At 59.8% G+C, this 56,891-nt stretch carries 57 protein-coding genes (2 of these 57 running past the window's edge); 30 read left to right on the top strand and 27 right to left on the bottom strand.

Annotation, left to right across the window (positions count from 1 at the left end):
* Positions 1-1,282, bottom strand: partial view of a DNA gyrase subunit A gene (gene gyrA / locus Absy_RS03555; protein ID WP_048853329.1) — the 5' end (the start) only. The gene continues 1,529 nt to the left of window position 1, outside the view; the window shows 1,282 of its 2,811 coding nt (coding positions 1-1,282); it begins with the start codon at positions 1,280-1,282; its stop codon lies off the left edge, out of view.
* 235 nt (positions 1,283-1,517) lie between these two features.
* On the opposite strand from gyrA, the gene Absy_RS03550 reads away from it, so the two are divergent.
* Positions 1,518-1,715: a YqaE/Pmp3 family membrane protein gene (locus Absy_RS03550; protein WP_048853328.1), complete on the top strand. Its 198-nt coding sequence runs from the start codon at positions 1,518-1,520 to the stop codon at positions 1,713-1,715.
* Positions 1,716-1,862: 147 nt separating this feature from the next.
* Here the strand turns inward: Absy_RS03550 and Absy_RS03545 are convergent, their stop codons facing one another.
* A complete protein-coding gene (locus tag Absy_RS03545) occupies positions 1,863-3,281 on the bottom strand; it encodes an NAD(P)H-dependent flavin oxidoreductase (protein WP_048853327.1) in 1,419 nt (472 codons plus the stop codon).
* 99 nt (positions 3,282-3,380) lie between these two features.
* Entirely contained in the window at positions 3,381-5,531 is a 2,151-nt protein-coding gene (pnp, locus tag Absy_RS03540) for a polyribonucleotide nucleotidyltransferase (RefSeq protein ID WP_048853326.1), read from the bottom strand.
* A gap of 68 nt (positions 5,532-5,599) precedes the next feature.
* Here pnp and Absy_RS12600 point away from each other — a divergent pair, with 68 nt between their 5' ends.
* Complete coding sequence (locus tag Absy_RS12600; protein WP_048853325.1) at positions 5,600-5,830, top strand: hypothetical protein; 231 nt, start codon at positions 5,600-5,602, stop codon at positions 5,828-5,830.
* 5 nt (positions 5,831-5,835) lie between these two features.
* Here the strand turns inward: Absy_RS12600 and rpsO are convergent, their stop codons facing one another.
* Positions 5,836-6,105 carry a 30S ribosomal protein S15 gene (gene rpsO / locus Absy_RS03535; RefSeq protein ID WP_048853324.1) on the bottom strand — a complete coding sequence of 90 codons (270 nt, stop codon included), beginning with the start codon at positions 6,103-6,105 and terminating at the stop codon, positions 5,836-5,838.
* A gap of 23 nt (positions 6,106-6,128) precedes the next feature.
* Positions 6,129-7,043 (bottom strand): tRNA pseudouridine(55) synthase TruB, encoded by a 915-nt coding sequence (gene truB, locus Absy_RS03530; RefSeq protein WP_048853412.1) that lies wholly within the window; start codon positions 7,041-7,043, stop codon positions 6,129-6,131.
* A gap of 271 nt (positions 7,044-7,314) precedes the next feature.
* On the opposite strand from truB, the gene Absy_RS03525 reads away from it, so the two are divergent.
* From Absy_RS03525 to Absy_RS03465, 13 genes are all read left to right on the top strand, one after another.
* The gene (locus Absy_RS03525; protein ID WP_245614706.1) at positions 7,315-8,502 is read left to right on the top strand and encodes an MlaE family ABC transporter permease; all 1,188 of its coding nucleotides are present in this window, start codon (positions 7,315-7,317) and stop codon (positions 8,500-8,502) included.
* Between the two features lie 3 nt (positions 8,503-8,505).
* Positions 8,506-9,300, top strand: coding sequence for an ABC transporter ATP-binding protein (locus tag Absy_RS03520; RefSeq protein ID WP_048853322.1), 795 nt, complete (start codon positions 8,506-8,508; stop codon positions 9,298-9,300).
* Positions 9,293-10,249 carry an MlaD family protein gene (locus Absy_RS03515; RefSeq protein WP_048853321.1) on the top strand — a complete coding sequence of 319 codons (957 nt, stop codon included), beginning with the start codon at positions 9,293-9,295 and terminating at the stop codon, positions 10,247-10,249. The genes Absy_RS03520 and Absy_RS03515 overlap by 8 nt, the downstream gene beginning before the upstream one ends.
* Entirely contained in the window at positions 10,246-10,842 is a 597-nt protein-coding gene (locus Absy_RS03510) for a PqiC family protein (RefSeq protein WP_048853320.1), read from the top strand. Before Absy_RS03515 ends, Absy_RS03510 begins: the two co-directional genes overlap by 4 nt.
* A 37-nt stretch (positions 10,843-10,879) precedes the next feature.
* Positions 10,880-11,059 (top strand): hypothetical protein, encoded by a 180-nt coding sequence (locus tag Absy_RS03505; RefSeq protein ID WP_048853319.1) that lies wholly within the window; start codon positions 10,880-10,882, stop codon positions 11,057-11,059.
* Positions 11,060-11,219: 160 nt separating this feature from the next.
* Positions 11,220-12,404: a DegT/DnrJ/EryC1/StrS family aminotransferase gene (locus Absy_RS03500; RefSeq protein WP_245614705.1), complete on the top strand. Its 1,185-nt coding sequence runs from the start codon at positions 11,220-11,222 to the stop codon at positions 12,402-12,404.
* A gap of 64 nt (positions 12,405-12,468) precedes the next feature.
* Positions 12,469-13,680, top strand: a complete 1,212-nt coding sequence (locus Absy_RS03495; protein WP_245614703.1) for a hypothetical protein — start codon at positions 12,469-12,471, stop codon at positions 13,678-13,680.
* Positions 13,681-13,861: 181 nt separating this feature from the next.
* Positions 13,862-14,086 carry an acyl carrier protein gene (locus Absy_RS03490; protein ID WP_048853409.1) on the top strand — a complete coding sequence of 75 codons (225 nt, stop codon included), beginning with the start codon at positions 13,862-13,864 and terminating at the stop codon, positions 14,084-14,086.
* An 11-nt stretch (positions 14,087-14,097) separates the two neighbouring features.
* Complete coding sequence (locus Absy_RS03485; protein WP_048853318.1) at positions 14,098-15,117, top strand: 3-oxoacyl-ACP synthase III family protein; 1,020 nt, start codon at positions 14,098-14,100, stop codon at positions 15,115-15,117.
* A complete protein-coding gene (locus Absy_RS03480; RefSeq protein ID WP_095351502.1) occupies positions 15,114-15,869 on the top strand; it encodes an SDR family NAD(P)-dependent oxidoreductase in 756 nt (251 codons plus the stop codon). Before Absy_RS03485 ends, Absy_RS03480 begins: the two co-directional genes overlap by 4 nt.
* Before the next feature lie 6 nt (positions 15,870-15,875).
* Positions 15,876-16,499 (top strand): acetyltransferase, encoded by a 624-nt coding sequence (locus tag Absy_RS03475; RefSeq protein ID WP_048853317.1) that lies wholly within the window; start codon positions 15,876-15,878, stop codon positions 16,497-16,499.
* 4 nt (positions 16,500-16,503) lie between these two features.
* On the top strand, positions 16,504-17,550 hold the full coding sequence (locus Absy_RS03470) for an aromatic ring-hydroxylating oxygenase subunit alpha (RefSeq protein WP_048853316.1): 1,047 nt from the start codon (positions 16,504-16,506) through the stop codon (positions 17,548-17,550).
* Positions 17,551-17,675: 125 nt separating this feature from the next.
* A complete protein-coding gene (locus Absy_RS03465) occupies positions 17,676-18,752 on the top strand; it encodes an FkbM family methyltransferase (protein ID WP_048853315.1) in 1,077 nt (358 codons plus the stop codon).
* A gap of 14 nt (positions 18,753-18,766) precedes the next feature.
* Here the strand turns inward: Absy_RS03465 and Absy_RS03460 are convergent, their stop codons facing one another.
* Positions 18,767-18,922 (bottom strand): hypothetical protein, encoded by a 156-nt coding sequence (locus Absy_RS03460; RefSeq protein WP_158319841.1) that lies wholly within the window; start codon positions 18,920-18,922, stop codon positions 18,767-18,769.
* Positions 18,923-19,013: 91 nt separating this feature from the next.
* Between Absy_RS03460 and Absy_RS03455 the strand changes: the two genes are divergently transcribed.
* From Absy_RS03455 to Absy_RS03440, 4 genes are all read left to right on the top strand, one after another.
* Positions 19,014-19,526 carry a flagellar basal body-associated FliL family protein gene (locus Absy_RS03455; protein WP_048853314.1) on the top strand — a complete coding sequence of 171 codons (513 nt, stop codon included), beginning with the start codon at positions 19,014-19,016 and terminating at the stop codon, positions 19,524-19,526.
* A gap of 62 nt (positions 19,527-19,588) precedes the next feature.
* Positions 19,589-20,971 (top strand): flagellar motor switch protein FliM, encoded by a 1,383-nt coding sequence (fliM, locus tag Absy_RS03450; RefSeq protein WP_084596851.1) that lies wholly within the window; start codon positions 19,589-19,591, stop codon positions 20,969-20,971.
* Positions 20,968-21,642 (top strand): DUF6468 domain-containing protein, encoded by a 675-nt coding sequence (locus Absy_RS03445; RefSeq protein ID WP_052945692.1) that lies wholly within the window; start codon positions 20,968-20,970, stop codon positions 21,640-21,642. The genes fliM and Absy_RS03445 overlap by 4 nt, the downstream gene beginning before the upstream one ends.
* A 300-nt stretch (positions 21,643-21,942) precedes the next feature.
* A complete protein-coding gene (locus Absy_RS03440; RefSeq protein WP_048853313.1) occupies positions 21,943-22,854 on the top strand; it encodes a flagellin in 912 nt (303 codons plus the stop codon).
* Positions 22,855-23,215: 361 nt separating this feature from the next.
* Here the strand turns inward: Absy_RS03440 and Absy_RS03435 are convergent, their stop codons facing one another.
* The 3 genes from Absy_RS03435 to Absy_RS03425 all read right to left on the bottom strand — a co-directional run bounded on the left by Absy_RS03435 (position 23,216) and on the right by Absy_RS03425 (position 25,356).
* On the bottom strand, positions 23,216-24,409 hold the full coding sequence (locus tag Absy_RS03435) for an ATP-grasp domain-containing protein (protein ID WP_052945691.1): 1,194 nt from the start codon (positions 24,407-24,409) through the stop codon (positions 23,216-23,218).
* A 108-nt stretch (positions 24,410-24,517) separates the two neighbouring features.
* Positions 24,518-24,925 (bottom strand): flagellar basal body rod protein FlgC, encoded by a 408-nt coding sequence (gene flgC / locus Absy_RS03430; RefSeq protein ID WP_025828495.1) that lies wholly within the window; start codon positions 24,923-24,925, stop codon positions 24,518-24,520.
* A 14-nt stretch (positions 24,926-24,939) separates the two neighbouring features.
* Entirely contained in the window at positions 24,940-25,356 is a 417-nt protein-coding gene (locus Absy_RS03425) for a flagellar basal body rod protein FlgB (protein ID WP_048853312.1), read from the bottom strand.
* Positions 25,357-25,593: 237 nt separating this feature from the next.
* Here Absy_RS03425 and Absy_RS03420 point away from each other — a divergent pair, with 237 nt between their 5' ends.
* On the top strand, positions 25,594-26,400 hold the full coding sequence (locus tag Absy_RS03420; protein ID WP_146802553.1) for a prepilin peptidase: 807 nt from the start codon (positions 25,594-25,596) through the stop codon (positions 26,398-26,400).
* Here Absy_RS03420 and Absy_RS03415 read toward each other — a convergent pair.
* Entirely contained in the window at positions 26,397-29,042 is a 2,646-nt protein-coding gene (locus Absy_RS03415; protein WP_181015890.1) for a tetratricopeptide repeat protein, read from the bottom strand. The genes Absy_RS03420 and Absy_RS03415 overlap by 4 nt on opposite strands.
* 208 nt (positions 29,043-29,250) lie before the next feature.
* Positions 29,251-29,499 (bottom strand): hypothetical protein, encoded by a 249-nt coding sequence (locus Absy_RS03410; protein WP_048853310.1) that lies wholly within the window; start codon positions 29,497-29,499, stop codon positions 29,251-29,253.
* Positions 29,500-29,775: 276 nt separating this feature from the next.
* Here Absy_RS03410 and Absy_RS03405 point away from each other — a divergent pair, with 276 nt between their 5' ends.
* From Absy_RS03405 to Absy_RS03385, 5 genes are all read left to right on the top strand, one after another.
* A complete protein-coding gene (locus tag Absy_RS03405) occupies positions 29,776-30,579 on the top strand; it encodes a response regulator transcription factor (protein WP_048853309.1) in 804 nt (267 codons plus the stop codon).
* Positions 30,580-30,714: 135 nt separating this feature from the next.
* Positions 30,715-31,053 carry a flagellar hook-basal body complex protein FliE gene (locus Absy_RS03400; protein ID WP_048853308.1) on the top strand — a complete coding sequence of 113 codons (339 nt, stop codon included), beginning with the start codon at positions 30,715-30,717 and terminating at the stop codon, positions 31,051-31,053.
* Between the two features lie 9 nt (positions 31,054-31,062).
* The gene (locus Absy_RS03395; protein ID WP_048853307.1) at positions 31,063-31,338 is read left to right on the top strand and encodes a flagellar biosynthetic protein FliQ; all 276 of its coding nucleotides are present in this window, start codon (positions 31,063-31,065) and stop codon (positions 31,336-31,338) included.
* Entirely contained in the window at positions 31,325-32,185 is an 861-nt protein-coding gene (locus Absy_RS03390) for a flagellar biosynthetic protein FliR (RefSeq protein WP_245614702.1), read from the top strand. The genes Absy_RS03395 and Absy_RS03390 overlap by 14 nt, the downstream gene beginning before the upstream one ends.
* Positions 32,186-32,197: 12 nt before the next feature.
* The gene (locus Absy_RS03385; RefSeq protein ID WP_048853306.1) at positions 32,198-33,283 is read left to right on the top strand and encodes an EscU/YscU/HrcU family type III secretion system export apparatus switch protein; all 1,086 of its coding nucleotides are present in this window, start codon (positions 32,198-32,200) and stop codon (positions 33,281-33,283) included.
* Positions 33,284-33,384: 101 nt separating this feature from the next.
* On the opposite strand, the gene Absy_RS03380 is transcribed toward Absy_RS03385, so the two are convergent.
* Positions 33,385-33,522 carry a hypothetical protein gene (locus Absy_RS03380; RefSeq protein WP_158319840.1) on the bottom strand — a complete coding sequence of 46 codons (138 nt, stop codon included), beginning with the start codon at positions 33,520-33,522 and terminating at the stop codon, positions 33,385-33,387.
* Here Absy_RS03380 and Absy_RS03375 point away from each other — a divergent pair.
* Positions 33,521-34,882, top strand: a complete 1,362-nt coding sequence (locus Absy_RS03375; protein WP_048853305.1) for a flagellar hook protein FlgE — start codon at positions 33,521-33,523, stop codon at positions 34,880-34,882. The genes Absy_RS03380 and Absy_RS03375 overlap by 2 nt on opposite strands.
* Positions 34,883-34,949: 67 nt before the next feature.
* Here the strand turns inward: Absy_RS03375 and Absy_RS03370 are convergent, their stop codons facing one another.
* The 11 genes from Absy_RS03370 to Absy_RS03320 all read right to left on the bottom strand — a co-directional run bounded on the left by Absy_RS03370 (position 34,950) and on the right by Absy_RS03320 (position 49,280).
* A complete protein-coding gene (locus Absy_RS03370; protein ID WP_048853304.1) occupies positions 34,950-36,530 on the bottom strand; it encodes a protoglobin domain-containing protein in 1,581 nt (526 codons plus the stop codon).
* 34 nt (positions 36,531-36,564) lie between these two features.
* Positions 36,565-36,960 carry a flagellar biosynthesis regulator FlaF gene (locus Absy_RS03365; protein WP_048853303.1) on the bottom strand — a complete coding sequence of 132 codons (396 nt, stop codon included), beginning with the start codon at positions 36,958-36,960 and terminating at the stop codon, positions 36,565-36,567.
* A gap of 297 nt (positions 36,961-37,257) precedes the next feature.
* Complete coding sequence (locus tag Absy_RS03360) at positions 37,258-38,736, bottom strand: methyl-accepting chemotaxis protein (RefSeq protein ID WP_048853302.1); 1,479 nt, start codon at positions 38,734-38,736, stop codon at positions 37,258-37,260.
* Positions 38,737-38,907: 171 nt separating this feature from the next.
* On the bottom strand, positions 38,908-39,699 hold the full coding sequence (locus Absy_RS03355) for a flagellar hook assembly protein FlgD (RefSeq protein ID WP_048853301.1): 792 nt from the start codon (positions 39,697-39,699) through the stop codon (positions 38,908-38,910).
* Positions 39,700-39,737: 38 nt separating this feature from the next.
* Positions 39,738-41,861, bottom strand: a complete 2,124-nt coding sequence (locus Absy_RS03350; protein ID WP_048853300.1) for a beta strand repeat-containing protein — start codon at positions 41,859-41,861, stop codon at positions 39,738-39,740.
* A gap of 48 nt (positions 41,862-41,909) precedes the next feature.
* Complete coding sequence (motA, locus tag Absy_RS03345; protein WP_048853299.1) at positions 41,910-42,794, bottom strand: flagellar motor stator protein MotA; 885 nt, start codon at positions 42,792-42,794, stop codon at positions 41,910-41,912.
* Between the two features lie 82 nt (positions 42,795-42,876).
* A complete protein-coding gene (locus Absy_RS03340) occupies positions 42,877-44,220 on the bottom strand; it encodes a flagellar motor protein MotB (protein WP_052945690.1) in 1,344 nt (447 codons plus the stop codon).
* Positions 44,221-44,237: 17 nt separating this feature from the next.
* Positions 44,238-45,002: a hypothetical protein gene (locus tag Absy_RS03335; RefSeq protein ID WP_048853298.1), complete on the bottom strand. Its 765-nt coding sequence runs from the start codon at positions 45,000-45,002 to the stop codon at positions 44,238-44,240.
* Positions 45,003-45,200: 198 nt separating this feature from the next.
* Positions 45,201-45,626 (bottom strand): hypothetical protein, encoded by a 426-nt coding sequence (locus Absy_RS03330; RefSeq protein WP_048853297.1) that lies wholly within the window; start codon positions 45,624-45,626, stop codon positions 45,201-45,203.
* 10 nt (positions 45,627-45,636) lie between these two features.
* On the bottom strand, positions 45,637-46,989 hold the full coding sequence (gene fliI, locus Absy_RS03325; protein ID WP_048853401.1) for a flagellar protein export ATPase FliI: 1,353 nt from the start codon (positions 46,987-46,989) through the stop codon (positions 45,637-45,639).
* A 137-nt stretch (positions 46,990-47,126) separates the two neighbouring features.
* Positions 47,127-49,280, bottom strand: a complete 2,154-nt coding sequence (locus Absy_RS03320; RefSeq protein WP_052945689.1) for a DUF1217 domain-containing protein — start codon at positions 49,278-49,280, stop codon at positions 47,127-47,129.
* A gap of 277 nt (positions 49,281-49,557) precedes the next feature.
* Here Absy_RS03320 and Absy_RS03315 point away from each other — a divergent pair, with 277 nt between their 5' ends.
* Positions 49,558-50,271 (top strand): glycosyltransferase family 25 protein, encoded by a 714-nt coding sequence (locus Absy_RS03315; RefSeq protein ID WP_048853296.1) that lies wholly within the window; start codon positions 49,558-49,560, stop codon positions 50,269-50,271.
* 29 nt (positions 50,272-50,300) lie between these two features.
* Complete coding sequence (locus tag Absy_RS03310) at positions 50,301-50,810, top strand: hypothetical protein (protein ID WP_173956892.1); 510 nt, start codon at positions 50,301-50,303, stop codon at positions 50,808-50,810.
* Between the two features lie 21 nt (positions 50,811-50,831).
* Here the strand turns inward: Absy_RS03310 and Absy_RS03305 are convergent, their stop codons facing one another.
* From Absy_RS03305 to Absy_RS03295, 3 genes are read right to left on the bottom strand one after another with little or no spacing between them, the layout of a single operon-like run.
* A complete protein-coding gene (locus Absy_RS03305) occupies positions 50,832-51,281 on the bottom strand; it encodes a flagellar protein FlgN (protein ID WP_048853295.1) in 450 nt (149 codons plus the stop codon).
* On the bottom strand, positions 51,278-51,643 hold the full coding sequence (locus Absy_RS03300; RefSeq protein WP_048853294.1) for a rod-binding protein: 366 nt from the start codon (positions 51,641-51,643) through the stop codon (positions 51,278-51,280). Before Absy_RS03300 ends, Absy_RS03305 begins: the two co-directional genes overlap by 4 nt.
* Before the next feature lie 7 nt (positions 51,644-51,650).
* Entirely contained in the window at positions 51,651-52,745 is a 1,095-nt protein-coding gene (locus Absy_RS03295; RefSeq protein ID WP_245614713.1) for a flagellar basal body P-ring protein FlgI, read from the bottom strand.
* Between the two features lie 307 nt (positions 52,746-53,052).
* Between Absy_RS03295 and Absy_RS12595 the strand changes: the two genes are divergently transcribed.
* Both Absy_RS12595 and Absy_RS03285 read left to right on the top strand, forming a co-directional pair.
* A complete protein-coding gene (locus tag Absy_RS12595; RefSeq protein ID WP_186807902.1) occupies positions 53,053-53,235 on the top strand; it encodes a hypothetical protein in 183 nt (60 codons plus the stop codon).
* A 133-nt stretch (positions 53,236-53,368) separates the two neighbouring features.
* Entirely contained in the window at positions 53,369-54,256 is an 888-nt protein-coding gene (locus Absy_RS03285) for a transglycosylase SLT domain-containing protein (RefSeq protein WP_052945688.1), read from the top strand.
* A gap of 130 nt (positions 54,257-54,386) precedes the next feature.
* On the opposite strand, the gene Absy_RS12705 is transcribed toward Absy_RS03285, so the two are convergent.
* A protein-coding gene (locus tag Absy_RS12705) for a tetratricopeptide repeat protein (protein WP_245614701.1) crosses the window boundary here: on the bottom strand, positions 54,387-56,891 show its 3' portion. 921 nt of this gene lie beyond the right edge of the window; only the last 2,505 of its 3,426 coding nucleotides appear in the window; the start codon falls outside the window, past its right edge — the gene reads right to left on this strand; the stop codon is at positions 54,387-54,389.

Below are 56,891 nucleotides of genomic sequence, written 5' to 3'. Positions count from 1 at the left end.
CCACATCTGCGGCATCCCACTGGGCGGCCATAAGGGCCTCGCGTGCGGTTGCGGCATCCGGGGCGGCGCGGATCAGGGCTATGACCGCATCAATATTGGCTACGGCAATAACCAGACCGACCAGAATGTGGGCCCGGTCGCGCGCTTTGTTCAGGTCATGGCGCGAGCGGCGCAGAATAACTTCCTCACGGAAGGCAATAAATGCCTCCAGCACATCCTTCAGGCCCATAAGGCGGGGTTTACCCCCATCCAGAGCCAGCATGTTCACACCAAAGGAGGTCTGGAGCTGGGTAAAGCGGTAAAGCTGGTTCAGCACCACTTCGGGCGTGGCATCGCGCTTGATCTCAATAACCACGCGCATCCCCGACCGATCGGATTCGTCGCGGATGTCGGCAATGCCTTCCACCTGCTTGGAGCGCACCAGATCGGCAATGCGTTCCTGCAAGGTGGCCTTGTTGACCTGATACGGGATCTCGGTCACCACAATGGCCTTGCGGTCCTTGCGGATTTCCTCAATCTCGGCCTTGGCGCGAATGATCACCGAGCCACGCCCTGTGGCAAACGCGCTGCGAATACCCGAACGGCCCAGAATAGTGCCACCTGTGGGGAAGTCCGGCCCCGGCACAATCTCCATCAGCTCTTCGAGCGTCATATCCGGTCTGGCAATCAGCGCCAGCGTGGCATCCACCACCTCGCCGGGGTTGTGGGTGGGAATGTTGGTTGCCATCCCCACCGCAATGCCGGTTGCGCCATTGATCAGCAGGTTGGGGAATGCCGCGGGCAGAACCGTTGGTTCGCTCTCGCTCTCATCGTAGTTGGGCTGAAAATCGACCGTGTCGCGGTCAATGTCACCCAGCAGGAAGGTGGAGGCCTTGGCCAGACGCGCTTCCGTATAACGCATGGCGGCCGGGCTATCCCCATCGACCGAGCCAAAGTTCCCCTGCCCGTCAATCAGTTTGACCCGCATGGACCACGACTGCGCCATACGCACCATGGCCTCGTAAATCGAGCTGTCGCCATGGGGGTGATATTTACCCATGACCTCACCCACTGCACGGGCAGACTTGCGGTAAGGCTTGTCGTGCGTAAAGCCGCTCTCGTGCATGGCATACAGGATGCGCCGGTGCACCGGCTTAAGACCATCGCGCACATCGGGCAACGCACGGCTGACAATTACCGACATCGCATACGCGAGATAGGAGGAGCGCATTTCCTCCTCAATGGTCACGGGCAGAAGGTCTGAAGGCTGCGGTGATCCGGTCTGGTCAGAAATCTCGGTCAAGGTTCATCCGTTCTGTCATGCTGCGCGGGGCTGGGAGGGTTGTCCCTGCACGCCGCGCCAAATCCACCTGAACACCGGTTGCCACGGTGCTGGGTATTTTCTAGCACACAACCCCCGCAACCTCCTAGCGCTGGCCGGGTTTTTGGTGGGTATAAACCCATGATCGCACCTGTTTTCTTGCCCTGCGCTGCGCACTGTGGCCATCATGGCCCATAACCCAAGGAGTTTATGAGTTATGCGCCTTATACTTGCCCTGCTTGTGCCGTGGCTTCAGTTCTTTACCATTGGCCGCCCCGTGGCAGGCATTGTGTGCCTTGTCTTGCAGGTCACCCTTATTGGCTGGATTCCGGCAGCCATCTGGTCGGTCTATGCGCTCAGCCAGTACACCACCGACCAGAAGATCGCCCGCATCCGCAGTTCATCGCGCACCTGAGCGGCGGTCAACACCGCAAATGGCCGCACCACATGGCCCAGCAGCAACAAAAAAGGCGGCGCTCCCTACCCGGAGCGCCGCCTTTTTGACCTTTCTGCACCACCAGAGCGCCCATAAACCGAGCAGATGGTGCAAGGCAGGAACCGGTTATTTGCCGGTCATAATCCGGTCAATCAGTTGCTGGGTCGTTGGCACAAACCCATTGGCATAGAACGGGTCCGTGCCAAAGCGCCACGCGTTGGTGCCGCCAAACATCAGATTGTCATCCATAATATGCTCCGCTTCCGGGCCAGAGGCATGGGCCACAGCCTGAAGCGTTTTTTGAATACAGAACGACCGCGGGTCAGCCCGGTGGCCTGTGCTGTATTTGGGTCCGCGCTGGCTCCAGTTGGAGAACTTGCACTCGGACAGGCAACCCATGCAGTCCGTCTGGTCCGCCACAATCAGGCGTGCCCGGTCGGGGGTTACAAAAATCAGCGTGGAATCGGGGGTGCGCAGGGGTTCAACAAACCCTTCGCTTTCCCACTGCTGCACGCGCGCCACGTCTTCGGGCTTCAGGAACACCTCACGCTTGCGGGGGCCTACGCCGTAAGCAGCACTCAGTTCTTCCGTAGCTTCCGTGGCAAATGGCACCTGATGCTCGGCCCGCTGGCGCAGTTCGTGCAAAAAGCCATTGTTAACGGCAGAGGAATAAAACCCGGTGGGTGAAAAACGGTTGAGGTACACATCGCCCTTTTTCAGGGTGAGCAACCGGCGCTTCCACGCATCGGGGATCGGGCTTTCCCTGGTCAGGAGCGGGCGCGTGCCAAACTGGAACGCAATCGGCCCCAGTTCCTCACTGTCAATCCAGTCCTGCCATTCTTCCAGCCACCATACGCCACCCGCCATGATAATGGGGGTATTATCCAGCCCAAAACCACGCATGGCCTGCCGCAGGGCCAGCACGCGCGGGTAGGGGTCTTCAGGCGCAAAAGGGTTTTCCGTGTTGGACAGGCCGTTATGCCCGCCTGCACGCCACGGGTCCTCGTACACAACGCCGCCCAGCAGGTCGGATGACTTGCTGTAAGACCGCTTCCACAGCGCATTGAACGCCCGTGCGGAGGAAACAATAGGATAGTAGTGCACACCAAAGCGCGCAGCTATGTCCGCCAGCCGGTAGGGCATACCTGCACCGCAGGTCAGGCCGTGGATCAGCCCTTTGGCCCCTTCCAGCACGCCGGTAATCACCCGTTCGGAGGCTGCCATTTCCCACAGGATATTGGCGTGGATACGACCTTTCCCGCCCGAAATCTCGTGCGCAATGCGGGCCTGCGCAATGCCGCCACGAATGGCGTAGTCCACCAGCTCCTCATGCCGCTCACGGCGGGTGCGGCCATGATAAACCTGCGGAACCGGACGCCCCTGCTCGTCATAGCTGTCCGCATTGACGATGGAGATCGTACCAGCACCCCCCGCAGCAGCCCAGGCCCCGGCCGATACACCTGTGGAAACAGCAACACCCTTACCGCCTTCTACCAGCGGCAGGACATCCGTCCCCCCCATGCGAAGCGTGTTAATCGCCTTCATGACTATCCTGTCGTTTCTTCTAGATAACCGTGTCTGCTCCGCCACGCGGGGGAGAAGGCGGGGCTGGCCCCACCCCCTCATCCTGCGTGTGGGACTGCCTTATTCGGCGTCCCGGCGCGGTGCGCGGGCAGGTTTTTCACCCACGGTTTCCGTAATGTCGGCACCCGTAGCCTGATCCACAACCCGCATGGACAGTTTAACCTTACCGCGATCATCAAAGCCAATCACCTTGACCTTAACGGCATCGCCATCCTTGACCACATCCGTGGTGCGGCCAACGCGGCCCTGCGCCAGTTCGGAAATGTGCACCAGACCATCACGCGCGCCAAGGAAGTTAACAAACGCGCCAAAGTCAGCGGTTTTAACAACCTTACCATCGTAAATGCGGCCCAGTTCGGGTTCGGCAACAATGCCGTTAATCCGCTCCAGTGCCTTTTTGGTCTGGTCTTCGGCCGTGGCGGCAATGGTAATGGTGCCATCGTCACCAATATCCACCTTCGCACCCGAATATTCCACGATTTCGCGGATAACCTTGCCACCCGAACCAATGACATCACGGATTTTTTCACGCGGCACCTTAAGGGTGGTAATGCGCGGTGCCGTGGTGGCAACGGTTGTGCGGTTTTCGGTCAGGGCCTTGCTCATTTCGCCCAGAATGTGCAGGCGGCCATCGCGCGCCTGACCCAGTGCGATCTTCATGATTTCTGGCGTGATGGACGTAATTTTAATGTCCATCTGCAAGGCGGTCACACCGGCTTCGGTCCCGGCGACCTTGAAGTCCATGTCACCCAGATGATCTTCATCACCCAGAATGTCGGACAGAACGGCAAACTTGTCGCCTTCCTTGATCAGACCCATGGCAATACCGGCCACAGGGCGCTTGAGGGGCACACCGGCATCCATCAGGGCCAGCGAGCTACCGCAAACGGTCGCCATGGAGGAGGAGCCGTTGCTTTCCGTAATTTCGGACACAACACGCACCGTGTAGGGGAATTCCTTGCGGTTGGGCATCAGCGGGTGCAGGGCGCGCCATGCCAGCTTGCCATGCCCGATTTCGCGCCGGCCGGGGGAGCCAACACGACCGCACTCACCAACAGAGTAGGGAGGGAAGTTGTAGTGCAGCAGGAAGTTGGTGCGGTATTCGCCTTCCAGCGCATCAATCACCTGTTCGTCCTGCCCGGTGCCCAGCGTGGTCACAACCAGCGCCTGCGTTTCGCCACGGGTAAACAGGGCGGACCCATGCACGCGCGGCAGCACGCCCACTTCCGGCACAATCGGACGCACGGTCACAAGGTCGCGCCCGTCAATACGCTTGCTGGTCTTGAGCACGGAGGTGCGGACCACGTCTGCTTCGAGGTCCTTGATCATGGGCTTGGCGGCAGCCACGTCCAGTTCGGCAGCGGTCAGCTTTTCCACAATGGCGTCGCGCGCGGCCTTGAGCTTTTCGTAGCGGACCTGCTTCTGCTTTTCCTTGTAGGCATCGGCAATCAGCTTGCGGCCCAGCTTGTCCACCTGCTTGCGCAGAGCGGCTTCTTCCTTGCTTTCACGCGGCAGGTCCCAAGGTTCCTTGGCGGCGTGTTCAGCGAGGGAGATAATGGCGTCCAGCACCGGCTGGAAAGCCGTGTGGCCAAAGGTCACTGCTTCCAGCATGACATCTTCGGACAGTTCGGAGGCTTCGGATTCCACCATCAGCACGCCTTCGGCGGTGCCAGCCACAACCAGATCCAGATCGGTGTCCTTGCTCTGTTCCAGCGTGGGGTTGAGGATGAACGCGCCATCCTTGAAGCCAACGCGCGCAGCGCCAACGGGGCCAAAGAACGGAATGCCAGACAGGGTCAGTGCTGCGGAGCAGCCGATCAGGGCGGGAATGCTCGGATCGTTTTCCATGTCGTGGGTCAGCACCGTGGCAATGACCTGCACTTCGTTGCGGAACCCTTCGGGGAACAGCGGACGAATGGGGCGGTCGATCAGGCGGGAGACCAGCGTTTCGTTCTCGGAAGGACGGCCTTCACGCTTGAAGAAGCCGCCGGGGATCTTGCCTGCTGCGTAGGCTTTTTCCTGATAATTGACGGTCAGGGGAAAAAAGTCCTGACCGGGCTTTACGTCACGCGCACCAACGGCGGTACACAGGACCACGGTTTCGCCGTAGGTTACCAGCACTGCACCATCGGCCTGACGGGCAACCTTGCCTGTTTCCAGCACCAGCGGGCGACCGGCCCACTCAATTTCTTTACGGAAATAGTTAAACATTCTGTCGTCTCATCTTCTGTTTACAGAGTCTTTGTTCAAAACCACGGCAAACAGCGGGACAGAACCGAATGGCAGACAGCGCCTCGGACGGCATGGTGACTGGCGGCAGCACCGCCCAGGCGCCATGTGGTCGGAAACGCCGTGGCCTTACCCGGATCGTCAATGCCCGCGTGCCAAGCCTGTGGCGTATAGAGGATTATATGGGGGTTTGCTGGCCATATGACCAGCACAAAAACCCCCATAAACCTGCCCAGTCAGCCAGCAGGCCCGGCCCAGAGCCAAACCTGCCAGCAAAATAACTGGATTAGCGACGCAGACCCAGACGTGCGATCAGCGCTTCGTAGCGGCTCTGGCTTTTACCACGCAGGTAGTCCAGCAGGCTGCGACGACGGCCAACCATGATCAGCAGACCACGACGGGAGTGGAAGTCCTTGGCGTGGGTCTTGAGGTGGTCGGTCAGGTTGTTGATGCGCTCGGTCAGGATTGCAACCTGCACTTCGGGCGAACCCGTATCGCCCTGAGCGGTCTGGTATTCGGAAATCAGCGCCGTGCGGCGTTCAGCTGTAATCGACATCACATGTCTCCATCAGAAAAATGTCATAGAATCCGTACGGGCCTGAGCACCCCGTCTTCAAGGCGACCAAGACCCAGCACACGCCCTGCGTCCATGACACGCACAGTCCCTGAAGCATCGGTCTGGGGGATACGTCCCATCAGATCCAGAAGGCTCAAGGTCCGCCCGTGGCGCAGAAGAGCCGCCTCCTCCTCAGTCAGGGCCAGCGCCGGGATGTCGGCCAGCGCGGTCTCGACCGGAAGAAGCAGTTCCGCAGAAGCATGGGCGTTGTCGTCGTTTGGCGTCAGTTTGTCCAGCATAATTGCATCGGCCTCGGTAAAAGGCCCCACGCGCAGGCGGCGCAGCACGGCAATATGGCCAACAGTGCCGCACGCCAGCGCCACATCGCGCGCAAGGGCGCGCATGTACACCCCCTTTCCGGATTCGACCTCGAACACCGCCGTGTCCGCATCCGGGCGGGCAATCAGCTCAAAACGGTCCACGCGGGCGGGGCGGGGCGGCAGTTCCGGCGGGCGGCCGTCTCGCGCCATGTCATACGCCCGCTCCCCCGCAACCTTAAGGGCGGAATAGACCGGGGGCACCTGCATAATGTCCCCCGTTAACGCGGGCAGGGCTGCGCGTAGCTGCTCGTCCGTTGGGCGCACATCGGATGTGGCGGTCACTGCGCCATCGGCATCATCGCTATCGCGCGCTTCCCCCATACGCAGGGTAAACTGGTAGATTTTTGTGCCGTCCATAACATACGGCACCGTTTTGGTGGCGGTGCCAAACGCCAGCGGCAAAAGCCCGGTCGCCAGCGGGTCCAGCGTACCGCCGTGCCCCACCTTCTGTGCGTCGAACAGCCGCTTGGCACGCCCCACCACCTGTGTTGAGGTCATACCGGAAGGCTTGTCCACTATCAGCCAGCCATTAAGTGGCCGCCCACGTCTGCGTCGCATAGTAACTCCCGTTTGCGCGGCAGCATGTGGTTGCCCGCACACCCCCGACCGCCACCACCGGGGGAAAACCCGGCGCCAGCCAAAGCGCTGCATCTAGCCGAGGCCGCGCCCCCCTGCAATGCGCGCCTGCAATGCTGGGCTGATGAAAATGCCTGACCATGGAAATTATTAGCAAACTCAAGACCTGCACGCCCCGGCCCGCCCCCGGTCAGGCGGGGCCGGGCCCACCTTCACCATGTCGGGACTAGCCAGCCGGGCATGGCGTGTCTTAATGTCGTCACAAACAATGACCCAGCAAACAGACCCCCTCCCCCCCACCGCCACGGCAGACCATGCCGCGCGGCCAACGTGGTCCGTGCGGACCGGACCACACGGCCCATGCCTGAGCGTGCAGGGAGCATGGACCGTGCCCAACGGCGGGGTCATGCCATTTGCAGGGCAGGATATTCCCACCCCGCCCTCAGGCTCCACCACACTCAGCGTGGACACAACGGCTCTTGCGGCGTGGGATTCCTCCTTTATTTCCTTCCTGTGGGAGGTCAAACAGGCGGCAGCCAGCACCGGGCTGGCCTTTGACCAGAACGGCCTGCCCGCCCCGGCACAACGCCTGCTGGCGCTACTGCCCCCCAAGCCAGCGCCCGCCGCCCGCCACGACAGCCACAAACAGAACCTGCTGGAAAAAACCGGCGACCTGACCTTAAGCGCCCTGACCGAAACCGGCATTGCCACCTCCCTTGCGGCGGAAACCACACTGGGCGCGGTCCATGCGCTGCACGGCAAAAGCCGGATGCGCACCAAGGACCTGATAACCGACCTGTGGAACGCAGGCCCCAACGCGCTGCTGATCGTGGGTGTGGTCAATTTTTTGATCGGGGCCATTCTGGCCTTTGTGGGGCTGGTGGAGCTGCGCCGCTTTGCCGCAGAAATTTATGTGACCAATCTGGTGGGCATTGCCTGCGCGCGTGAGATTTCGGCCATTATGACCGCCATCATCATGGCCGGGCGCACCGGGGGCGCTTATGCGGCGCGCATTTCCACCATGCTGGGGAATGAGGAAATTGACGCACTCCAGGTCTTTGGCATCCCCATTTCGGGCTATATTCTGCTGCCTGCCATTCTCTCCCTCTCCCTGATGATGCCCCTGCTCTACCTGTACGGCACGCTCATTGGCATTCTGGGCGGGTTTGTGGTGAGCATGAGCATGATGGATGTCTCCCCCGTAGGGTACTGGATTTCCACCATTAACGGTGTGGAGCTGAAGGAGTTCGGGTTCGGGTTTGTCAAAGCCTTCTTTTTTGGCAGCTTTATTGCCCTTGCCGCCTGCCGCGTAGGGCTTATGGCCGGGCGGAGTGCCGCCGATGTGGGCATTGCCGCAACCCGGGCGGTGGTTATTGGCATTGTTGGCATTATTGCCATGGACGCCGTGTTTGCCGTTATGGCCAACGCGCTGGGAATTTAAGACATGGCGGAAACCGATACCCTTATTTCCGTGCGGGATGTTGAACTGTCCTTTGGTCCCAAGATTATCCAGCAGAACGTATCGTTCGACCTCAAGCGGGGCTCCATTTTTGCGGTCATGGGCGGGTCTGGCTGCGGCAAGAGCACGCTGCTCAAAAGCCTGATCGGCCTGCTGCCCCCCACCACGGGGCGGATTATGGTCGGCGGGGAGGATTACTGGGCACAGAACGAGCAGCGCCGCACCCAGATCAACCACCGCTTTGGCGTTCTGTTCCAGTCCGGCGCACTGTGGAGTTCCATGACCGTGGGCGAGAACGTAGCCCTGCCCATGGAAATGTTTACCTCCCAGCCGCCCGATGTGGTGCGCAAGCTGGTGGAGCTTAAACTGGGGCTTGTGGGCATGGAGCAGGCGATTGACCTGTTCCCGTCCGAAATTTCGGGCGGGATGCGCAAGCGCGCGGGGCTGGCGCGTGCCATAGCCCTCGACCCCGATATTCTGTTTTTTGATGAACCCTCCGCCGGGCTGGACCCCATTACCTCCGCCCGGCTGGACGACCTGATCCTGACCCTGCGCGATGGACTGGGCGCGACCATTGTGATTGTCAGCCACGAGCTGCCAAGCCTGTTCGCCATTGCCGATGATGGCATTTTTCTGGATGCCAAAACCCACAAACCCATTGCCCACGGCTCCCCACGAACCCTGCGCGATACCAGCACCATACCGGAAGTCATGGCATTCATGAACCGCTCCTCCACCATCCCCCCGACAGACGAGACAAAGGCTGACCGGCATGTCTGAGAGCACAAACCGCAAAACCGTTATCGGAGCCTTCGTGCTGTTTGGCGGCTTTTTGGCCCTGTTCATTGTTATGGCCTTTGGGCACATGAGCTTCCTCGCCCCTTCGCGCGAGGCGGTGGTGGTATTCCAGAACTCCATTACCGGCCTGTCCGTTGGGGCGCCGGTCAACTTCCGTGGGGTCAAGGTGGGTACGGTCAAAAGCATTACCCTGCGCTTTGACCCCGCCGACCACAAAGCCTACATCCCCGTGGTGCTGACGCTGGAGCCGGACCAGATCCATGTGGTCAAGGACGTACCGGGGGGCAAAAAGGTCAGTATTCAGGAACTGATCAGCATTGGCCTGCGGGCGGAGCTGAACCTGCTCAGCTTTGTAACCGGCCAGTCCAACATCGAGCTGGATTTTGACCGCTCCGTCCCCCCCGTTCTGCACCCGCGCATTACCGACCTGCCCGAAATTCCCGTACGTATGTCCGCCGTGGAAAAGCTGAAGGATTCGCTGGGCCAGATCCCCATAAAGGAGATCAGCCACCATGCGGATGCAGCACTGCTGTCCGTGACCCAGCTTAGTGAGAGCCTGAACAGGGACCTGCCCCCCCTGCTGATGAGCGCCAGGGAAACTGCCGACCGCTCGCATGAGACCATAGAGGCCGCAACCGCCGCCATAAAAGACCTTCAGGCCAAGCTGGACGTTACACTGACCAAAATGGACAGGCTGATGGAAACGGGGAACACCCAGCTTAACGCGCGGGGTGCGGACCTGCACGCAACACTGGCCTCGGCCACCAGAACGCTGGATTCGTTGCAGGATATTCTCTCCCCCCGCTCCACGGACCGTGCCAACCTGGACGCCGCCCTGCGCGATATTGCGGCCACGGCTGCATCCCTGCGGGGTTTTTCCTCCGATGTTGAACGCAACCCGCAACTCCTGCTGATGGGACGCCGCCCATGACCTGCGCGCCACGCCGCACCCTGCTGGCCGTTATAGCCTGCTGCTCGCTCCTCTCCCTCGCAGGCTGCGCCTCCCCGCCGCTGCGGCTGTACACGCTGGGTGTACCACCCGATGCCAACGTAACGGAGCCGCACCTCTCCTCCCGCACGGCCACCATTGCCATCAGCCGTGTTATCCTGCCCGACTATCTGGACTCGCAGGATATTATTACCCGACAGGGGGAGGAAATCCTGCGTAGTTCACGCGCGCGCTGGGCTTCGCGCCTGTCCCTTGGGGTTACGGACCTGCTGACCAACGAGCTGTCCAACAAACGCCCCACGGAGCTGATTACCGACCAGCCACTGGCCGATGTGGCCACCATGCGTGTGCAGATCGATATTTCCCGCTTTGATGTGGCCGCCAATGGCGTGGCCACGCTGGACGCCACATGGGCCGTGCTCCCGCGTGACCCCAACCTGCCCCTTACGCGTGAACGCGCACACCTTGTTGCCAACGGGTCGGTCAGCACAGATGCGGATGTTGCCGCCCTAATGCGTGAACTGGTTATTCGGCTGGCGGACAGGGTGAACACCACCATCCCCGCCGTGCATTAACCACAGGGGCGCCACCCCCGGCTGGCAGCAAAGGGCCATGGGCCGGGCACAACGCACCCCGGCCCCGGCCACATGGGCAACGCACGGCCCCATCGGCTGGGCCCATAACCCACGCATGGGCCGCGCCATGCCCGCGCCAGAGTGCCGCACACCAGCAGAAAAGGCCGTGACCAACGGGGCCAAAGAGGGCCAAAGGCTGTTGCACGATACAGCCTAAGACCTTATGCTCACGGGGATTGTGAGCAGTCATTTGCAAAATACTTTTCCAGAATGTCTGGTACATCACTGTAGCATTGCTTTGTAAGCCTGAATGTAACCTGTTGGGGGCCACAAGCGGACAATCTGCCAGGCCCGATATTTGCGAAAGAAAATTGGCCTTGGTCACGCAGCCTCTTGACTTTGGAACAGACAAGTCAGCCCCCCAGACAGCCCCAAAAAACCTGCATAATCTGGCGGTAGACCGTAAACCGGACGTTACGCTCCCCGTTGCCTTCCCCCGCCTACCCACAACCGACCGGATCGCCCCCTATCTGCGCCAGATAGACGAGAACCGCTGGTACACAAACCAGGGTCCGCTGTGTAATGCGCTCCAGCAGCGGCTTGGCGCGTTCTGGGGGCTGGATGCCATGCAGGTTGCACTGGTGACCAACGCCACCACGGGGCTTACACTGGCCTTGCAGGCACATAATATTCGCCCCGGCACCCGCTGCCTTATGCCATCATGGACCTTTACGGCCAGTGCGGCGGCCGTTATGGGGGCCAATCTGGTCCCCCATTTTGTGGATGTATGCCCCACTACGTGGGTGCCCGACCCCGCACAGATTGAACAGCTTGCTCAGGCGGAAGACGTAGGGGCAATTTTTATTGTTGCCCCGTTTGGCGCACCGCTGGATCTTGCCCTGTGGGATGGCGTGGCCGAACGCACGGGGCGGCCTGTTATTATTGATGCCGCCGCAGCGTTTGACACACTCCGCCACAATGGCCCAATGCGGCCGGGCCGCAGCACAGTTGTGGTCAGCCTGCACGCCACCAAGATTTTTGGCATTGGCGAGGGCGGTGCCGTGCTAACGCACGACCCGGCTCTGGCCGAACATGTGCGCACTCTGGCCCGCTTTGGTTTTTGTGGTAGCCGGTCCTCGCTCTTCCCTTCCATGAATGCCAAAATTTCTGAATACACGGCGGCCGTTGGACTGGCCGGGCTGGATTGCTGGGATGAAACCCGCGCACGGTGGCAACACATTACAGACCTATACCGGCAGGCACTCCCCGCCAGCATGATGCTCCCTCCCGATTTTGGGAATGGCTGGGTATCCGCCACACTGACCGTTATTACCCCCACGGATGCGCAGGACGCCATACAGCACCTTGCAGCCCATGGCGTACAGACCGTATCGTGGTGGGGGACGGGCTGCCACACACAACCCGCCTACGCCAACTGCCCCAGCGAGCCGCTGCCTGTAACCCGGACCTATGGCCAGCGCTCCATTGGCCTGCCCTTCTGGCAGGACCTGACAGCCGGGCAGATTACCCGCGTATGCGCCCTGCTGAACGAAGGGTCCTAGCGGGAGCAGGCTGACGGCCTGCACAAAGCCCTCTCCCCATATTTGCTGAACAGGCCCCATGACCATGACCACCCCTCGCAATATTGTCGCCTTTGTCGGTCAGAACGAAAACAATATTCTCCGCCAGTTCAGCCTCGACTTCATGAGCTTTCTGGACCCGGCCCGGTTCAGCACCCATGTGATCAACCTGTATGACCCGGACTGGATTACGCAGTTTGGCAAACTTTCGGACGAAGGGATTGCCATGGCGTGGTCCCACGCGGGCATTGCCGCCCTGCTGGAAAATAATAACGAAATCATCTGGGATACTCTTAAAATCCCTTTTGTTTCCGTTCTGGCGGACCCGCCAAGCTGGTGTGTGCGCAACCACTTTATCCGCTCGCGGTATGTGGCAAACGCCTATGTTTTTTCCGAGTGGTTGCAGGTCCAGAACCGCTTTATCAAATCCCCCCAGTTGTCCACGCTCATTCCGCATCTGGGCATTACGCCCAACACCAAGCGCGACGCCATACCCTGGCGGGACCGGCCGCAGCGTATGGTGATGATCAAGACCGGCGGCAACCCGGAGCAACGCCGCCAGAGCTGGAAAAACCTGCCCGCACGCTGGCGCAACGTGATGGAGGACGCCAGCAGCGTTGCCGTGAACCTGCCTACGGGGGACATTACCGATATTTTTGTTAACGCCTGCGCAAGCCACAACCTCTCGACCGAGCACAGGGTTGAGATTTTTCATGGTCTTTTGCACGAACTCGACCTGTATGTGCGCGAATACCGCATGAACGTGGTGGTCCGCGCCCTGCTGGACCTGCCCGTTAACATTTACGGGCGCGGGTGGGACCATCTGGCACCCCTTGCCACACAGGCCAAATTCCATTCCGCATTTGATGCCACGCATCTTTCCAGCGTGTATGCGAGCACGCAGTTCCTTTTGAATACATCACCCAATATCGCATCCAATTTTCATGAACGTGTGGGGCAGGGTCTAGATTCACGCTGCGTTGTGGTCTCAGACCAGAACAGCTTTACGCGCGAAAACCTTAAACATATTCCCACGTTTTATGGTTTTGATACAACGGACCCCACACTCGCGGACCAGTTCCACACGCTGTACCATAGCCAGAAAGATTACACGGCCGAAACACAGGTTGGCGTTGATTACATTGCCCAGAATTTTAATTGTGCAAAATTCATGGAATCATTACTTGAAATCGCCAAAGAAATTCATACAGCCAATGCGTTTGAAAACGCCGTCCCCCCTTCCATGCTCTATCGCTGATGCTGGCCACACCATGGCGTGGCAAAGGGCGGTTTTCCGCCCCGTTACCAGCAGGGCACCCGGTTGCCTGCACCCGCCACAGGCACGGGGGCAACCGAAAGGAATGGTTGACAAATTTAAAAATTTATCTTTAAAATTACAGAACCTTTTATAATTAACAATCCAACCCAGAGTGAATGTTATGCAAAATTTTTATGCAGGTCTTGCCGAAATTCTGGAAGTGCCTGTGGAGCAGATTACACCGTCTTTCAGTCTCTCCGAGCATAACTGGGACTCAATGGCAGTGATCTCCTGCGTGGCCCTGATCGACGAGGAATTCGGGCATATCGTCTCCGGTTCGGAACTGGTCAAATGCACATCCGTGGCTGATATTCAGAAACTTATCCCCACAGCCACCGCAGGATAAGGGTTTTTTCCATGTCTCAATGCTCCGTCAAAGGCATCACACTACGCGGTGTTGTTTGCGCTCTTCCCCAGCACCGCGTGGAAAATGATTATTTTACGGGGCGTTTTGATGAAAAAACAATTAAAGACGTTACGGAGCTGACCGGGGTTTCCACCCGCTATATGGCCGCTCCCGAGCAGACCGCATCGGACCTGTGCTTTGCCGCAGCCGACCGCCTGCTGGAAGACCTGAACTGGCCGCGTGAGAGCGTGGACGCCGTTATTTTTGTCTCCCAGACCCCTGACCAGCGTATGCCTGCCACGGCCTGCATCCTGCATGGTCGCCTTGGCCTTGCCCCGCACTGCCAGGCGTTTGATGTGGGGCTTGGCTGCTCCGGGTACGTTTATGGGGCGTGGCTGGTCTCTGCCCTTATGGCCATTGGCCTGCGCCGCGTGCTGCTGCTGGCGGGCGATACCAGCAGCCGTATGGTCGACCCGAACGACCGCAGCACCGCCCTACTGTTCGGAGATGCAGGCTCCGCCACGGCATTTGAATATGATGCCAACGCGCCGCTGTGCTATTTTGACCTTGGCACGGATGGCAAGGGGGCCAACTTCCTGACCGTTGCAGGCGGCGGGTTCCGTCCGGTTGACCCACAGGCGACCGATGCCAATTACCTACACATGGATGGCAGCTCGGTTTTTGGCTTTACCATTGGCACCGTTCCCAAACTGATCAAAGCCACGCTGGAACAGGCCAGCACCACAAAGGATCAGGTGGACCTGTTTGCCCTGCATCAGGCCAACCGCTTTATTCTGCGCCACATTGGCAAAAAGCTGAGCCTGACCCCCGAGCAGTTGCCCATTAACATTGACCAGTTTGGCAACACCAGTTCCGCCTCCATTCCCCTGCTGCTCTGCGCGGACAGGGTGGAGCAGATCACCACCACCCCCACGACCATGCTTATGGCAGGTTTTGGCGTTGGTCTGTCCTGGGGGGCTGCGCTGTTCAAGGATGTTCAGCTCCAGTGTGCGTCGGTGATCACTGTATGATTTTCACCCCCACAGCCCTTGAGGGGCGTACCATTCTGGTGACCGGGGCATCCTCCGGTCTGGGGCGTGCCACGGCACTGCTTATTGCCCGGTGTGGTGGCCATGTGGTGGCAACCGGCCGTAACGAGGAGCGGCTGGCAGCCACACTCTCCACCCTGCCCGGCACAGGGCATAAAATGGTGGTGGCGGACCTGAACACTGCGGAAGAAACCACGGCACTAATTGTGGATGCTGCTCGGGAGGCTAATGGTCTGGACGGCGTTTTTCACTCCGCAGGCATAGAACTCAGCCGCCCGGCCCGCCTTGTTAAACAAAAACAGATTGACGCCGTTTTTAATGCCGCTCTTTTTGGGGCCATTGGCATTGCGGCCGCTGCGGGCAAGCGCGATGTTTTTCGCACGGGGAGTTCCATTGTGTTCATGTCCTCCGCTGCGGCACACCGTGGGCAGCAGGGGTTAAGCACCTACTCCGCCGCCAAGGCTGGCATTGAGGGGCTGACCCGCTCGCTTGCGTGGGAGTTGCGCTCCATCCGTGTGAACGCCATTGCCGCCGGTGGGGTGGAAACGGAAATGCACAGCCGCCTGCTGAATGGCCTGTCGGAGCAATCCACCGCAGATTACGAGCACGCTCATGTTCTGGGCTTTGGCAAACCGGAAGATGTGGCAACAACGGCAGTCTTTTTACTATCCCCGGCTACGGCCTGGGTAACGGGGGCCGTCTGGCCTGTGGATGGCGGCTACACAGCGGGGTAATGGCGCATGGCTGAGTATATTCTGGTTGGCGGCGGCGGCTTTGCGCGCGAATTATACGACTGGTTTACACCATCCCTGACCGCATCGGGGAGCCGCTTTATTGGCTATCTGGACGATGGCGCTGACCCCCTGCGGGCTTACAACCACCCCCTGCCCCAACTTGGCACCATTGCCGGGTACAAACCTGCCAGCCCGGACCACAGGCTGGTCATGGCTATTGGCTCCCCCGCCGGGAAGCAGAAAATTGTTGGCCTGCTTGGCCCGGAACAGTTTGCAACGCTTATCCACCCTACGGCATGGGTTTCTGCCTCTTCCACCATCCACCAAGGGGCCATTGTTGGTGTTTTTGCCGATATTTCGGCCAATGCCACCGTGGGTGAATTTGCTACGGTCAACGGCTACGGCAGCGTTGGGCACGATGCCACATTGGGGCCATTTGCCACGATCTCTGGTTATGTGGACCTGACCGGCAACAGCACTGTTGGCAAAGGGTCTTTTGTAGGCTCCGGTGCGCGGGTTCTGCCCCATGTGCATGTAGGCGAACACTGCACCATTGGGGCGGGGGCGGTTGTTGTACGCTCCACCCAGAACAATGTGACCATGTACACCCCCCCTGCCCGCAAGCTGTAAACCCATGCCCCAAGCCCTTGACCAGTATCTGGCCCGCAATTTCTGGCATTGCATTGCGCACCGCAGCGAATTGCCCAATGACCGGGATTTTTTACGCTTTGAATGGATTTTGGGCGATCTTGTTATTTACAACGACAAGGGAACCTTTGTCGCATTCGATAATATATGCCCCCACCGCGGTGCCCGGTTTTTGCTGGGCAGGGACGGCAACCAGCCGCTCTCCTGCGCATACCATGGCTGGGGGTACAGGGGGGGCAAGCTCCGCATTCCCAAACCGGAAAACTACAAACCCTGCGATCTGGAACGTGTACGCCTGAACAGCTACCATACCGCATGGTGTGGAGATTTTTTATTTGTTGCCATAACCCCCCTTACAGACCTGCCCACCCAGCTTGGGGGGCTGGCGGATATTCTGGCAGGGATGTCGCACGATATAACCCAGCGGCACGCACGGATTGACTACCCTTATGAATGCCAGTGGCAGGTTGCAGTGGAAAACGCGCTGGAACCAGACCACGTGCCCCTTGTGCACACCAACACGCTCAACCTGCTGCACCTCCATGCAGGCCGGAACTCCTACTACACTTATAATTCCGTACTGAACGCCTCGATTGGGAACGAGACCATAACACGCGGTCTGAACAGGATTGCCCGCTTTTTTGATGTCCCCCATAGCCAGAAAACCTATACAGCAATTTATATTTTCCCATTTTCGTTCCTCTCCAGCACATATGGTTACACCTATTCCTTACAGAATTTTCTGCCATCTGGTGAAAAACAGAAAACGTATTTTACCACACGCATGTTCCACTCCAGACTGGTCAATGCAGAGAAAAATAGAGAAATTATAAAGCCTTTTCTTGACTCCGTTGAACAGGTCAATGAAACGGTTTTTAAGGAAGACTTTGAAATCTGCAAACGCATTGCCCCGGATTTTCCGCTCACTTCCCACAACAGCATTCTCTCAAACACGGAAGAGAAAATCCTGCATTTCCGTAAATGTGTGGAAGAGGTGGATGCCAGAAGGCAGGCACACGGCACATCCGCGTAAACACCCCACACCAGCCGACGCATGGTCTGCCTGGACCATGCGCAGGAAATCTCCTCAAAAATACTTTAATTTTTGATTTTTCCAGAAATTAACCACTTTTCTTCCAGATCAGGATTATATTCATCATGTCCAATACCTTACCAGACAACCTTGATTCATTTTACAGCACGATTATGCACATTGCTCTCACCAGCCTGAAAGATAACCATTTTCAGGATAATTTTGATGCAGAGCGTTTTAATACTGATGGAACAGACCATTCACAGGATTTCGACCCCAATAAAAGAGTTTTTTATTTTACATGGTTCTTTTTCAACAAGGAATCACTCTTCCAAAGCTATATGGCCCTATCGGGCGAGCATTCAAAGCTGCTCTACCTCTGCCTGATCATATACCGCATGGTCGGCCATCTGTGTTTTCAGTTACCCTTGGAATTTCGTGCACGGCAGGATGACCTGCAATCCTATTACGCGCTTGCTGGTACGGCCGACAGCACTTACCCGCTTGCTGGCACCATTGGAAAACTAAAGCATTTTGACTTTGTTTTTGACGGAGAAAGATACATTGCAGACTGCCTTGGTTTTGAATATTACCTGCACCGCAAACAGTATTTTTATGATCAAGATGGCATCCGCATAAGACCCGAACAGGGCGATACGGTTATTGATGGTGGCGCCTGCACAGGGGATACCGCTCTGGTTTTTTCCAACGCGGTAGGGGCTGGCGGCAAAGTTTATTCCTTTGACCCCGTTCAGGAACATTTTGATATTCTGACCTACAATACCAAACAGTTCCCTTATGCCAATGTTGTGCCCATGCCGTATGGTCTCTCTGATCACGAGGTCAGGGCACCGCTCTTGGTGAACGAGCACTATGCACCCGGCTTCTCGCACGAGGAGCAGACTGTTCCGCTTACTTCGCTTGATCGTCTTGTTGCGCGCGATGAGATCAAACAGATTGACTTCATCAAACTGGACGTAGAAGGGGCAGAAATGGCAACCCTTAAAGGAGCAGAAGCCAGTATTCGGCGCTTCCGCCCCAAAATGGCCATTTCACTGTACCACAAACCGAATGATATTTTTGAAATAATCAACTATATAAAATCGAATTTTGATTTTTACTCCCTTTATATTGGCCACTATACCATTCATACGGAAGAGACCGTGCTGTACTGTGCCCCCACGCACCGTTCAATCGGCTAGGCGGCGGCTGCCAGTCAGAGCGACTGGCAGCGGCACAACCCGACCAGACCGGCAGGCTGGTCGGAGCACCTGACGCGCTGCGGCCCCCTGATGCGCCAAGCCCCCTTTGCCCCCCCACCGGCTCCCATGCCCCACAGCGCGCCCCGGCCAAAAAAGGCAGAAGCGCGCATATCCGTCCTTACCCGCCCATTGAGTAGGTGCGCGCCAGCGGTTAAGCTGGTAATAGGTGCATTAGATTAACCATTCCGGAGCCCACCAGACATGAGCGAGACTGTAACCGGCGCAAAAGAAGCAAATGCTGCCGACGCAGTTCCCAGAGCAGACGCCCCCAAGTCCAAGCGGAAACTGATTATGGCGGGCGCTGCCGGTCTTGTTCTCCTTGTCGGTGGTGGGGTTTACTGGGAAAAGGATAAAATCTTTACGTCCAAGCTCAAGCGGGACATGGGCAACAAGGCTGCTGCCGCCATGCACCCGCCCATTCTGCTGGGTATTCCCCCCATGGTCTCCAATCTGGATACGTCGGGCGGGCATCCGGTTTACGTCAAGCTGACCGCCAAGGTGGAAATCAGCGGTGTACCAAACGAGGCCGCGCTACAGGACCGGATTGCGGAAATTCAGGACGTGTTCCAGACCTACCTGCATGAAACCCGGCCGCAGGATATTCGGGGCAACGGCATTTACAGGCTGCGCGAATCCATTCTGCGCCGCCTGCGTGCACAGCTTGCCCCCTTGCAGGTGACAAACCTGTATCTTGTCGAATTCCTTGTCCAGTAAAGCTCTCCGGCTTCTGACATCCGTTCAAACCGACACCCTTCAGGAACCGTAGCGACAACCACATGCAGGATGTAGACGACACAGCAGCAGGGTCCGGGAACCACGAGCCCGGAACAGACGCAGCACCGGACGCCCCGCATACGGAGGAGGCGCACGACGCCGCGCAGGAGCAAACGCCACAGGCCGCCCCTGCTGAAGGCAATGCCACGCCAGATGCCCCCCACGACGGCACCGGACCAGACGGCACAACACCAGAGCCGGATGGCCAGACTGCAACGCAGGACGGGCATAACACCACGCCGCCCGCCAGCCCGGACGAGCACGCAGCCACCGCCGAGCAGGGGGAGCACACCCCCACACCGGATGAAGACCCGTTTGGCAGCCACCTGCTTGACCAGTCGGAAATTGACAATCTGCTCGGCCACACATTTGGCGGGTTTGAAGAGCCGGAAGAAACCGGCATGGAGCGCGTTATCAAGGCCGGGTTTGTGGCCTACGAACGCCTGCCCATGCTGGAGATCGTGTTTGACCGGCTTGTGCGCATCCTGTCCGCGACCTTGCGCAACTTCACCAACGATAACGTGGAAATCACGATCGAGGGTATCCGCTCCCTGCGCTTTGGGGACTACATGGGGGCTGTGCCATCCTCCTCCATGTTTGCCGTCTTCAAAGCCGTTCAGTGGGACAACTACGGGCTGGTCGTTGTGGATTCGGCCATGTCCTACTCCATTATCGACATTCTTATGGGTGGGCCGCGCGGCGTTGGGCACGCAGGGGTGGAAACACGCCCCCACACCGCCATTGAACGCGCGTTGATTGAAAAGCTGATCACCCTTACCCTCAGCGACCTCTCTTCCGCCTTTAACCCGGTCTGTAACGTGGACCTTGCGTTTGAGCGGCTGGAAGTCAGCTCCCGCTTTGCTGCAATCGCCCGTGCATCCAACGCCGTGGTGCTGGCCAAACTCCATATTGATATGGAGGACCGCAGCGGCAACATGGACCTGATCATCCCCTATGCCACGCTGGAGCCGGTGCGCGACCAGCTTTCGCAACAGTTCATGGGGGAAAAATTCGGGCGCGACTCGATCTGGGAAGACCATCTGTTTTCCGAAATTCTGGAAACAGACGCCCAGGTTTCCGCTGTGTTTGACGAAAAAATTGTTCCGCTCTCCGAGGTGCTCAACCTCAAGATCGGGTCCCTCATGACCTTCCCGCACAAAAGTGGGTCGCCCTTCCCCATTCGTCTGCAATGCGGGCAGACCCCCCTGTTTGAAGGGCGTCTGGGCAAGCTGGGCAACAAAAATGCGGTCAAGATCCAGCGCAGGCTGGTCCCCCCGGAGGAGCACCACCTGCCCCCTCCACAGGGCGTGCCGCCACAGCCCCCACACCCGCAGCCTCAGGCTGCACCGCCCACCCCGGATCAGACTGGAGGGTCACCTGAATGATGTTCACACAGATCCAGATGATCATTGAGATCATTCTCTCCGTCTTTTTGTTCCTTGGGATTATCTACAGCTTTTACCTTGGCCGGGTGCTGGGCAACCTCAAGCGCGACCGCACCAGCCTGCTGGAACTGGTGGACAAGCTTGAAAGCAGCGTCAATCAGGCTGAAGAAGGCGTGGACAAGCTCCGCGTGGCAGGCGAGGTCAGCGGTCGCCCCCTGAGCCGGATGATCGAACAGGCCAAGGTAACCGGCACCGAGCTGGACGACATGGCCACCAAAGCCGATTCGGTTGCCGACCGGCTGGATTCGGTCCTTACGCAGGTGCCATCGCAGGAACGGCGGATGGAAAGCCTGATCCAGCAAGCCGAGCAGGCGCGCCTTGCCATAGAAGAAACACTGGAAAAGCTGCAACAGGCCAGCCAGACTGCCCAGCAGACAGCGCAGGAACTGGTCCAGTCCGCGCTGGAAAACGCCACCGCCGCACAGAACGCCGTGGCCAAAGCGGTGGAAGAGCAGATGCCAGCCGTTGTGGAACCGCAGGAAGCCCCCCCAAAAACCCAGTTTGCGGATACGCTGGACATGCCCATGCCCGCCACACTGACCCGCGAGCGGCCTTATTTGAAGGCGCTGGAAAAGACCTCCGGCACGGACGAAAAACGCGCCAGCGCTTAACCTTTTTGCCGCAACCGTTAACGGTTCCCGCAGCCCCTGCATAAAAAGGGCCAGACCTCCTCCCCCTCAAGGGAGGAGTTTTTTATGCCTCGCGCCAGTTCGGAAGCTCCAGAAACTGGCGGTTTTCCAAGCATTTTTAATCTCCGGGCTTCAGCAGCAGCGCCCCGGCAAAAAGCCTGCTGGCGTTTTTTTTGACCCGACCCCAAAAAAAAGTGATCGCGTTAACCTTCTCTTAGCCATTGGGGGGTTTATTCACTCTTGAAACAAGGGCACTCGCCCACTCGAAATGGAGATCACAACGTGAGCCTTTCTATTAACACCAACACCTCTTCAATGGTTGCTCTGGAAACCCTGAACGCTACCCAGAGCCAGCTGAGCGCCACGGAAAACGCTGTTTCCACCGGTAAAAAAGTTGCTAACGCTTCCGACGGCCCTGCTTCCTTCGGCATTGCTTCCCAGATGAACGGCAACATCTCCGGCCAGAGCGCTGTGAATGACGGCCTGTCCTATGCTTCTTCCGTTGTGAGCTCCACCAACACCGCTTCCAACCAGATCCTGTCCGTTCTGGCCGAAATCCAGAACGCTGTGACCAGCATCGGTAACAACTCCGGCAGCACCACGTCCCTGTCCCAGATCAACGACGAAATCAACGGCTACCTGGGCCAGATCGACACCATTGCTAACGGCGCAACCACCAACGGCGTGAACCTGCTGGCCGGCAAGACCGACTCCAGCCTGGCAATCACCGCAAGCAGCCTGCAGTATGTAACCGGTCTGCAGGGCTCCCTCGCAACCGTTACCAACTTCAGCGCAAACGCAAGCGTAACTGCCGATGCCTCCCTGAGCGTCATGCTCGGCCTGGCCAAGACCGGCGCTGCTGGCACCAACACCGTAACCGGCACGATCACCACCGCTGGTACGCTGACCGAAACCCAGCTGCAGGCTGCGATCTCCACGATCCAGGCTGCTATCACCACGATGACGAACTTCACGTCTCAGCTGGGTAACAACACCAAGCAGATCGCTAACCTGACCACCTTCGGCCAGAGCGTGACCGACAACCTGACGACCGGCGTTGGCGCCCTGACCGATGCTGACATGTCCGCAGAAAGCGCAAAGCTGACCTCCCTGCAGACCAAGCAGTCCCTGGCTATCAAGTCCCTCTCGATCGCCAACGGTCAGTCCCAGAACATCCTGTCCCTGTTCCAGTAATCCTACTGATACAGTTGACGAAAAATGCCCTCGGCGAAAGCCGGGGGTATTTTTTTTGCGTTGTCGGGTTCGCTTGCCGCAGACTGCGGGGAACAGCCTTCTCCCCCTCGCACGATCCTGAGCGAAGACTGGCAAACCATCACAGCACAATGACCGCCCAGTACTGCCTACTTGCGCACCACAATGGCGTGCCTGCCGCTCCTCCCCCACTCCACACCGCAAACGCAAAAAAAAACCGCTCCCCCTGCCCATGCAGAAGGAACGGTATGCCCCTTATGGGGCGTTTACAGGGCCATCTGGCCTAAAGCACCAAGCACCAAGCACCAAGCACCAAGCACCAAGCAACCCCGCATGGGGAATGCTAGGGAGCAACGCCCGCTGTCACTTTGTTTTGCAACATGGTGTAGAACGCTGCAAAAATCTTGCGCATCTGTGGCAGCTTGTAGGGGAACATCGCCGCATCATCGCAAGCGTGGATGATCAGGGCGTTAGAGAGTTCAAACACCAGTAGTTTGCCATCTGTGGTTTCCGCACAGTCAAAGCCAAAATAGTCCAGCTTGACCGCATCATTAATCCCTTGCAGGGCGGCGGCGTGTCTTTGACCAAATTCCTGATCAAAGCGGAGCATGGCATGGGCTTCCTCCGCCCGGCGGGAGGCAAACGCCTTCATTTCCTTGTATGGGTAATGGACCATCCAGTGCGCGGAAATGCCCATATGCGCCAGATAGGCCTGCCCCCCAACCAGCACCACCCGATATTTGCGGAAAAGCTGGTCGTCCGAGGCATAGTTTATAAAGTTGGCAACAAAGAACAGCTCTGCCCCCACCTGCGCCAGATAGGCGCTCAGGTCCTGGGGCTGGTCTATTCTGCTCAGGCCAATGCCACCATGCAGGCCCAGCGGGCGCACAATAAACGGATAAGTCAGATTAAGCCCCAGTGCCTCCAGCGTGTTCTGCCCGGTGGCAACCCCTTGCAGCACGGCCCGGTCCAGCCGGTAGGTTTGCGCCATGGCCAGCCCCGGCACCGTATGCAACAGGTCAAAGGCCGCAGAACGGGAGAGTTGGGGAATATACTGGGGTTTGTTCAGCACTGGCGTGGTGCTGTGTGCCAGTGCTCTGGCCAGTTCCGCCAGAACGGCAAGGTGGGTATCCCCCTCCCCCACGGCCACAAACAGCAGGTCATGCGGGGGCAGCGGGTTTGGCAAAAGCAGATCGGGGCTTACGTACACCACATCCATCTGCACTGGTGCATTCTCCAGAATACACTCAATGGGGGTGTTGGCGGTCAGGTCGCCGGGGGTTTTAACCACCAGCAGCCGCAGGGCGTCCTTGCCTGCGTGGGTCAGATTAAAGGTCTGCTGCAACCCCAGTGCCGCCTGCAAAAAGGCCTCTGCCTGATCATTCTCAAAGGTTAACTGCATAATCAGGGACAGATCGAGCAGGGTCTGCGCGTTTGGCTCCTGCGCCGCCTTGTGGAGCAGTTCTGTCCGGTAATGCGTAATATCCTGCCCGTGCAGGGCCTGCCGCAACAGCGGGGAAAGTCCAAAAGACGTCATGTTTATGCTCGGCTATGGCCGGACCTTGTCCAATACTAAAGTGCCAGAACCCATAGCCTTACAAAGCACGGAACCTTACACAACACTCAGCAATTGCACCTACCGGCGTTATTTCATCAGATTGATGGTACGGGTCAGCATGGAGCGGGTGATCTGCATGGTGTTCAGGTTCGCCTCGTACGAATGCTGGGCGTCATGCGTATCCATAATTTCGACCATGGTGTTCACGTTCGGCACCTTCACATATCCTTTGGCATCTGCCGCGGGGTGGGAGGGGTCGTAGCGTGTTTCAAACGGTGTGTGGTCCTGCCCAATGGACTTGACCTTAACACTGGAAGCCCCGGTTGCCTGGTCCAGCGTGGTCTGGAAGGTAATGGTCTTGCGGCGGTAGGGGTCTGCTCCGGGGGTGGAGCCTGTTGTGTCCTTGTTGGCAAGGTTTTCTGCCGACACGCGCAGGCGCTCGGCCTGAGCACGCATCCCATCGGCGGAAACGCCAATTGTATTGGTAAAGTCCATCTGCTGTTCCGTCCTTACGAACTGGTGCCAAGCGCGGTGGAGAACAAGCCCATGTAACGGGTATAAACCGTAGTGGCAAAGCGCTGCTGGTCGTTGGTGTCGGCTATCTTGCCCAGCTCATCTTCCAGCCGGACCTCGTTCCCATCGATGGATGTATTGCCACCTGTGGTTTTGCGCGCCACAGCCGTATTGCCCGGCCCGGCCATGTGCCCCGGTTCGGTCTGGACCAGCGCCATTGTCATCTGGTTTTGCAGCACACCCGCAAATGGTGCCACATCCTTGGAAACATAACCCGGCGTATTGGCGTTAGCCACGTTGCCTGCCAGAACCGACTGGCGCGACTCCAGCCACTGCAAGCGCCGTTCAGCCAATGACAGCAGGTCAGTTCCGCTATGGGTCAGCGCGGTCTGGGATGACAGTGCCTCCAGCATGAAAATGCCAGCTCCCTTGTGTTGTATGCAGTCCCTTCCGGGGTAGCAAAAGCCCGCTCCCCTCTGGCAACCTGCGCCATAAATAGCGCCCCTTGCCCCCGATAGCTACAGATTTATTGGTACCACGCCCCAACACACCCCCCAAAAGAGGCTGCCCGGCCCCATGACAGAACCCCCACACGGCGCTATGGCTTGGGCAAAAGCCTGCGTACCAGCCCCCGCCAAAGTAAGCCAATCATGCGCACACTCCGGATGAATGACGCAACCCTCCAGATCGGAGCAACACTGGCCATGCTGGCATGGAGCCTGCTGGCCCGCACCACGCTGGCCAGTGTTGCCGGGGTGTGCATTGCCCTGTGGTTCCCCGCCTCGGTCCGCATTTACGCAGCGGTGCTGCGCTGGCTCCCTGTTGCCAGCGGTGTGCGCGCCCATGTGGAAGATGCTCCCGCCGAACAGCAGAACGAGCTTGTGGCAAGCTGCCTGCTTACCGCTGCCTGCGCCATAACCCTGCTCATTTACACCCCGCCTGCCGTGGCGCTGGCCGATGCAGTAGCCCTTAACCTTGCCAGCCTTCTTGTTCAGTTTGACTGGCGGAATGGCTGGCTGCCCAATGCCCTGCTTATGCCCCTCCTGCTTTGCGGGTTACTGGCGGGGGCGGCCATGGGCCATGCCAGCAGCGCCATTGCCGGAGCCTTTACCGCGTGGGTGCTGGGGGGTGTGGGGCTGTTTAGCCTGTCCATTCAACGGCGGGGCAATTTTATGTCCGCGACCGATGTTCTGTTGCTGTGTGCCTGTGGGGCATGGACCGGGCTGGGCGGGCTATGGGCTTTTCTGCTCTTTGCCGGGGGCGGGTTATGGGGTGTTTGCGCACTGCGGCGCACCACCCACCTACCTATGGTCCAGACCGTTCCCCTGTATGGCGCGCGGCCAGTCTGGCGGTATGCCACCGCCCTACCCTGTGCCCTTGGGCTGCTGCTTGTTTTTCTGCTCCAGAACAGCCCCAACCTGCCGTACTGGGTGCGCTTTATGCTTGGTGGTGTTTAAAGCTTGGTTGTTCCTGCCGCAGGTTTGGCGGGCGCTGCGGTGCTTTTTGGCCCACCCACCTGCGTTAGCAGGCGGAACACGCGCCCGCTCTCCCCATCCATGGCGCGATCCCCCACCAGTTTGGCCAGCCATGCCAGCGTATCCGCATCCCCTGCCTGGGAGGCATCGGAGGCCAGACGCAGCGCCAGTGTCTGCTGGGCCGGGGTGAGCGGACCTTCGGCGGGAATATCCGCCTCCACCATTTTGCGCACGCTGGCTACGGCGGCTGGCCATTCGGCACGGCTCTCGTGGATGCGGGCTGTCATATCCAGCGCATCGGAAAAACTATCCCCGTTCAGCAGGCCCAGGGCTGCCGTCTGGTCGCCGTTGGCCATCGTAATTCTGGCCTGCAGGCGGCGGCGGGCGGCCTTCATGTCTTCTGGCAGGTCCGGGTCATCGGTGCGCTGGAGCACGTCCATGGCACCGGGCAGGTCCTTGAGCGCAATGTAGGTTTCCGCCAGCCCCTGCCCGGCCAGAGCCTTGAGTTCGGGGGAATCCAGCATGGGCACAGCATCCGAGAACGCCTGCTGCGCCTCATCCGCCAGACCAAGGCCAAGCAGCATTTTGCCGTAGGCCATAAGGATTTCGCCTTTTTTGGTCCCCGGTTGCAGGGCGGACAAATGCGCACGCAACATGGCCGCACCATGCAAAATGGCATCCCGGTCCGTATCCTTGACCACCTCGCTCGCCACGGCGGCAAGGGTCTGGAACAGCATGGGGGACAACACAGGTTCGGACACCTGCTCAGGCGTATCCTTGACCAGATCCAGTGTGGCCAGTGCCTCCGCCCATTTGTGCGCACGCATGTAAGCATCGGCCTGCAACAGCCGCACCGTGGCCTCGCGCCCGGCCAGACGGGCATCGGGCATAAGGCTGTTAAACATTTCCGCCGCGGCAATGGGGGTCAGCTTGCCATCGGACATATCGAGCGAGATTTTCTGCTCCAGCGCTTTTTCCGCCACCACGGGGTCCGGGTCTACCGCAAGCGCGTTAAACGCATCATACGCCTGTGGGCGCTTGCCGGTCCGCAGGTCGCGGAAGGCCGCCGCCAGCCTGTAAACCGACCCATCGGGCAGTTTGCCAAGTGCCCCCAGATCCTCCGCAGAGCCGTAACGGCCAATCTGCTCGGCGGCAAAGGGCAGCAGCACGTTGCGCACGCTGGTGGGGTAATTGCTCAAACGGGTAAAGTCACGCGCCATCAGATGCGCGGCCTCGGACTCGTGCCCGCCTTTGTTGGCAAGGTAAAGGCCGCGCCACAACTGTGTTGCCCGCTGCTCGTTATCCGGCCATGGGCCTTCCAGCAGGAACGCGCCATCCATATTGCCGCTGAGCAGTTCGGATGCTGCGAGCAGAAAGCTGACCTCCGGCCGCACGGCCTCCTCCGGGTCATCTTCCAGCGCTACGGTCAAAATTCCGCGGGCTTCCACAAATGCCCCTACGCTAAAGGCGGCACGGGCCTCCTCCAGCCGGGCGGCAAAGCGTTGTGCGGGGTCGGAATCGGCTGCGGCCAGCAGGGCTTTGTGCAGCCGGGCTTCCAGCTGTTCATCGGGCAGTTTTTGCAGGCCCAGCCAGTCCAGATCAACCGTATTGGCGTACACGGCCACCTTGGTATCTGCCAGCGGGCTTTGGGCAGAGGTCAGCAGTGCGCCATCGGGCGTGGACCTTAGCCCGACATCGGGCGATGTGGCCGCCACCACCACCCCCTCGGTCGTGGGCCATACATCGTACCCATCCCCATGACGGAAGGAGAGAATCCCCCCATCATCGGTGGTGGATGTTCCCACAAACAGCTTTTTGCCCGATGCAGGGTCCGCAATGGTCAACACGCGGCCGGGTTTGCGCATGGGGTAGAGAATACCGCCATCCGCCACGATCGGGTTGATCACGCGCCGGTCACCATACACGTTACCCGGTGGGGGCTTGTCCCCCAGGACCCAGCCTTCTGCCTGCTGGGACAAAAAGAACTCGCGCGTGTCTGGCAGTTTGATCTGCAACAGGGTGGCACCCGGCAGGGTGGTAACCGTAAGGGTGGAAAAAATACCATCCCCATGCAGGGCACTGGTATCCATGGGTTCGGCATTGTCCACCACAATCACAAAGCTGTCGCCACTACGGAAGGCGGCCAGCCCCATGCGGGGGGAAATGGGAATAAGCACACGGTTGACCGAAGGCGTGGGCACGGCTGGCACACCACCGCCATTCCCCCCGACAACAGAGCCCGGGGCATTCGGCTGCCCGGCCTTCTGCCCCGGCTTGTGCCCACCCTTGGCAGGAGCTGCCGGTGTGGGCGGGGGCAAGGGCACGTCCAGCACGGTCGCGGTCCATGGCGCGGGCAGCCCCTTGAGCAGGTCAGCCGCGGGGGCATTGGGGTCCACTGGTGCCGGGGCAGCCGGTGTGGTGCCAGCGGCGGTCGCAGCTGTTGCGGCCACACCAGCCGCAGCCGCAGCGGCACCTGCCGTTGCCGCACGTGGCACCCCGGCAGCCGGAGCGGCCGGTTTGGCCTGCTGGGTGCGGTTGGTATGGGGGCGGCGCGCTGCATCGGCCACGGTTGTCATGGCGGAGCAGGACAGAAGCAGGGCAATGGGAAGAAGGCAGCGTCTCATGCAAACGGATCTGCTGAAATACACGTCTCGTTAATCCTGAACGAACAATAGCCCTGCCGTGGGGCGGAACTCTTCTGTCAATACGGGGGCGGGCACCGCCATTGCCGCGCACTCACCAATAGCCTGAAGCATCCTGCGTAAAAAATACGCCTTACCGCCGCCTCGTGCCGTGCAACCGGGCGGGATAACCCGGCCCGGGCTGGGGAACTCAGGCCAGAAGGTTAATAAAGCTGGCCGTACCGGAATGTTTGTTGTGGCTGCTGCCCGAAGGCACGACCTGACCTGTTGAATCAAACTGCATGGACGTGGAGGACCCATCCTGCGCGGTGGAGGACACCTTGAGGGCGCTGGAGGCCACATGCTCGGGCTGGACCGCGCGATGTGCTGCCTGAGCCCTGTTTGCCGTTGCGGTACGCATACTGGAGGCAAGCTGAGCGGCAACCGTGGTATCTGCCATGTTATGGACCCTTTGGATAATAGGCATACAAAAATAAAAAACCGGTATGCCGCACGGCAGGGCCGTATGCAAACCAGTAAAAAAATCTTGCTCTCAGATTATGGGATGGTCATGCCTTAGCCAAGGTGTTTTTTGGAGTCTGGGCTTGCGCTGCGTTGAACACACCCCAAATACCCCGCCAATGCCCGGCACTGGCCAGCGGAATATGGGGGCGCAGCGCTGTTCCCACGCCCCTATGCCACGCAAACGCCACGGAAGCAGTAGTACGGAAAAAATATGCGCCTGTTGTGTATCGGAGACAATTCAACGCATGGTGATATCCGGCCATGCCACGGTCTGGCCGAAGCTGCGGTGGAGGGGGTTGTCTCCATCACCATGTCTGGTCCCGAAGGCGTGGTGGAAACACTCCGCCGCTCACAGTACGATCTTGTGGTCATCCAGCAGGCCAGACCCGATACACGGCTTTTACGCCACATCCGCAACAGCCGCATTCCCACCCCGATCATGATGATCGCACGCGCCAGCACCCCTGCGGAGGTCGCGGAGGCCCTGTCCATTGGGGCGGATGACTGCGTAAACGCCTCCATCGAGCCGGTGGAACTGCTGGCCCGCCTGCGCGCCATTGTCCGCCGCGCTGGTGGCCATGACAGCCTGACCCTGCACATTGGCCGCATGGTGGTTGATGTGGACCGCAGGCAGGTCCAGATTGATAACCAGCCCCTGGCCCTGACCCCGCGTGAGTATGATGTGGTGGAACTGCTGACCCTGCGCAAAAATCAGGTCCTGAGCAAAGAGGCCCTGCTGGACAACCTGTACGCCGGGCAGGAGGAACCACACGGCAAGATTATTGATGTGATGGTCTGCAAGATCCGCAAGAAAATGCGCGATTTTGGCATAAAGGACCCGTTTACGACCCAATGGGGCATTGGCTACCGGCTGAACGAACAGGCCTTTATCCCCCTTGGTGCGCGCATGAACGCACACAGCGCCAGCAGCACCCCCGCCTCGCGCGAGACCAGTCTGCCCGTTACGCGCGGGATCAATGTTATTTCCCCCGCGACCAAGATGGACGTGCTGTAAAACCGCAAAGATTAGGCGCACAGGCACAAAAGCCACTGGCCTTGCGCAGGCCAAATGGATTACAGTGCCCCCAGATTCCAGACCACTTTGTGGCGGGGTGGGCAGGCCCCACCATCCACGCCAGACAGGGCGAAAATGACCAGCGACATTACCACACGCAGCCTAGACGCACTGAACGCCTACGGGCAGACCCAGCAGAGCATGCAGTCCACAACGGACGAACAGGGTACGGGTTCCACCGGAGGGGCGGATATTGTTTCCGGCTTTACCTCCGCGCTGGACAACGCCCTTAAAGGCGCCATCCAGACCGGCAAAACAGCAGAAACCCAGACCGCAACCGGTCTGTCGGGCAAAGGCAACATGACCGATATTGCCACCTCGGTGGAAGAGGCCAAGCTGACCCTGCAAACCGTGACCACCGTGCGTGACCGCATTGTGCAGGCCTATCAGGACGTCATGAAAATGTCGATCTAAGACCCGGTCATGCACAATACAGTCGACATCCATGACATTCTGCGCCAGACACTGTTTGTGGCGGTCAAGCTGGGCGCTCCCTCCCTGCTGGCCTCGCTGGTTGCCGGTGTCATGGTCTCGCTGTTTCAGGCCATGACGCAGGTGAGCGAAGCCACGCTGTCCTTCGTGCCAAAATTTGTGGCGGCCATGGCAGCCCTGCTGCTGACCGGCTCCTACATGGCCTCGACCCTGAACACCTACGCCCGCACCATTTTTGACCAGATTATTATGGTTGGCGGGTCATGACCTGCCAACCCCACTCCACCACCACCGCGTGGGCATGACCGATTACCTGCTGTTCCCCGGCGGGTCCATACAGGTCCTTGCCGCCATGTTCCTGCTGGTACTCTGCCGCGTCAGTGCGCTGGTTCTGGCCTCCCCCGGACTGGGGGAAAGCACATCCCCCATGATCGTCCGTGCAGGCATTGCACTGTGCATTACCATTGCCATTCTGCCGCTTGAGCAGCAGAGCCTCAAGGACGTATCCGGTCAGGCCCTGCACATGCCCGCCCGCGCCATTGCCATTATTGCAGGCGAACTGCTGTATGGCATTTTTATTGGCTGGCTGGCCCGGCTGATCTCGCTGGCGCTCAGTATTTCCATGCAGTTGATCGCAACATTTACGGGGCTGGCCAGCGTGCTCCAGCCGGATGCGGAACTGGGGGCGGGGAGCACGGCCATCAGCCATATGGCGGCCTTTCTGGTCCCGGTCGTTTTTCTATCCTCCGGCCTGTATGCGCTGCCGCTGGCCGCAGTGACCGGCTCTTACACGGTTTTCCCCCCCGGCCACATGCCCATGACCGGGGATATGGCGCGGAGTGTGGCGCTCCTTACGTCCCAGACCTTTATGCTGGCCTTCCAGCTTTCTGCCCCGTTTGTACTGATCGGTACGTTATGGCCTGCCATGCTGGGGGTTCTCAACCGGCTTTTGCCCTCCATTCAGGTCTATTCCATGGCCATGCCAGCCCAGTTGCTGGGGGGCGTGCTGCTGCTGGCCATCCTTATTCAGGTCATTACCGGTGTGTGGCAGGAGCGCGCGGGCGACCTGCTGCTGGGTCTGCCCGGCATTGGCGCCAGCACGGCGCGCCACTAGGAGCCGGACCCCATGGCGGACGACAGTTCAGGCGAAAAGAGCCAAGCCCCAACCGGCAAACGGCTGGAAAGCGCGCGTGAGGAAGGTAATATTGCCCAGTCGCGCGAGGTGCAGCTTCTGGTAATCCTGAGCGGGTTCTTAATTGTTTTTACCACCAGCACCGGCCTGTCCGCCTACAAGTTTGCCAGGCACATGCATGGGCTTATGGCACATTTTGACAGCATTCCCTTTGATGGCGCCTCCCTCTACCGCGCCACCATACAGGCCATGCTGGAGGGCATGTGGCTGGCGGCTCCGCTGGTGTGTACGGGTGTGGTGGTCACACTGGGCTTTGGTGTGCTGCAAACCGGGTTCCTGTTCCGCCCTGCCGCCATTATGCCCGACATCATGCGCTTGTCCCCCGCCAAGGGGATCAAGCGCCTGTTCAGCAAGAACAATCTGGTCGAAACCGCCAAGAGCATTATCAAACTTGTGGTTTTTGGCTTTGTTCTGCTGGGCGTGGCCAAGGAGACCCTGCGCGTAGCCCCCGTTTCCGAACGGTGGAGCGTGCCCCACCTCACGCGTGAGCTTGTATCGTGGTTTGTGTACGCAACACTGGTGGTGCTGGTGGTACAGGCGGTCATTGCCGTGTTGGACGATGTGTGGACACGCTGGAACCGGCTGCAACAGCTCCGCATGAGTTTTCAGGACATCAAAGACGAAGCCAAGAACATGGACGGCGACCCCAAGGTCAAGGCGCGCCAGCGCCAGATTCGGATGCGCCGCCGCCGCCGTATGCTCCAGGCCACCAAGGAGGCCACGGTGGTCATTACCAATCCGACCCACTACGCCGTGGCCCTGCAATACGAAAACGGGATTCACAGCGCCCCAAAAATTGTTGCCAAAGGCACGGATGAACTGGCCGCCCGTATGCGAGAAGCAGCGGAGGAAGCCCGCGTGCCCATAGTCCCCAACCCGCCACTGGCCCGTGCGCTGTACACCCTGCCACTGGATTCTGAAATTCCATCCGAATACTTCCAGTCGGTTGCCACAATTATTGCCTACGTGCTCAAGCTCAAAACGCCGGGCGCACGCGCTGTGGTGCCTCCATCCCGCTAATACGGCCAACCGGGCACCCACTGCCAGAGCAGGCGGTTTACACTTCTTTCATGCAGGAAAACCTTGCGTTCCACGCCCTACATGCTACTCAGTTGGGCATGTCAGGCAACAGTGTTGTGGTGGGCCGTGGTGCGCCGCCAAAGGCTGGAGCCATTAACCCAGTGGCTGATGCGCGTGCCCAACCGGCACAGACAGCCAGCGTAATATAACTGCGCATCCACAAGGCAGGGACGGCACATGTCTATTTTTAACTCCCTTACCACGGCTGTCAGCGGGATTAACGCTCAGTCCACCGCGTTTACCAACCTCAGTAACAACATCGCCAACAGCCAGACGGTCGGCTACAAGGCCGACACCACCGCTTTTCAGGACTTTGTGGCCGGTGCAGGCACCACCTCCGGGTCGTTTGCGCAGGGTGTTGCCAACTCCGTTTCTGCCGTAACCGTGCAGCACGTGAACTCCCAGGGCACCGCCTCCTCCAGCACGGACGGACTGGCCATGTCCATCTCCGGCAACGGGCTGTTCAACGTCTCCAAACCCGAAGGGGCTGTCAGCTCTACGGCAACCCAGTTCCAGAGCACCCAGTACTACACCCGCAACGGTGAATTCTATGAGGACAAGAGCGGCTATCTGGTCAACACCAGCGGTTATTACCTTGATGGCTATATGGTCGATTCCACCACAGGTGCGCTGAACACCACAAAGCTGACCCAGATCAACGTTGCCGACGTTACGTTCCGCCCCACCCAGACCACCACGATCAGCGCCGCTGGTACCCTCTCTGGCGATACATCGGTTACAACGACGGTCCATGATGGCGGGTATGATCAAAGCGCACCGACGAACGACCAAACCGATATTACATTGGGCTGGACCAACGTCACCACAAGTTCGACGGACGGCACGACCACGGCAACGCTGACAATCACCCCGGCGTCCACCACAACAAGCCCGGTCGGCTATAGTGATGACAGCACCAAAGGGTACACAGGCCCTTACACCGTAACCTTTGCCAAAGATGGCACGCTGGCTTCCGTAACAGACAGCAGCAACCCGGCTAAAAATGTTACTTCCACCCTGAGCGGTGCATCGGCCACCATTCCCATCAAGGTTACGTACCCCAACAAGACCACCCAGTCTGTTAACATCAGCCTTGGAACTATTGGCAGTACTGGCGGCGTAACCTTTAGTTCTACATCAGCCACCACACCTGTAGCCCTGAGCAATGACACCGTGACCTCCGGCACGTATGAAAGTGCGGAAATTGAGAGCGATGGCTCCGTTATGGCTGTGTTTGACAACGGCGATACGCAGCTTATTGGCAAGGTCGCGCTCAGCAATTTTGCCAACGTTAACGGTCTGCTGGCCGTGGATGGTCAGGCATACACCGCAACAGCCTCCTCCGGTAGCGCCAAGACTGGGCTGGTGGGCGATAACGCAACAGGCTCCCTGACCGTTGGTTATGTGGAATCTTCCACCACCGACCTGACCAGCGACCTGTCCGCCCTGATTGTTGCGCAGGAAGCCTACACCGCCAACACCAAGATCGTGACCACGGCAGACCAGCTCCTGCAAACCACCATCGCCATGAAGCAGTAAACCGCTTTTAAACCAAAGCGTCTGTGCACCGGCCTGCTCCCCAGCAGGCCGGTTTTTTTATGCCCGTCTATTCTGCGGCAACCGGGCAATCATCCTCGTAATCCGGTCCATAATCCTGCCCGTAGGGCTGCCCATAGGCCTGCTCGTAATCGTGCTCGTAATCCGAGAGGACAAAGTTGCTCACCAGATCGACCATTTTGGCCGAGCGGCGGGTCAGTTTGTGGCAGTCTGTGGAGGCATGTTCGGTCATGGACGATGTTTTTTCCGTCAGGTCCCGCAGAGCGGCTGCCTCACGGTGGGTGCCTTTAACACTTTGCTGCTGGCCGCCCATTTCCTTGTTAATTTTGCGGATGGCGTTGTTCACCACAGCAATGCCTGCCCCAATATCGGACAGGTCAGCCACCATCTGCTGCACGGATTCCGCCCCGCTGCGAATAACCGCCTCGCTTTTTTGCGCACTGGCGGCAATCTGCCGCGCCGCGTGGGATGTTTTGACCGACAGGTCACGAATAGCCATGGCCACAACCGAAAAACCACGCCCCATGGCCCCCGCCCGCGTTGCCTCCACATTGGCATTCAGGGCCAAAAAGTTGGTCTGCGCGGCAATGTTCTGAATAGACCCCACAAGGTCGGAAATTGTGTTCCACGCGGTCTGAATATCCGCCATGGTGGCCCGTACACCGTGCATGTTGGTGTTGCCACGGGCTGCGGCTTCCACACATTTGCGCACGGCACTTTCGGCCGCAATGGTCTGCCCCGAAACATCGTCCAGCGATGCCTCTAGCGTTGCCGTGGCATTGGTCAGCCGATGAATGGACCCGACCTGCGCCTCGTTCTGGCTTAAAATCCGGGCATGGGAATGGCTGATGGAAGATGCGGTCTCCTCCACCTGTGTGGAAACCTCGCGTATGTCGGACACAACGGTGTTCAGCCCGGTTTTGAGCTTGGCAAAAGCCGCCGCAAGTACGGGGGAACGTTCGGCCACATCCTGCGCAAGGGTCGCGCTCAGATCACCCTCGGCCACCCGTTCGAGTGCCTGTGCGATCTGCTCCAGCGCGGAGCGTTCGGAGGCCGCTTTCTGCCGTTCTTCCTCCAGCCGTGCCAGATAGGTGGAAATAACCAGATCCATGTCCAGAAAAGCCGCTTTGATAATGGCCCCGATCTGGTGGCCCAGCTTTTCCCCCGCATCGGCCTCGGCTGCACCGCGCCCAAGGCCAAAACGCCGCCCTGTTCGCATGGCCCCCACCCCCTGCTGGATCAGGCGGCGGCAGATGGCATCGAGCAGAACGGCATAACCATCTATGTACCAGCGGGGTTCCAGCCCTATGCGGGCGTGTGCATGGCCAATGCGGGTAACATCGCTAACGTAGTCCGGCCCAAATTTGCCGGACAAAATGGTCTCCCAATGCATCTGCTGCAAGGTGCGGGCTTTGGTTGTGGTGGCCTCGGTTGGGAAAAACCGGGCCAGCTCGGGCACGTCATGCACACGTTGATAAAATTCGGACAGGCTCTCATCCAAAATTGTCGCCATATCGGGGCGCATACTGGCCAGCACATCGCGCTCGCGCCGTTCTATGCCCATAAAGGACAGTCTGTCTGCTATTGATGCAGGTTGCCACCCGCCTGCGCGCACATCCGAATTTTCCATAGTCGAGCCACCTTAATGTTGGCTCCCCAACCGTTCAGAGCATGGCGTCGGTATCAAACCCCTGCTCGGGACCTGCGGATGATTCCAAGCCTTCCAGAACGGTTTCTGCAATTCCAATCAAGGGAGCGAGGGACAGATTTGTGTCAAGAATGGCACGAATGCCGTAACGCTGTGCCTGCGAGGCCAGCCTTACAAACAGCTCCCTGTCTTCATAATTCGTGGCGCCCGAATCCAGCGAATTCGCCTTCATGATCATGGACCACAAGCGCTGGTTCTTGGTCAGCGCCTTAAGCCGAACAGAAGGGTCGGAACTGGCTGCCGCCGTTTCCAGCTCCTCTATCAGCAGTCTGAAGCAGGTTGCATCGGCCTGTCGGTCCGTTAGGGAGTACCCGGCCACATTCTGGTAGGCGCGCATTGCTGGATGGATCATGATTACACCATATCTTTATCGGCTGCTTCCTACCCAACAGGCAAAAACCAGCAACGTCTGTGTCATTCATTCTACACCCGGCACCAGTGCGTGACCAGAGCAACCTAACGGAACCCACAGGCCGAGTGTTGGCATGAATTCGTAAAAATTTTCTATATTTTTGCGGATTCCCAACCGCTGCCCAACGCGTTTTGCAACAACTCGGAGTGAGCACACACCACGCGCAGCAAAAAGGCCGGGCCCCTTGCGGGCACCCGGCCTTGCAGAACACCCTAACCCCGGCTGGGGATTGGGGGCCTAGAAATCCGACCAGCCATCAGCCCCACTGCTGACCAACTGCCGCGGAGCGGACTGGAGCCGGGCCGCCGGGCTGGCCAGAGCCGGGCGCGACCGCCCCCCACCAGATGCCGCCAGCACATTGCCCTGACCGGGCAGGGTAAAGTGGCCAACAACCTTAACAAGGTTCACGGCCTCACTTGTCAGGTTATGGGCGGCCGCTGCGGTCTGTTCAACCATGGCGGCATTCTGCTGTGTGGTGGCATCAATATGGGTTGCAGCGGTATTGACCTCACCCAGACTTCCCACCTGTTCGCGGGCCACGGTGGCAATGTTTGCAACATGGCGGGTAATGGCATCCACCTGACCAACCACCAGCTTCAGTTCGCGGTCGGTCTGCTCCACAAGGCGCACGCCCTCGGTCACCTGCTTGGTGGACACTTCGATCAGGCTACGAATATCGCGCGATGAGGTGGAGGACCGTTGCGCCAGTGCCCGGATTTCGGTCGCAACCACAGCAAACCCGCGCCCTGCATCCCCTGCGCGGGCGGCTTCCACCCCGGCATTCAGGGCCAGCAGGTTGGTCTGGAAGGCTATGTCGTCAATAATACCAATAATGGCCGACATTTTGGCCGAGGAGGTTGCAATCTCCTGTATGGCCGACATGGCAGACAGCATGACCTTGGTGGAACGCTGCACGGCATCATGCGCGCTCTGGGCGGCTGCACGGGCTTCCTGCGCAGCTTCGGACTGGTTGTCCACCCCATTTTTTACACTGGTAATGGACGCAGCCATCTGGCCCATAGCCGCAGCCTGCCGTTCGGTCCGCTGGGCAAAATCCTGCGAGGCTTCGGCAATTTCCATCGACCCACCCTGAATAAGGGCGGAAGCCGCCGCAACATCGGCCATCGCTTCGGACAGGGAGGCCACGGCCTCGTTAAAGTCACGGCGCAGGGCGTCAAACTCGGGAGCAAACGGTGTGGTAAACTGGAAGGCCAGATTGCGGTCCGCCAGCGTTTTAAGCCCCTTGCCCAGTTCAACAATCAGACCATTCTGCTCCACGGCGCGTTCTTGCGTAAGGTCGCTCAGCCGTTTTTGCTCGGCCGCGCTGTCCTGCGCAATTTTTTGCAGGTCAAGCTGCTTGACCAAAGCCGTGCGGAAGGTGGTCAGCGCCTTGGCCAGACGACCGGCACAATCCGTCCATGCTGTGTAGGGAATGGTCTCGTCCAGCTTGCCCGATGCAATGCGTTCGGTCAGGGCGGTAATGGTCTCGAACGGTACGGCTGCGCGGCTGATCAGCACCCAGCGGGCCAAAAATACCATAACGGAGCTAACGGCAAAGCCACCAAGGCCCAGATAACGCTGCACCGCCAGCGGAAGATCCATCTCGGAGCTTACAAGCTGCACAAGAATCTGCAAAATCATGTAGGCTTGCAAGCAGGCCATGACGATAGAAATTTTCCGCCGCAAAGGCGCTTTTTCGGTAAACCAGGCCAGCATATTTTTCCGCCTTATTGCGAGTGATCAGCATTAAGGCATAGCCGGTTGCACCCCCGGTCCGTCAATCTAATGTTAAGTAATATGTTGGTTTTATTCTAACCTGCGTGGAAAAGGAAACAGCCAGACCATGCCATAACAGGGGGTATGGCACGCACCATACCCCGCCGGGCATCAAGTCCCCGTGGAAGAGGAGGACGTGTCTGAAGAGGAGGAAGATGAGGAGGAGGTGGACTTGCTTGAAGTGGACACCTTGGTCACCTTGCTCATGGGGATGGTAGCGCTGCCCATCTGGACTTCCATATCGTCCGTGCCGGTCTGAATACCGGTAATGGTGCCCGTAACGGTAAAGGTCGCATCCGACGTATTGCCCGACGAATCCATGGTCTTGACCGACACGTTGTAAGCACCATCGGACAACTGGTTGCCACTGTTGTCCGTGCCGTCCCACGTCCATGTATTGGTGCCGCTGGTAGCGGTTACCAGATCGTCCTTGACAATGGTGCCAGCCGAGTTGGCAACCGCAATGGCCACCGTCTGGCCGGAAGAACCAGTAAAGTTGAGCGTAGCCGAGCTGTTCTGCAATGGCAGGGTGGTAGAGGTTGCCGTAGCCTCCGACCCCACAAGCGCACTGTCCGCACTCAGCTGCCCGCTCTCGTTCAGCGAAATGAGCGAGGAGAGCTTGCTGTTGGTTTCCACCTGCTGTTCCACCCCGGCCAACTGCACCAGTTCGCTGGTGAACGAGTCACTGCTCATGGGGCTGCTGGGGTCCTGGTGGGTGAGCTGCGTGGTCAGCAGGGTCAGGAACGTGGTGTAGTTATCTGCCAGGGAGGACAGAGCCGCCGTGGAGGAGGTGGAGGACGACGTGGAAGACGTGGAGCTGGATGTGGAGGCAGAACTCTTGGCAGCCGACTCCGCTGCCGAAAGCAGGGTGTACTCGTTGGTCGTCAGTGACGTCGTGGACATGCGCCCGTTTCCTTCTCAGTATGCCTCATGCGCCCGGGTCAGGCGGTAATATTAACCCCACGTCCATCATATGTGCGGGTGGTGGAGGCAGCCCCGCTGCCATCCTGCGCATCCGCACTACGCTCCTGTGTGGCGGACACGGAGGCGGAAGCCCACCCGTTCCCGCCAGAAGGCTGGCCACTGCCCTGCCCTGCACTGGTGTTGCCACCACCCAAAGCGCCACCGGCCAACCCACTTCCCCCGTTTTCCTGCTGGGAGGATGTGTTGCCCGTGTCGCTCGGGCTGACAACGTCAATTCTGATCTGCCCTACATCTACACCCGCAGCATCCAGTGCTGCAACAAGCTCGTGCCGTGTGTTGGCCAGATGGTGCGCCGTTGCGGCATCCTCACTCTGGAGCACCACGCCCGTTGTTACGCCATCCGTCCCCTGCACACGCACGTGTACGGGGGTGGAATCCGCGGTCATGACGGTCATGGACACCCCGGTATCCGTAGAGTCCGTACTGGCGAGGGAGAACAGACCACCGGCCTGTTCCTCTTCCTGCGTTGTGGCGGTGGCCGTTGCGGCTCCGGCCTGTGTGGGCGTTGCCGCCTGCCCGGATGCCCCGCCTAATGCCGTACCCAGAGTGGAGGCAAAGGATGCCGCACCCTGCGTTGTCGCCTGCGCCAGTGTGCTGCCCGTTGCCCCGGCATCCGCCAGCAGAGCCTGCCCTTCCTCCCCGGCGCCCTGCTCCGACTGGTCGGAAAAACCTGCCTGATTCTGGGCCACCGCCTCCTGCACGCTTTGCCCCAGCGCCACCACCGGGCCTGAAGCTGAAGCCACGCCATCCCCCGCAGTCAGGGACAATCCGGCAATACCATCCGCTGCTACAGCCTGCGCCCCCGAGGAGGACTGGGTAACACGCACATTGCTGACCACAGCCGCCACCTGCTGGAGCGTATAAGCCGCCGTTTGTGCCCCCTGCTGGCCAGAGACCGCAGCACTGGCCGTACTGGTAGCCGCGGCAGAAACCTGCCCGCTACTGCTCTGGCTGGCTGCACCCAGAACGGCAGCAGGGTCAGAGGATGTGCCAGCACTCCCCGCCGTTATGGTTGGTGCGGCTGCTGTACTGCTGCCAAGACTGGCCGCCTGCTGCACCAGCGCTGGCTGTACGGCAGACGCCGCCATGCCCGCCACTGGCAAGGAGGCCGTGCCGCCCCCAGCCAGACTTCCTCCAGTCAGGCTCCCCGCTGTCAGGCTACCCACGGTTCCAGCGCTGCTCAGGCTTTCCACCACGGCGGACGCCCCGCCTGTGCCCATGCCCATGCCCATGCCCATGCCCATGCCCATGCCCGGCAAACCACTGAGGAAGGAAACAGATCCACCCAGCCCCATTGCCGCTGCCATATCCTGCACGGCAAGCCCGCTTTGGAGCGTAACCGAGGCAGAAAGGCTGCTCAACCCCTGCCCCAGCACACTTTGTGTGGCGGTGTTCAGGCTGCCGGGGTCGGTGGCGGTCGCATCTGCGGTGCCAAGTGCACTGGTCTGGGTCGGTGTGCTGGTGCCTGCCACCTGTGCCTGCGGCTGCACCGCACTGGCCCCCTGCATGACCATCTGCATCAGGGTGTCCGCCATGCTCCACGCTGGCAGGGCCTGCGGGGTCTGGCTGGCATCGGCTGTGGTGGTCTGGCTATCTGCCGCATCCGTAGCAGTTGCTTGCGTATCCGCATCGCTGCTGTCGGTCTGGCTGGCGGGAGCTGCCTGTGTCTGCTCCGCCTGTGCGGCGGCGGTGCCGGAGGCTGCCGTTCTGCTGGTTAACGGGCTGGTGGTGGCCTGCGCCACGGAGGAACTGGCCGCATCCACACGCCCTTGCGCAGTGCTGTTTGCCGCCGTGTTATCGGCTTCCGTGCTGCTCTGGTCGGTGTTGTCCGCTGGAGCGGTATCCACCGCCCCTTGGGTGGTGGAGGCCGATGTAGCGGTGGAAGGGGCGCGCGCCTGCGTGGTGGTGTGCGTAACGGACATGCTTTTCAGCACAGCGGCAAAACCGCTGGAGGGTGCTGTGGCAGGCACAGCCCCCGCCGTTGTGGTGGTACGGGGCGTAATGGCAGCAAGCAGGGCGGAAAACGGCGCATCCTGCGCGCTGTCGGTCGCACCCGTGGCACTTGTTGATTTAATACCCATCACATCCTCCGTCCCGCCAGCAGGCCAGCCACCGCGATTTTATGGTCCTCAGGCTGCGGCAGCAGCGCCGGGGTTACTTGCTTCGGACAAAGCGGAATCCAGTTCTGCGAATGTTGGCATAAACGCATGGGGGATGTCCTTACGCCCGATTTCCGCACAGATCTGCGGCGGATTGCCTTGCAGATGCGCCACAAATACCGTGCGGATCAGGTCCTGGTAACGGGCGTCCTGCATGACCACATCGCGCATTCTAGACGAAAGCGGGGCCACAACACCATAAGACAAAAGCACACCAAGGAAGGTGCCCACAAGTGCGCCTGCAATCATCTCACCCAGAATGACCGGCGGCTTGCTGATGGAGGCCATGGTTTTGATCACCCCCAGCACGGCGGCCACAATGCCAAGGGCTGGCAGGGCGTCGGCAATGCTTTGCAGGCTTTCGGCCGTATGCAGCTCCTCGCTCAGGTTCTTTTTGAGCTCGCGGCCCATGACCTCATCCAGCTGGTAGGCGTCATCCATGTTCAGGCTGACCAGACGCAGATAATCGCAGATCAGGCTACGGGTCGCCACATCATCCCGCACATTGGGGGAGAGGGCAAAAATGCTGCTGTCGTTCGGGTTTTCAATATGCTCTTCAAGCGCCATGTTGCCCTTGGCCTGCGCCAGCCGCATAAAACGGAACAACGTCACCAGCAGTTCCGTGTAAGCGGCTTTGTTGTAGCGTGGCCCCTTGATGGTGCGGCGCAGATAGTGCGGGAATTCCTTGAGCACATCCTTGGAATTGGACATGACAAAAATGCCAATCGCGGCCCCAAGAATGGTCAGCAGTTCGAACGGCATGGACATGATAAGGGGTGCCAGCGCCCCCCCCGATGCCACAAACGAACCAAATACGCAGAGCAGCGCAAAAATGAGCCCCCCGATGAACAGCATTTAACGGTCTCCACTTCCATCTACTTGCGCCGGGCTGGCACCAACTGCCAGCGGCGCATCATCATCCTGTTTTACGGGCGGGTTACTGCGGTGCGGGTGTCCACGTATCCTGCGCGGGCTGAAAAGGCTGGTCCACGGCGGGCGGCGGGGCCTGTGCCGGTTCTGTTTTTGGCCGTGTTGATGCCCTTATGCGTACCCCCCTGACCCGCCGGGGCGGGGCAGCAGGGGCCTGTGCCGGAGCAGGGGCGGGCTGGGCTTGCGGCGGAACAGCCCCGGACTGGGGCGCAGGAGCGGGTGGTGCGCCATTGCCCACAGGTGCGGCAGGTGCGGTCTGCCCTGCTGGGGCCACAGGCGGTGCCGCGGGAGCAGCCTGCCCCGCCGGAGCACCTGCGGGGGCAGGCAGGGGTACAATTGCCCCACCGGACTGGTCCGGGTTTACAAAACGGCGGTGCAAAATCAGCACCACGCGCCGGTTGGCGGCGGAACCGGGGTCAGATGGCACAGCCAGATCACGGTCCGCCCGGCCAGATACGCTCAGAATATTCCGGTCGGGGTACCCTGCCCGGACCAGAACTTCGCGCGCACCATCCGCCCGCTGTGCGGACAGGGTCCAGTTGGACATGCCACCCCGTTTGCTGGGGCGGTACTGGTCGGCATCGGTATAGCCCACAATGGAAAGCTGTTCTGGCATAGGGGCCAGCCACGCACCAATCTGCTCCAGCATTTTGCGCCCGGCAGCGTTGGGGGTGGCGGAGGCCGTATCGAACATGGGTGTATTGTTCGCGTCGCGCAGTTCAATCCGGATATCGTCCCGCCCGAAGGAGACGGACATATTGCTACTTGCAGCCTGCGTATCCGGGTTTTGGGCCACGGCCTGTTCCAGCCCCTTGACCATGGTGTCGATCTTGGTCTGCTCTGCTGCGGCAGCTACAGGGTTGTCCACGCCTATGCTGCCCAGATTTTTACCCCCGCCACTTTCCGGCCCACCAATGGGAATAATGGCCGGGGTTGCCGGGGTCAGGTGCGTTTTAAGGCCACGGGTGATATTATCGGGGGAGCCACCTTCCTCCGAGCGACGGGCAGCATCTTTGGCGCCGGGCTGTTCGCCCCCATCATCATCCGGGGCATCCCCATCCTTGACCTTGCGCAGGGTTGTGCCAGCGGTCAGCGGGGAGGGCGATGTTTCCAGCATCCCGTTGGAAGAACCCAGACGGGTATCTTTTTCCGCCATGGGGTTAAAGAACTGCGCAATACCCTTGCGCTGTTCTTCCGTTGTTGCGTTCAGCAGCCACATAACCAGAAAGAAGGCCATCATGGCCGTCATAAAGTCAGCGTACGCAATCTTCCATGCGCCGCCGTGATGGCCATGCTCGCCTGAATCACCCCCACGTTTGATAATAATGGGGCGTTTTTTGTTATCTGGCATGTGGTGCTACTGCGACCTTAGGCGCCCTTGTGGTGAACCATGCCAACACGGCAGCCCGGTTTGCCATGGAACGCGGCACGGCCTGCATGTGTCAGATTGATCGAGGTATCCAGCCAGACTTCGCCCCCAATTTCGCGCCAGCGGCGGCAGAAGGTAAAGTCCTCGCTCAGGTAGGTCCCGGTTTCGGGGTCAATGCTGCCATCAAACAGGGCGTAGGCGGTCCCGCCTGCCTCGCCATCGGCTGCATCTATGCGGCGGTAGGCGGTTTCGGGGTAGGCCTTGACCATCCGTTCCAGCGCGCCACGGCTGATAAGCATAAAGCCGGTGCCTGCATAATGGGTGCGCACCATGGGGCCTTTTTCAATCTGCTGGTGCATGGCCTCGGTCTCGCCCACATAGCGGAGGGAGGCCGTTTCCTGCGCTTCACCATGCAGCATGTTGGTCTGCGTGGTTTTGTCCCAGAAATATTCGCGGATCGGGTAAGCCCCGGCCACCACATCCTTGCCTGCGGCCAGCAGGCGGGCGGGAGCCTCGGCAGGAAAACCAATATCGGCGTCAATGAACAAAAGATGCGTTGCGTCAGACAGAGTCAGGAACTTGTGGGTCAGGGTATTACGTGCGCGACTGATCATGGCGTCATCCCCCAACAGGGACAACGTCATGGGAACCTGGAGCACCCCGGCACATGCAATAATGGATTCCATGTACTCCTGCGTCACCATGCCGCCAAAACATGGGGTCGCAATAAAAATTTTTGCGGGTTGCTGCTCTGTCTGTTGCATACGTTTTCCTAATCACTCACGAGTGTGGGGAAGAAACGGGTCGCATGGTGCACGATCACTGTCAGCCCCTTATGATCTGTAAGCGATAGCGGGCGCACTCCGCTTTCTCAAGGATCAAACAAAAGAAAAGAACCATTTGCCACCGTTTTTTCACGGTCAGGGGGTTTATTGCCACCAAACGATGGAACCTTGCCCAACTTACATAAAAAACGGGCGGCTCCGGCGGGACAGGTCATCCAGTTCCGCCTGTTCGCGCCGGGTGCGCAGGATGCGCTCCTCCTCCTCGCGCTTGTCCAGCAGGGTCTGGGCAGCCTTGAATGCCGCGTTGGCGTGGATCAGCTCCTCGCGCACCCGAATGGAATCCTGGCGGGTTTTGTAAACAGCCTTCTCGGCCTGCGCCACGTTCTCCTGCGCAATGGGGAGCCAGAGCCTGAAGGACTCTCGCCCGGCATCGCCCTCGGCCTCATCGCGTTCCACCTCGATCTGGGTCAGCTGGCGGTCCAGTTCCGTCAGGGCCGCGTTTTCCGCCGCAAGGGCACGGGCCATACCGGCCTTGGCCTCGTCCACCTCTGTTTTGCGCAGGCGAATAAGCGCGTTCAGGGAGCGAATTCTGGCGCTGCTCATAGACGTTCAGCTACGAGAGCGCGCCCCGCAGGGCATCAAAGCATTCTGGCAGGGTTGCGCGCTCGCCTTTACGCTGCTTCAGCATTTCCTCCAGCGCCGGAGCGACCCGGATCGCCTCGTCCACCCGTGGGTCATTGCCGGGGCGGTACGCGCCAAGGCGCACCATGTCCTGCATTTCATCCCATGTGGACAGGCAGGAGCGCGCCTGCAGCACAAGCTGGTTCTCCTCCTCCGTCAGGCATCCCGGCACCGTGCGGGAGAGCGAGCGCAGCACATTGACCGCCGGGTAACGCCCGGATTCCGCAATGCGCCGCTCCAGTACCACATGACCATCCAGAATACCCCGCACGGCATCGGCCACGGGTTCGTTCTGGTCATCGCCTTCCACCAGTACGGAGAACATGGCGGTCATCTGCCCTGCGTGCCCGTTTTTATCCATCAGCCCCGGTCCCGCACGCTCCAGCAGGCGGGGGAGTTCGGCAAAAACGCTGGGCGGATAACCGCGCGTGGCCGGTGGCTCACCCGAGGACAGGCCAATCTCACGCAGGGCCTGGCAAAAGCGGGTTACGCTATCCATCAGCATCAGCACCGATTTGCCCTGATCGCGGAAGTGCTCGGCCACGGCCATGGCGGCATAGGCGGCCTCGCGCCGCATAAGGGGGGATGTGTCCGATGTTGCCACTACCACAACAGATTTGGCCAGCCCCTCCGGCCCCAGATCATCCTCCACAAACTCGCGCACTTCACGCCCACGCTCACCCACCAGCGCAATAACCGCAACATCACACGCGGTATCCCGCGCGAGCATTCCCATAAGGGTGGACTTGCCAACGCCTGACCCCGCAAACAGGCCAAGGCGCTGCCCCTCGCGGCAGGTGGTAAACAGGTTGAGTGCCCGCACCCCAAGGTCTATGCGCGGGCCAAGGCGGCCACGCATGGCGGCCTCAGGTGGGGAGGCATGGAGCCGCTGGGCCGTACCCTCCCCCGGGAGTGGGCCTTTGCCATCCATCGGGCGGCCCATGGGGTCCACCACCCGCCCCTGCCATGCGGCGTTGACCATAAGCGTGCCCCCGGCCCTGCGGCGGCGCTGCTCCTGATCATACAGCCGGAAGGTGGCGCGGCAGCCTGAGCCAATCCCCTCCAGCGAGCCAAAGGGCATGGCAATGGCAATATCCTGATTAAAAGCTACAATTTCGGCCTGTGTCTGCCGCCCGTCCAGACCATAAATGGTCACCCGGTCCCCCACCCCCGTAAAGTCACGCAGGCCACTCAACGAGACCGAAAGGCCGGACAAACCCGTTACGCGGCCTTCCAGCACCCCCACCGGCACATCATGCCGGGGGCTGGCAATGGCACCACGCACCGCCTCCAGCACACCAGAAAGGGCGGAAACGGATGCCTCGACAGGCGAGGAAGAAAGCGGGTCCGAACTCACGTCAACAACAAACCAGATACGGGGTTATGCTGCCCCACCCCGCATGGAGGGTGGGACCACCTTGCCTAGAACAGGCTGGAATAAAGATCGCCCGAGGAATCGCTGCTGTCCCCAAACAGTGCGAGAATACCGTCATCACTGTCATCCCCACCAAACAGATCAAGCAGGCTGGCCGGGGTATCGGTCGTTTGCGGGTTGATCTGCAACATGGCCAGATACTGCTCGGCATACTGCTGGATCTGTTTGGACGTGGACAGTTTGGTCAGATCCACCTTTTTTTCCAGCAGACGGACCTGCTGGTCATAATCGAGCGCGCCAAACTGGTCCGGGTCGTAGCCGGAGACCGTTTCCACCACCTTGAGCAGGGTCGGGTCCGACATAAGCTGCGACAGGGAGGTAATGCTGCTCATGGTGCGGGTAAAATACAGGGCGTTCCCCACCCCGTTATCACTCACACTCTTGGAGGCCTCGTACTGCCGTAGCTGGTAGTCGTCCACAATGCTCTGGATTTTTTCGGACGTGAACGGCGTAGCGCTGACACTGCCGCCACTTTTGCCCCAGACCTCAAACGCATCGGCAAAAGTCTGCCACGTGGAATTCCCCGATGCACTGGCAAGCGATGTGGTGGAGGTGGGGTCCTGCGTCAGCAGCGCGTTGATCAGCGTTTTTTCGTTACTGGCTGCATCCAGCCCGTAAGCGCCGGTTACAACCTGCAATACGGTGCTATTGGCCAGCAGCGCGCTGGCCGTGGTGATTGAACTGGCCGAGTTTGAAAATGCGCTCAGCCCGGACTCCACCAAAGAGGTGGTGTTGGCCTGAAAGTTGGAAGAGATCGTAGCCACAAGACTGGTGGAGAGAATGCTCCCCTTGCCACCATTCTGCCCCCACGCCTTGAAGGCTTCGGCAAAAGCCTGCCACGAGGAATTGCCCGATGTCTGGGCCAGCGAGGTGGACGAATCAGGGTCCTGCGTCAGCAGGGTTTTCACCACGTCCGTATCGCTGGCAAGGGAGCCCAGACCATACGCCCCCAGCACAACCTGCAGGGAGGTGCTGTCATTCAGCAGGGCGGTGACCGATGTCAGGGTTGAGGCATCGTTCTTGAAGGTTGCAATGGCGGCTGAGGTCTCACTCCCGATTTCGGTCGTGTATTTGCTGGCAATCGCGCTGATGGTGGCGGACGTAAACGGCGTGGATGTGGCCGTGCCATCCCCCTGCCCCAGCGATTTGAACATGGTGGCAAAATCCTCCCACGCCTGACTGCCCGATGTCTGGGCGAGCGAGGTGGATGAGGTGGGGTCCTGCGTCAGCAGGGAGGTCAGGATGGTCGTATTATCCGTGCTGGAGTCCAGCCCATACTTGTTCATGACCATGGACAGGACGGAGGAGTTGCCCAGCAGGTCCGAGGCAGTCGCAATCTGGCTGACCTGCGTTTTAAACGCGGTGGTATTGGTATCGATCGCAGAGTTCACGGCAATCTGGTAGCGCGAGACGATGGAACTGATCGTGTTCGATGTAAACGGCGTGGAAGTGGCCGTACCATCCGCCTGCCCCATGGCCTTGAACGTGTAGGCAAAGGCCTGCCAGGACGTATTGCCCGATGTCTGGGCGAGCGAGGTGGAGGAACTGGGGTCCTGCGTCAGCAGGGAGGTCAGGACAGCCGTATCCCCTTCCAGCGATTCCATGCCAAAGGCGCTCAGCACCACATTCAGCACCGTGGAATTGTCCAGCAGGTCCGAGGCAGTGGTAATGGACCCCGCAGCACTTTTGAAGGTCGCAATATCGCTGGTCAGGGCGGACTGGGTATCCGACTGGTATTCGTTGACAATGGAGCTGATGGTGGATGTTGTCAGCGGCGTTGTCTGCACGCTGCCCCCGCCTTCCCCCCAGGATTTAAACGCATCGGCAAAGGCCAGCCATGTGGCGTTGCTGGATGTTTTGGCAAGGGAGGTGGACGAATCGGGGTCCTGCGTCAGCAGCTTTTGCACAAGGGCCGTTGCGGAGGAATAGGAGTCCATTCCGTAAGCGCCCAGCACAACCTGCAGGGTAGAATAGTTTTTAAGCAGCTGGCTTGCGGTGGTAATGGTCGCAGCGGATTCTTCAAACGCAGCAACGGTCTGCTTGGTGGTCACATCCGTCTGGGCGTAGGTCGAGGCGGCGGTATCTTCATTCTTCAGGGCCGTCAGATACTGGCTTACCGGCGAAATACCGCTAATGCTCATCAATCCAATCCTTTACGTGCTTCTACCTGCGCCAGGAGCGTCTGCCGTGGCCTGAAAAAATCTGTATTCGGCTCTATTATATGGTTTTACACCCAACAAAGCCACAGGAATATACTGCGGCGGGGTGGAGCCTGCTCAAGGCTTTCCATGCGCCCTGCTCTGCCGTATTCTCGGGCATCAGCGTGGTTTCGCCGTGGCAGTTGTTATTTGTGCCAATTCCCCAATGCGCCCCGTTGTGACCGCATGACCGCCCTATTGCCACTTGCAGGACCTCTCAATGTTCAAGTTTTTCATCAGCAACGACACAACGCCAGACCAGACCGAAAGGTTCTTGCAACTCAATGCCCATGTGCAGGATCTGGCGCGTTCGGTCGGCGTGCACCCGCAGGATCTGGATGTGCGCGCCATGCAGCAGATGAACCTGATCTCGGCCGAATGCCTGTTCTCGCAGGAGGCGTTTGCTGCGGCTCTGTCGCACGTAGCACTGTGGGGCAATGTGGCCCAGCACCAGACCGCCGCCCATGTGTTTGAGAGCAATGCCGTGCTGTGCGCCAATTTTGAGGCCGAAAGCACGCGCATTCTGGCCAGCCTGCCACAGGACTGGGACTTTGTGCTCTGGGGCAATACGCCCGGTTCCACAATCCAGTTTGACGTGCTGCCCGAACTGGCCCTGTTCAGCGGTGCGGTGCTGCCGCCCTATTCCGCCCGTGGGGCTGGCGCACTGAGCGAGATGGATGTGACCTCCCTCGCCTTCCCGCTTATGGCCACCCAGAGCGTGAGCGGCTATGCGATCTCCCCTTCCGGCGCGGAAAAAATGATCAAGGCGTGCCTGCCCCTGACCAGCACCACCGTGCCCGCCCCCAACCCGGAGGAAGGCGGTGTGGCCGCGCAAACGCTCCAGCAGTTGATGAGCCTGCATTACTCCACCATGAAGGCGTATGTCTGCGTGCCGCCCCTGTGCATGGCAGATGCCGCAGCCCCCGCCCTTTAAGCAAAACCATCAGCCACGGAACCCGCCAGATGCACACAGGCACCCCCCTGCACCCACCGGCCACCCACCGCCGCCCTGCCAGACGGCTGGCGCAGGCGGCCAGCGGGTTGCTCTGCACAGTGCTGGCGGGGTGCATGTCCCCCGCAGCACCGTATCTGGAAAAAGGGAAAACCCTGTCCGAGGCCGGGTTTATTGCGCATCAGGCCAACACCACCGCACGCTATGCGATGATGAACCTGCTCCCACCAGGGGAGCTGACATACCGCCCATCTCCTTCCGGCCCCATCTACCTGTATGCGGACCCGATCGGCTGCGGATGTGTTTACATGGGGTCGGAAACCGCCTTCCGTACCCTGCGCAACATGACGGCAACACAGATGCAGGGCAAAAAGCAGCAACCCACCCCCGTTGTGGATGAGCTGGCCGCCATGACGGCAGAAAACCGGCGCGATACTTTTGTGTGGGACTGGAGCGCATGGTACGCAGGCGCTGACCCCGGGGGGGATCAGCCACGCAAGGTTATTGGCGGCTACTGGTAAGGCCGCCGCAGGCGGAGTGGTTTAAACATCACTCCGCAGGGCGAGCGCGCTGTTGTGCTGGCCCACCGCATACCCGCCCGATGCCCCATAGCCAATACGCTGCTCCTGCGCGGCATCCTCCAGCACAAGCTGGATAAGCGTCCCCTGGGCGGCAATGGCATTTTGCAACAGTTCTTCGTTCGCGCGGACCAGCGCATGAAACTGCTTTGTAGCGGCCTCCATTTCCGGGGCGGCTTTTGCACTGCGCTGCTCCGGCGTCAGGGGTTTTGCTTCTGCTGGCAGCAGTTTGCGCATCTGCTCCATAAGGGTACGTTTGCGGGGGAGCAGTTTTTCCACATCCTGCCACTGACCGGACGAGAGCAGCGTGTTCTCCTGCTCCAGCAGGGCATTGACGGCACTCAACCCCTGCAACAGGCGGTCCTGTAGTGTTTCTGGCAGTATTTTGGGCAGTGTTTTGGGCGTATCGGTCATGATGTGCCTTTTTCCTGCTGTGCTTTTTCCTGCATGGCCAGCATCTGGCGATAGACGCTATCCGCCAGCCCAATGCCGCCGTTATTGGCAATCTGCTTGCCCATTTCCAGCACCTGCAACGACCGGAACTGGGATTCCGCCGCCCCGCCACCAAACAGGCTGTTGGCCGTATCCACCGTGTCAAACATCGGCTGGAGCATTTCGCCTATGGTCATGCCCTCAAACTCTATGGCGGCCTTGCGGGTTTTTTCCAGCGCCTGCGCGCTCAGCCCCGACTGGGGGGTGGTGCCCGCCTGGGTTGTGCTGGCTGCGTTCTGGGCGCTGGCAATCTGGGCCGCATTGACGTTGGAGACTGCGCTCATGCTTGGACTACCTTACTTCCAGATCGGCCTGAAGGGCGCCATCAGCCTTAATGGCCTGCAAAATACCAATCATGTCGCGCGGGCCCATGCCTAGCGCGTTCATACCCGCCACAAGGCTGGCCAGTGTTGGCCCTTCCCGCAGAATACCAAGCCGGTGGGAGCTATCCGTGCTCACATTGGCCTGTGTCCGTGGCACAACGGCGGTTACCCCGTTGGAAAAAGGAGCAGGCTGCACAACCTGAGGGGTTTCCGTGACCTGAATGGTCAGGTTGCCCTGCGCAATGGCCACGGTGCTGATGCGCACGCTATCCCCCATAACAATGGTACCACTGGCTTCGTCCACCACCACCTTGGCCATGGTGTCCGGCTCGATCTGCAAATCCCCGATGCGGTACAGGGTGAGCGAGGCATTGCGCCCGGTCAGGTCCACGGCAATGGTGCGCGGGTCATCCACCTGCGCCATGTGCGCGCCAATACGGCGGTTGATGACCTCTGCCACACGGGTTGCCGTAGTAAAGTTGGGGTTATGCAGCGAGAGGTGGATAACCCCTGTCTCGCCCAGTTTGACCGGCACTTCACGTTCCACCACACCGCCGTTGGCAATATGCCCGCTGGTGGGAATGTTGCGTGTAACCGTGGCAGCCTGCCCACCCGCGGTAAAGGCGTTGGTCACAAGCGACCCCTGCGCCACGGCATAAACCTCGCCATCGGCAGCCTGCAGGGGGGTCACCAGCAGGGTGCCGCCGGTCAGGTCCTGCGCGTCACCCACGGCGGAAACGGTGACGTCAATCCGCCCGCCCCCGTGGGAGAAGGGGGGGAGTGTGGCGGTCACCATAACGGCGGCCACGTCATGCGTCTGCAACTGGATTTCGCGGTCGCGGATGTTCACGCCAAGCCGGTTGAGCATACTGATCAACGTCTCACGCGTGAAGATGATGTTGGTCAGACGGTCGCCCGTGCCATGCAGGCCCACAACCAGCCCGTAACCGACAAGCTGGTTGTCCCGCACGCCTTCGTAATCAACAATGTCCTTCACACGCACCGTAATGGCATGGGCGGAGGTAAGCGGAATAAACAGGGAGACCATAAAAAAGGCGGCCATAACGGCCTTGCCCCACGCACGCGCACCCATCCCCAGCACCGTATGGCGCACCAGAGTGCTCGCCACGGTGCCATGCTGGCTGGCTGCACCGCCAGACCCGTTGCTCGCCTTGAGGCGGTTCCTCATATACCTGCTTACCCCTGCATTGATCAGCCCGGCACACGGTACCGGGTTATCCCATAGCCTTGTGGCACACAAATAGGCGTGCCTGCCATTACATTCAATCTTCATGTAACCCGCCACGGCCCATGCCCAAAAGCCTTTTTTGCCCCTACCGTGGCAACAGCCACACACAGCCCGCACCCCCATGCCCGACCCATGTACCAAAGATAATGCAAAATCAGGGCATTACGGCCAGCGCCCTGCCTGCGCCACCCCCCGCCTGAGCGGCGCGCCACCACCCCCGCCACCCCTATTTATGCCCCGGCGCGGGCCACAGCAGGTACATGAATCCTTGCATGATCAGGCATGGCGGAATACAGGCCAGTAAGGTGACCACCCGATGGCAACACCTGTTCCTTGCGTGTGGTACTTTATATTCTTCCATTACTGGCAAGGGCCAACAATAGAAGGAGCAAGGGGCGCACCCCGCGGCAAAACCCGACCAAGCCCCACCGGAACGCATGACACCACCCCGTAGTACCCTGCCTGCCCACTGGCTTTTGTGCGCCACGGTTCTGGCCAGCGCCACCCACGCAATGCTGGGGGCTGCACGGGCCCATGCCCACTCCGCCGAGGCCGGGTTATGCACGGAAGCCATTGCCCAGACCGAACGCAGCCTGCACATTCCCGACGGGTTTCTGTCCGCCATGGGACGGGTGGAAAGTGGCCGGGTCGAATCCGATGGAACGGTGGCCGCATGGCCATGGACAGTCAATGCCGCAGGTGTTGGCTACCACTACAACAGCCGGGCAGAGGCCGTAGCGGCAGTCCAGAGTTTTCGCCAGCAGGGCATTATATCGATTGATGTGGGGTGTATGCAGGTCAACCTGCAACAGCACCCTGATGCGTTCTCCTCCCTCGATCTGGCGTTCGACCCGCTGCGCAACGCCATGTACGCGGGCAATTTTCTGCTCCAGATGTATGATAAAACCGGGAGCTGGCCACGGGCCGCAGCAGCCTACCATTCCCAGACACCGGGCATAGGCACCCCCTACCAGTGGAAGGTGCTGGAGGCATGGGCCGTGCCGCAGGATGGGCGGGATGCCCAGCAGGCCCCGCAAAAATCGCCCCTTATGCCGCAGGTGTTCCCGCACCCTGTAACCCCCACGGTGCGCCACCCCCCCATGATGGTGGCCGAAGCCAGCACGGGCACCGGACCAGATGGCATGCCCCAGATCTCGCACCCCAAGGTATTCCATCCTTTTCAGGGAATGCGGAATTTTGTGGAACCCGGCCCTGTTGGCAACGGGCATGGCAGTTCCATGCGCGGCCGCTCTCTTGCCTCCTACCGTGCAGCCCCTGTGGCGCGGGCCACCGCACAGCGGGTTATGCCCCAAAGCGGCGGCTAGGTCCGCCACCGCAGGGCAGGCAGCCCTAACCGCAGGGGAGCGGCCCCTACAAAGCCACTCTGGCTGAGAGCCACACAACACCCCGCCAGTTTTATGGGCCGTAGCTAGGGGCAGGCCACCATGGTGCGGCCTAGTCCAACGCCCCTTTGCCGGGGTGCCACGTTGCCACCCACTGGCGCAGGGCGGCCCCCACTTCTGCCAGAACCGGCGCGAACGAACGCTCCTGCGCACGGAAAATACGCAGGGTTGGATACCACGGCGAGGTCTCGCCCGTATCCCCCCACCGCCAGCACGCATCCCTGCGGCTGATCATCCATACCGGCTTGCCCAGCGCCCCGGCCAGATGCAGGACCGATGTATCGACCGAGATCACCAGATCCAGATTTTCTATTACCGCAGCGGTATCGGCCATGGTGTGCACGTCGGCCATAAAGTCCAGAATGGGCTGCCCGTGCCATTCCGCCAGCTCATCACGCGCGGGACCATGCTGGAGATTGATCAGCTCCGCATCCACCGGTGTCAGGGCCGGGGCAACATTGGCCAGTTCGGTTGAGCGGCGCTGGTTAACCACAAGGTCCGATGCCTTCTGGCGTTTGCCCCCCGCCCACACCAGCCCAATGCGCGGGCGTTTGGCGGGCATCCGTGCGGCAAAGCGCGCCACATCCTGCGGGTCTGCCTTAAGGTAGGGAATACTGGCGGGAATATCCTCCCGGCGCTTCAGCCCCATAACAAACGGCAGGTCTGGCAGCGGCACTCTGTAATCATACCCATTCTGGCGGGCAAAATGGGCATCTTCCACAATGGTTGCCATGGGCAGGGACTGCGTAAAGAGCTTGAGCAGATTAAGTGGCACAACCACCGTCACCTTAGCTCCCTGCGCCACCATAAGCGGCACAAACCGCACAAACTGAAGGCTATCCCCAAACCCCTGTTCCTGGCAGACAATAATGGACTTGCCTGCCACCGCATCCCCCCTCCGGAGCAGCGGGAGCTGATGGTACCATGCGGCAGGGTCATGCAGGCCCAGTGCGCGCCCTTCGTGGTATGCCACCCCTTCCCAGAAGTATCCGGCCTTAAAAAGGGTCAACGCATACCCAAGGCGGATGGCCGCATTATCGGGCTGGCTTTCAATGGCTTTTTTGTACCATGCCAGCGCCTCCTCCGAGCGGTTCAGGCGCTGGAGCACGCAGCCCATGTTGTTGAACAGGGCTGGTGTGGTTTCCTGACTATTACGGAACCAGTGGTCCAGTACCTGATAAGCCTGCTCCAGATACCCCGCATCCTGCAATGCGAGGGAAATATGCTCGCACGTAAACAGGCGCAGTTCGGGGTGGTTTTGCATAATATCCGAAAAAATCTGCAAACCACCGGCCAAATCCCCTTTGATGATAAGGGTGTTTGCCAGATACATTTTGAGTTCGGTCATTTGCGGCTGCAACAGCAGGATTTTGCGCAGCAGGGCCGCAACCAGATTATGCTGGGCGGTATAGGTGTTCAGCAACGAGACCGAGGCCAGCAGCAGGGGCACATCATCCCCGCAGATGGCCAGCACATCGCGCACCAACCGTTCACCCGCAACATACTGCCGCAGCTCAAACAGCATGACCGCCAGATCGTTCAGTTTTTGCGGTGTGGGGTTTTTAAGCAGGTCTTCCCTTGCGTCCCACAGGGCCTGCACCGTCATGCCTTCTGGCAGAACTGGAATACCCTCCCCTTCGGCCTCGGCAGGCTTGTGAGCAGCACCGCTGGCGGCACCGGCCTTGGCCGCCAGCGCCGCCGGGTCTGGCAGAAGGGAGGGTAAGGTTGCGGGTGCTGGTGCGGATGGTATGGCAAGGTCATGCGGTGCTTCCGGCCATGCGGCAACCCATGCGCGCAGGGCAGCACCCACCTCCGCCAGAATGGGGCCAAAAGCGCGCTCCTGCGGGCGAAAAATACGCATGGTCGGGTACCATGGCGTCCTGTGCCCTGCATCGCCCCACCGCCAGCACGCATCCCACCGGCTGATCTGCCACACGGGCCTGCCCAGTGCCCCGGCCAGATGCAGCGGGGACGTATCGACCGAAATAATCAGGTCCAGATTTTCCATGAGCGCTGCCGTATCGGCCATGTCGCGCACATGGTCCATGGGGTCAAAAATAGCCTGCCCCTGCCATGCCGCCAGATCTTCCCGCGGGGCACCGTACTGCAAGCTGACCAGCGTGGCATTGACCGGTGTAAGCGCCGCCGCAACCGTTGCCAGCGTAAGGGAGCGCAACTGATCGGCCATAACGTCCTCCCCCGTCTGGCGGCGTTCACCCGACCAGACAAGCCCGATACGCGGGCGCTCAGGCGGCAGCAGATCTGCAAAACGGGCTACGTCCTGCGGGTCGGCCCGGAGGTAGGGAACCGTTGCGGGAATATCCTCCGCCCGCTCCATGCCCGTTACATAAGGCAGATTGGGAATGGGCAGGCTGTAATCAAACGTCTCGTCCAGCTGGAACTGGGTCAGCACACGCACCGTAAGGTCGGGGTAGGACTGGCGCAAAAGCTTGGCCAGCATATCCCCCACAGCCACAGTAACCTGCGCGCCACGGGCCACAAGAACTGGCACAAAGCGGATGAACTGGAGCGTATCGCCCAACCCCTGCTCCTGATA

It is taken from the genome of Acetobacter syzygii, from assembly GCF_000964225.1.
Taxonomy (GTDB): Bacteria; Pseudomonadota; Alphaproteobacteria; order Acetobacterales; family Acetobacteraceae; genus Acetobacter; species Acetobacter syzygii.
Note: the sequence above shows the minus strand (reverse complement) of the source record. Positions and strands in the feature narration are given on the sequence as shown.

Coding starts and splice junctions, on each gene's coding strand:
- Absy_RS03550 (WP_048853328.1), top strand. CDS start 1,518: ATGCGCCTTATACTTGCCCTGCTTGTGCCGTGGCTTCAGTTCTTTACC.
- Absy_RS03545 (WP_048853327.1), bottom strand. CDS start 3,281: ATGAAGGCGATTAACACGCTTCGCATGGGGGGGACGGATGTCCTGCCG.
- pnp (WP_048853326.1), bottom strand. CDS start 5,531: ATGTTTAACTATTTCCGTAAAGAAATTGAGTGGGCCGGTCGCCCGCTG.
- Absy_RS12600 (WP_048853325.1), top strand. CDS start 5,600: ATGGCAGACAGCGCCTCGGACGGCATGGTGACTGGCGGCAGCACCGCC.
- rpsO (WP_048853324.1), bottom strand. CDS start 6,105: ATGTCGATTACAGCTGAACGCCGCACGGCGCTGATTTCCGAATACCAG.
- truB (WP_048853412.1), bottom strand. CDS start 7,043: ATGCGACGCAGACGTGGGCGGCCACTTAATGGCTGGCTGATAGTGGAC.
- Absy_RS03525 (WP_245614706.1), top strand. CDS start 7,315: ATGTCGTCACAAACAATGACCCAGCAAACAGACCCCCTCCCCCCCACC.
- Absy_RS03520 (WP_048853322.1), top strand. CDS start 8,506: ATGGCGGAAACCGATACCCTTATTTCCGTGCGGGATGTTGAACTGTCC.
- Absy_RS03515 (WP_048853321.1), top strand. CDS start 9,293: ATGTCTGAGAGCACAAACCGCAAAACCGTTATCGGAGCCTTCGTGCTG.
- Absy_RS03510 (WP_048853320.1), top strand. CDS start 10,246: ATGACCTGCGCGCCACGCCGCACCCTGCTGGCCGTTATAGCCTGCTGC.
- Absy_RS03505 (WP_048853319.1), top strand. CDS start 10,880: ATGGGCCGGGCACAACGCACCCCGGCCCCGGCCACATGGGCAACGCAC.
- Absy_RS03495 (WP_245614703.1), top strand. CDS start 12,469: ATGACCACCCCTCGCAATATTGTCGCCTTTGTCGGTCAGAACGAAAAC.
- Absy_RS03490 (WP_048853409.1), top strand. CDS start 13,862: ATGCAAAATTTTTATGCAGGTCTTGCCGAAATTCTGGAAGTGCCTGTG.
- Absy_RS03485 (WP_048853318.1), top strand. CDS start 14,098: ATGTCTCAATGCTCCGTCAAAGGCATCACACTACGCGGTGTTGTTTGC.
- Absy_RS03480 (WP_095351502.1), top strand. CDS start 15,114: ATGATTTTCACCCCCACAGCCCTTGAGGGGCGTACCATTCTGGTGACC.
- Absy_RS03475 (WP_048853317.1), top strand. CDS start 15,876: ATGGCTGAGTATATTCTGGTTGGCGGCGGCGGCTTTGCGCGCGAATTA.
- Absy_RS03470 (WP_048853316.1), top strand. CDS start 16,504: ATGCCCCAAGCCCTTGACCAGTATCTGGCCCGCAATTTCTGGCATTGC.
- Absy_RS03465 (WP_048853315.1), top strand. CDS start 17,676: ATGTCCAATACCTTACCAGACAACCTTGATTCATTTTACAGCACGATT.
- Absy_RS03460 (WP_158319841.1), bottom strand. CDS start 18,922: ATGCGCGCTTCTGCCTTTTTTGGCCGGGGCGCGCTGTGGGGCATGGGA.
- Absy_RS03455 (WP_048853314.1), top strand. CDS start 19,014: ATGAGCGAGACTGTAACCGGCGCAAAAGAAGCAAATGCTGCCGACGCA.
- fliM (WP_084596851.1), top strand. CDS start 19,589: ATGCAGGATGTAGACGACACAGCAGCAGGGTCCGGGAACCACGAGCCC.
- Absy_RS03445 (WP_052945692.1), top strand. CDS start 20,968: ATGATGTTCACACAGATCCAGATGATCATTGAGATCATTCTCTCCGTC.
- Absy_RS03435 (WP_052945691.1), bottom strand. CDS start 24,409: ATGACGTCTTTTGGACTTTCCCCGCTGTTGCGGCAGGCCCTGCACGGG.
- flgC (WP_025828495.1), bottom strand. CDS start 24,925: ATGGACTTTACCAATACAATTGGCGTTTCCGCCGATGGGATGCGTGCT.
- Absy_RS03425 (WP_048853312.1), bottom strand. CDS start 25,356: ATGCTGGAGGCACTGTCATCCCAGACCGCGCTGACCCATAGCGGAACT.
- Absy_RS03420 (WP_146802553.1), top strand. CDS start 25,594: ATGCGCACACTCCGGATGAATGACGCAACCCTCCAGATCGGAGCAACA.
- Absy_RS03415 (WP_181015890.1), bottom strand. CDS start 29,042: ATGAGACGCTGCCTTCTTCCCATTGCCCTGCTTCTGTCCTGCTCCGCC.
- Absy_RS03410 (WP_048853310.1), bottom strand. CDS start 29,499: ATGGCAGATACCACGGTTGCCGCTCAGCTTGCCTCCAGTATGCGTACC.
- Absy_RS03405 (WP_048853309.1), top strand. CDS start 29,776: ATGCGCCTGTTGTGTATCGGAGACAATTCAACGCATGGTGATATCCGG.
- Absy_RS03400 (WP_048853308.1), top strand. CDS start 30,715: ATGACCAGCGACATTACCACACGCAGCCTAGACGCACTGAACGCCTAC.
- Absy_RS03395 (WP_048853307.1), top strand. CDS start 31,063: ATGCACAATACAGTCGACATCCATGACATTCTGCGCCAGACACTGTTT.
- Absy_RS03385 (WP_048853306.1), top strand. CDS start 32,198: ATGGCGGACGACAGTTCAGGCGAAAAGAGCCAAGCCCCAACCGGCAAA.
- Absy_RS03375 (WP_048853305.1), top strand. CDS start 33,521: ATGTCTATTTTTAACTCCCTTACCACGGCTGTCAGCGGGATTAACGCT.
- Absy_RS03380 (WP_158319840.1), bottom strand. CDS start 33,522: ATGTGCCGTCCCTGCCTTGTGGATGCGCAGTTATATTACGCTGGCTGT.
- Absy_RS03370 (WP_048853304.1), bottom strand. CDS start 36,530: ATGGAAAATTCGGATGTGCGCGCAGGCGGGTGGCAACCTGCATCAATA.
- Absy_RS03365 (WP_048853303.1), bottom strand. CDS start 36,960: ATGATCCATCCAGCAATGCGCGCCTACCAGAATGTGGCCGGGTACTCC.
- Absy_RS03360 (WP_048853302.1), bottom strand. CDS start 38,736: ATGCTGGCCTGGTTTACCGAAAAAGCGCCTTTGCGGCGGAAAATTTCT.
- Absy_RS03355 (WP_048853301.1), bottom strand. CDS start 39,699: ATGTCCACGACGTCACTGACGACCAACGAGTACACCCTGCTTTCGGCA.
- Absy_RS03350 (WP_048853300.1), bottom strand. CDS start 41,861: ATGGGTATTAAATCAACAAGTGCCACGGGTGCGACCGACAGCGCGCAG.
- motA (WP_048853299.1), bottom strand. CDS start 42,794: ATGCTGTTCATCGGGGGGCTCATTTTTGCGCTGCTCTGCGTATTTGGT.
- Absy_RS03340 (WP_052945690.1), bottom strand. CDS start 44,220: ATGCCAGATAACAAAAAACGCCCCATTATTATCAAACGTGGGGGTGAT.
- Absy_RS03335 (WP_048853298.1), bottom strand. CDS start 45,002: ATGCAACAGACAGAGCAGCAACCCGCAAAAATTTTTATTGCGACCCCA.
- Absy_RS03330 (WP_048853297.1), bottom strand. CDS start 45,626: ATGAGCAGCGCCAGAATTCGCTCCCTGAACGCGCTTATTCGCCTGCGC.
- Absy_RS03320 (WP_052945689.1), bottom strand. CDS start 49,280: ATGAGCATTAGCGGTATTTCGCCGGTAAGCCAGTATCTGACGGCCCTG.
- Absy_RS03315 (WP_048853296.1), top strand. CDS start 49,558: ATGTTCAAGTTTTTCATCAGCAACGACACAACGCCAGACCAGACCGAA.
- Absy_RS03310 (WP_173956892.1), top strand. CDS start 50,301: ATGCACACAGGCACCCCCCTGCACCCACCGGCCACCCACCGCCGCCCT.
- Absy_RS03305 (WP_048853295.1), bottom strand. CDS start 51,281: ATGACCGATACGCCCAAAACACTGCCCAAAATACTGCCAGAAACACTA.
- Absy_RS03300 (WP_048853294.1), bottom strand. CDS start 51,643: ATGAGCGCAGTCTCCAACGTCAATGCGGCCCAGATTGCCAGCGCCCAG.
- Absy_RS03295 (WP_245614713.1), bottom strand. CDS start 52,745: ATGGCCGCCTTTTTTATGGTCTCCCTGTTTATTCCGCTTACCTCCGCC.
- Absy_RS12595 (WP_186807902.1), top strand. CDS start 53,053: ATGCCCGACCCATGTACCAAAGATAATGCAAAATCAGGGCATTACGGC.
- Absy_RS03285 (WP_052945688.1), top strand. CDS start 53,369: ATGACACCACCCCGTAGTACCCTGCCTGCCCACTGGCTTTTGTGCGCC.